Below are 57,671 nucleotides of genomic sequence, written 5' to 3' on the forward strand. Positions count from 1 at the left end.
GAGGTGGTGTGGCGCGAGGGGGTGTTCACCGGCCGCGCCGGGCATGGGCGCTTTCTGCGCCGCAAGCCGTTTAACGCCGAGTGGGTGAAGACACTATTTTGATACGACAGCCAGCGTGGTGGACTGGAGTGATACCGCGCTGGCACCACTTTTCACCTGAAGAATTTCCGCTATCACGCTGATGGCGATCTCCTCCGGGGTTTCCGCCCCGATATCCAGCCCAATCGGCGATCGCAGTGCAGCGATGTCAGCAGCATCGACACCCTGCTTCTCAAGCTCGGCACGAAAGGTCTGGATCTTTCTGCGGCTGGCTAGCAAGCCAAGGTAACGCACCGGGTTGCCGATGGTGTGTTCCAACGCTTCTCTATCCTGATGGTTGGTGGCGATCACCACATAGCAGTTATCGTCCAGTGTCAGTTGTTGGATACCGGCAGTGAAACTCTCAACCAGTAATTTACGGCTGGCTGGCGGGAGATCCGGATGATCCAGATTCTCTTTCCAGGTATCCATCAGTGCAATCTCGAAGCCGAGTGGCGCAGCCACCACGGCGATGGCGCGGTTCACGTGGCCCGCACCCAGCAGAATCAACTGTGGTCGGCGGGGCTGCACGGCGATGTGTATTTTCATGGCACCGCCGCAGTCTGAGCCAACGGCACCTTCGCCCTGACGTGCCATGCGTCCGCTGAATACGCGGGATTGCCCTTGCGCTAACGCCTCTTTTGCTTGTTCCAGCACCAGCCGTTCCATCATCCCGCCGCCGATGGTTCCCGTACTGTTGCCGTCCTCATCGACCAGCATGCTGGCATTGTGGCGCGGTGTAGAGCCCCGACTTTCGACGATCTGGATAAAGGCGAAAGCCCGATTGTTTTTTTCTAATTCAGCAGCCTGAGTAAAAAGCCCCATTGCATACCTCGCGTAAATCATGACTGATGATGGGGTAATGCAAATTCTGTGCCTGCGTATGGGGGTTATTTGGGCGCGTAACGGCGCGGGTTATCGCGGGGAAACTTCGGTTATTTTCTCAAAATGAGAAATGCGATTATTAATTTGCAAAAACGTGATGCTAACGCCGATCACCGCGCTCTTTCACCCGCGTCATACGTATTTCATCTGGTCAGCAGAACACGCTATAACGCCTTATTCCCACGCCTCCCTCCCTGACCGGTTATTTCTGGCCTGCATATTGCTTTAACCACAACAACAATGTCGTTCGGTTAATTTTAAAAAAAGAACCAATAAAGGAGAGCAATGTGGGTGATGTGATGCGTCCCATTCCGTTTGAGCAATTGCTGGAGAGAATGTTTTCTGAATACCAGCAAAGTCGCTCTATTTTTGGCATCCCTGAGAGCCAGTTCTATCGCCGCAATCCCGCTCGGCAAATGCGAGTGTTCGGTGAAGTCTGCGACACCCCGGTGGGGCCAGCGGCAGGGCCGCATACCCAGTTGGCGCAAAATATTATTACCGCATGGCTGACCGGCGGCAGTTTTATTGAACTGAAAACCGTGCAGATTCTGGACAAACTGGAGCTGGAAAAACCCTGTATTGATGCGCAGGATGAAGGGTTCAATACCGAATGGTCCACCGAATTTACGCTGGTAAAAGCCGCCGATGAATATCTCAAAGCGTGGTTTGCGCTGTGGTTGTTAGAGTGTCTGTTTGCCCCGCGCACGCCGGAACAGGGCCGCTCATTTATTTTCAATATGAGCGTAGGCTATGACCTGAAAGGCATTCAACAAGCCCCGATGCAAACCTTTATTGCCACTCTGATGGATGCCGCGGATTCACCTGCCTTTCAGCGCTATCGCCAGACGCTGGCGCAGTGGATCGCTAACCTCGATAACCTGTTCGATGGCGTGGCGCTCCACGACCGCACCGCACTGGCGACGCTGCCAGAGCGCATTCCTTCACAGTTGGTTACCGGGGTGACCTTATCGACCATGCACGGCTGCCCTCCCGATGAAATCGAAGCGATTTGCCGCTACATGCTGGAAGAAAAAGGGCTGCATACCTTTGTGAAACTGAACCCGACGCTGCTGGGCTATGCGCGCGTTCGCGAAATTCTGGACGGTTGCGGGTTTGACTATATCCAATTAAAAGAGTCCTCTTTCCTGCACGATTTGCCGCTGGAGCGGGCATTGGGCATGTTGGAACGTTTGCTGGCGCTGGCACACCAGCAGGGGTTGGCGTTCGGCGTAAAACTGACCAACACGTTGGGAGCCGGCAATCATAAACACCGTTTGCCGGGCGATGAAATGTACATGTCGGGGCGGGCGCTATTTCCCATCTCGATTAACGTCGCGGCAGTGTTATCGCGCCATTTCGATGGAAAGCTGCCCATCTCCTATTCCGGCGGTGCCAGTCAGCTCAATATTCGTGCGATTCATGAAACCGGCATTCATCCCATCACCATGGCAACCGATCTGTTGAAACCCGGTGGGTACCTGCGTCTGGCGGCCTGTGCGCAAGAGCTTGAAAACTCTGCGGGCTGGACGATGACCGCAGTGGACGTCGCACGGTTAGAAACGTTGGCGCAGACGGCGTTAACGGCGGAATACCACCAAAAAGCCTGGAAGCAGGAAGAGACGATTGATGCCGGTGGCGTTTTGCCGCCGTCCGATTGTTACGTTGCCCCCTGTGTCAGCGCCTGTGCCATCCATCAGGATATTCCCGAATACCTGCGTATGGCTGGTGCGGGGCGTTATACCGAGGCGCTGGAACTGATTTATCAGCGTAACGCGCTGCCAGCCATTACCGGTCATATTTGCGATCACCAGTGCCAGTCCAACTGTACCCGACTGGATTACGACAGCGCTTTGAATATCCGTGAGGTCAAACGTATTGCGCTGGAAAAAGGTTGGGCGGGCTATCAGCAGCGCTGGTGTAAACCGACCGGTTCTGGCAAGCGTCATCCGGTGGCGGTGATCGGTGCAGGTCCGGCAGGGCTGGCAACCGGGTATTTTTTGGCGCGTGCGGGGCATTCGGTCACGATATTCGAGCGTGAACAGAGCGCCGGTGGCGTAGTACGCCACGTGGTGCCGCAGTTCCGTATTCCGGCGGAAAAAATCCAACACGATATTGATTTTGTCGCGCAGCACGGCGTGCAGTTTGAGTATGGCTGCGACAGCGGACTGACGATTGATGCGTTACATCAGCGCGGCTTTTCCTATGTCTGTGTTGGCACTGGGGCCTACCGTAGCCGCGATGTGGCACTGGCGGGGGATAACCGCGCAGTGTGGTCATCATTCCAGTTTCTGCGGCGTTTCAATCGGGCTGAACCGCTAGCGCTCGGGCGTTCTGTGGGCGTGGTAGGCGCGGGGAATACGGCGATGGATTGCGCGCGTGCCGCGCTGCGCGTACCTGGCGTTGAGCAGGTCATCATTCTCTACCGTCGCGGTGAACGTGATATGCCTGCTTGGCGCGAAGAAGTGGAAGCGGCGCGTCACGCCGGGGTTGAATTCCGCTTTTGGGTGAATCCGGAACGGTTTGATAGCGACGGCGCCGTGACGCTACGGGTGATGCAACCCGGCGAGCCGGATGCGCAGGGACGGGCCCGTCCGCTGGCGACCGAGCGCACCGACGTGCTGCATCTGGATGCCCTTATCTCCGCCGTTGGGGAAGAACCGGATTATGCGGCGCTGGCGCAGATGGGGATTCCTCTGTCGGCCAAGGGTATCCCAGTGGTGGATAGCAAAACGCAGGAAACACAGCGCAATAATGTGTTTCTGATTGGCGATGCGCAAAGCGGTCCGGCTTCCATTGTGGCGGCAATCGGTGCGGCGCGACGCGCGACGGATGCCATTTTGCTGCGTGAGAATATTCGCGACGACCATGCGGCGAAACGCTGGCTGAATACCGATCCGGCGGATATCTATCGCCGTAAAGGGGAGATAGACGTACAACTGGTCGCAACGGATGAGCAAGATGCATTTGCCCAGCAAGAAGCGCAGCGTTGCCTGTCGTGTAACTATGTGTGCGCCAAGTGTGTGGATGTGTGCCCTAACCGCGCCAATATCTCCATTGCGGTACCCGGTTTTCGTGACCGTTTCCAAACGCTGCATATTGATGCCTATTGCAACGAATGCGGCAACTGTGCCCAGTTCTGTCCGTGGGACGGTAAACCCTATCGCGATAAAGTCACCATCTTCAATTTGCGTGAGGATTTTGCTGCCAGCAGCAATCCCGGTTTCCTGTTGGATGAAGATGGCATTCTGGTGCGCCATGAGCAGCAGATCCATCACCTGGCGATTGACTCGCACGGTCATATTGCCAGTGCCCCACCGGAGCTGGCCGACATGTGCCGCATTATTTCAACGGTTTATCAACATCATCACTATTTACTTGGCGCGGTGGAGGCGTAATTCATGCTGATTTTGCGTAACGCAACGGCGGTGCAGTTTGAGCCCGCTCGGGTGGATGAGGGCGTGGATATCGCCATTGACGGCACGGCGATCGTCGCGGTGGGAAAAAACCTGACGGCGCGCTATCCGGCTGCGACAGTGAAAGAGATGCAGGGCAGACTGGTGATGCCAGGCATCGTCTGCGCCCATAACCATTTTTACTCTGGGTTGGCACGTGGCATTCTGGCACGTATTGACCCTTGCCCGGATTTTATCTCCACGCTAAAAAACCTGTGGTGGAAACTGGACCGCGCGCTGGATGAAGAGTCACTGTATTACAGCGGGTTGGTGTGTTCACTGGAGGCGATTAAGCAAGGTTGCACTTCGGTTATCGATCACCATGCCTCCCCGTCGTTGATAGGGGGGTCGCTGGATATTTTACGCCGTGGCTTTCTCACTGCCGGCTTGCGTGGCATGACCTGCTATGAAACCACCGATCGCAACGGTGGGCTGGATGAATTACGGCGCGGCGTGGAAGAAAATATCCGTTTTGCTCACCGTATCGATCTGGATAAGAAGTCGGGCAAAACACCGTATCTGGTGGAGGCGCACATTGGTGCACACGCACCGTTCACGCTGAGCGATGCCGGACTGGAACTGTTGTCCGATGCGATTCAGAGCACAGGGCGCGGGCTGCATATTCACGTTGCGGAAGACCGCTATGATGTGTCTCACAGTCATCACCATTACGGCGTTGATCCGATGGTGCGACTGGCGCGGGCGGGATTGCTGAACGAGAAAAGCCTGATCGCGCACGGCCTGTTTCTTTCGGCGCAGGACGTGGCGGTGATCAATGAGTTTGATGCTTGTCTGGTGCATAACGCCCGTTCCAACATGAACAATCAGGTGGGATATAACCCACGTCTGGCGGAGTATCGTCATGTAGCCCTGGGAACCGACGGTATCGGTGCGGATATGTTTGAAGAGTTGAAATTCGCCTGCTTCAAGCACCGCGATGCAGGTGGCACGCTGTGGCCAGACAGTTTCCTGCGTTTTCTGCATAACGGTAACCTGTTGCTGGAGCGTAACTTTGGTGCGCCGTTTGGCGCATTGGCTGCGGGTTATCAGGCCGATTTAACCATTTGCGATTATCACTCTCCGACGCCGCTGTGTGCTGAAAATCTGGCTGGGCATTTGGCTTTCGCACTCAATTCCGCCAGTGTGCACAGTGTGATGGTGGCAGGAAATTTGGTGTACGAAAACCGGTGTTTCCCGTTTGATGTCGAGGAGATTTATTTTCACGCGCGTCAGGCCGCGGAGAAATTATGGCAACGCATGGATAATCTCGCCTAATAAAATAATAATACGGCTGAAATAATAAAAAAGACTCTCAATTATTATTCATCCTCCGCAATAACGGAGGATGAAGGTCAACATAATAATTAACCTGCGCAAATAACGTCATCGCCATTGTTCTATACCCTAAATAATTCGAGTTGCAGGAAGGCGGCAAGCGAACGAATCCCGATGAGCTTACTCAGGTAAGTGATTCGGGTGAGAGAACGCAGCCAACGCACCTGCAACTTGAAGTATGACGGGTATATACCCTAAATACTTGGCTATTCCTTGTTACAAGGTGGCTTCCTTTAATTTTGTAGTAGGAAACTAACTGTGAAACATAGCATTGTATCTTTATTTTCCGGGGATATTCGTACAGGTCGTTTATTTTCCATCAGTATCGCCGCAGCCGCGCTGTTATTACCCCCACTCGCGTTTGCTGAATCAGCAGCAATAAAACCGCTGAGCAGTAATTTGGGACAAACCTGCACACAAAATGCCTACGGCGTAGATAATGCGCTTGATGCATTGCGCTGTGGTTCTGTTCATGGCTCGTTGCGCTCGCTGTAGGGTAAATATTTCGCACAACCGTACTTTACCAGTACCCAGGATCTCGGTACCGGTAACGCCTATTCTACGCGGATTACCTATCAAGTGATGCCAGCGTTGAGCATCGGGACGTATTATTCCTTTATGGACCTGAAAAGTTCAGCCAATGCGCCCAGTCGTAATCAGTCTGAATATGTTGTCTTTGGTATTTACCAGTTTGATGGTGCCTTAAAAGGGTTAAGTTTGTCTAATTTCCTTGGGGTGCAAACCTCGCTAGTTTACGATTATTCGTTTTGGCAGAATCGCGTTTCTCTGCAATATAATTTCTGATGTTGTTTTTTCTAAAAAGGTATCCGTAATGGATACCTTTTTTATCTGTTCTTTAATACACCATCCCCATGCACTCTGTGTGGGCATTGGCGTGTGCATATGCCGCCTTATGGTGCAATATGACTCATCAATATGATTCATTAGATACACGATTATTTTTTTATAAAAAAGGTAATCGTTTGCTTAAAAATGCAACCGTTTGCCTGTCATTAAAATACATTACCAGCGGGCAAGATTTTATTCTGGTACGGGAATTGCTGTTTATTACATCACGCTTAGTTTATTACGCAGGATAAAACAGCATGACCGTATGCAACCGTTACGCTATTCGCAGCGCGTTTTTTGATATTGCCGCGCCCGCAGAGAATTCGCAGCAGATCGCTGAGCATGCCCGTTATATTGACGATGGCGTGTTGCTGATTGAGAAGGGAAAAATCGTCGGTTTATATCCCTGGCAACAAGGCGAAGCGCGTGTGAAAGCGGGCTGGTCGCTGATCGATTATCGCGGAAAAGTGATTTTGCCGGGTTTTATCGATACGCATATCCACTTTCCACAGGCTGAAATTATTGGTGCTTACGGTGAGCAGTTGCTGGAGTGGCTCGAGCGTTACACTTTTCCTGCCGAAAGCCACTATGGCGATATGCATTATGCTACCCGGATGGCCGCATTTTTCCTGCAACAGCTGCTGAGTAACGGCACCACCAGCGCCATGGTGTTTGCCACCGTACACCCTGAATCCGTGGAGGCGCTGTTTAGCGCGGCGCAAGGGTTGGGGATGCGCCTGATTGCCGGCAAAGTGATGATGGATTGCAACGCGCCGGACAATTTGGTCGAAACGGCAGAAAGTAGCCATCGCCAGTGTCAGGCGTTGATCCGGCGTTGGCACGGTCGTGGACGTCTGGGCTATGCCATTACTCCGCGCTTTGCGCCGACATCGTCACCGGAACTGCTGAGCGCCGCGCAGCGCCTGCGCGAAGAATTTCCCGATACTTGGGTGCAAACGCACTTGAGCGAAAACCCGCAGGAAGTAGCTTGGGTGCGTGAGCTTTATCCCGATCGGGACAACTATCTGGATGTGTATCACCACTACCGGTTGACCGGTCGGCGCAGCGTTTTTGCGCACGCTATCCACCTCGATGATGCGGAGTGGGACTGCCTGCACCAGACACAATCTGCCGTGGCGTTTTGCCCCAGTTCTAATCTGTTTCTCGGCAGCGGGCTATTTCGTTTGCAGCAGAGTTGGCGTAAGGGCGTGCGTATTGGCATGGGTACCGATGTCGGCGCGGGAACGTCGTTCAGTCTGCTGCAAACCTTGGGCGATGCTTACAAAGTCGGGCAGTTGCAACAGTACCGGTTGTCAGCCTGTGAGGCGTTCTACCACGCCACGTTGGGAGGCGCATGTGCACTGGATTTGGAGCATGAAATCGGCAATTTTGCGACAGGGAAAACCGCAGATTTCGTGGTTATCGATCCTGCTGTCACCGCCTTACAACGCCTGCGTGATGACAACTGTCAGGACATTATGGAGCGGTTGTTTGTGCTGATGACGCTGGGCGACGATCGCAATGTGGCTGCTACCTGGGTCAATGGACGTCCCGTCTGGCAGGCTGACAGCCAGGAGGTGGCCGCATGACGGCCTTTTTACTCAATAACGCTCTGGTGGTGGAGCGGGATAGCGATCCGGCGCTGACCGTATTGCAATACCTGCGCCAGCGTAAGCGCCGCACCGGAACTAAAGAAGGCTGCGGTTCTGGCGACTGCGGTGCTTGCACTGTGGTACTGGGCCGCGTGGAGCAGGGTCGCATGTGTTATGAAACCGCCAGTGCCTGCCTGACGCCATTGAGCGCGTTGCAGGGTAAACAGCTCATCACGGTAGAAGATCTGCGGCAGGATGGAGAGCTGCATCCGGTGCAGCAGGTGGTAGTGGATCTGCATGCGTCGCAGTGTGGTTTTTGTACGCCGGGTATGGTGATGTCCCTGTTTGTGCTGCAAAAGCAGTGCAGCGGTTGGGATCGTCAGCAGGCGGAGCAGGCATTGGCGGGGAATTTATGCCGCTGTACCGGCTATCGACCCATCATGGACGCCGCGCGGCAGTTGTGCGAACACCCAATAGCGGACAGCTTTACCCGACAAGAAGCGCATACCATCGCACGTTTGAATGCACTGGCGAGCGAGGTCACCGAGGTGCCCTCCGGTGAGGCGCCACGCTGCTTTATGCCAACCTCGTTGGAACAGTTAGTTGCCTGTTATCTGCGCTATCCTCAGGCGCGCTTGTTGGCGGGAGGGACCGATCTGATGTTGGACATAGCGCAAGCCGGAGCTGCCGCTCCTCCCACGATCGCGTTGGAACAGGTGGAGAAGCTGCGTAACGCCTACACGGATAACAACCATATCCATCTCGGTGCTGGATTGACCATTACCCAGTGTGAGCAGCGTTTACGCGCCGTGCTCCCTGCTTTCGCTCAGGCGTTGCAGCGCTTTGCATCACGTCAGATCCGTAATCGCGCTACGCTTGGTGGCAACATCGCCAACGCATCACCAATAGGCGATACCCCTCCCATGCTGTTGGCGCTGGATGCTGAATTGCTGTTACAGCGGGGAACGGATCTCCGCACGATACCTTTGCATGAATTCTTCCTGGCTTATCGCAAAACGGCGTTGGCGCCGGGCGAATTTATTCGCGAGATCCTGATCCCGCGTGGGGCGCTGCTGGACAACTTTCGCGCGTGGAAGGTATCTAAACGGGCCGATGACGATATCACTATCGTGTTCGGCGCTTTTTCTCTGCATATCGAACAGGGAAGTATTGTGCGGGCGCGCGTCGCTTTCGGTGGGATGGATGCCATTCCACGGCGGGCTGAACGCTGTGAGCGTGCGCTGCTGCACCAGCCCTGGAACCGGGAGACGGTGATGGCGGCCAGTCAGGTGCTGGCACAGGATTTCACACCGCTCAGTGACGCGCGCGCCAGCGCCGATTATCGCATGCAGCTCGCCAGGAATTTGCTGTTGCGTTATTTCTTCTGCTTACAGGGAGAAGACGTCGCAATGGAGGTCACACACTATGTCGCATAACGCCGGGTCGCAGAATCCCACTCAGCCTGCTCTTACCCAAACGGCGTTGCAGGCGCAATTCTCTCAGCCGCTGTCTGGCGGTGTTGGACACAGTCGTATTCACGAAAGTGCCGCCCTGCACGTCAGCGGTGAGGCGCGGTACATCGACGATCGACCGGAACCGGAGGGGCTGCTGCACCTCTGCCCGCGCCTGAGCGATCACGCCTATGCCCGCATTCTGAATATTGATGTTGAACCTTGTTACCGCATTCCCGGTGTGGTGGCGGTACTGACCCGCCAACAGATACCGGGGAATCCAGATATCGGCGCACTCGCTCCAGGGGATCTGTTGCTGGCAGATAGTGAGGTGAACTATGTCGGGCAGATGGTGCTGGTGGTAGCGGCAGAATCCCGTGAGGCGGCGCGATGGGGCGCGCGGGCGGCAATCATCGATTATGAGGTACTGACACCGATACTGGATGTGCGTGAAGCGCTGGAAAAGCAGCATTACGTTGAACGCCCCTTTGTGCAACAGCGCGGCGATGTGGATGCGGCGCTGGCCCGCGCGGCACAGCGTTTGACCGGGGAATTTCATATCGGTGGGCAAGAACATTTTTATCTGGAAACGCAGGCGGCGCTGGTGTATCCCGGCGAGCATCAAACGGTCACGGTCCATGCCTCCACCCAGAACCCGACCGAAGTACAAAAGCTGGTTGCCTCGGTGCTCGGTGTTAGCCAGAGTCAGGTGACGGTAGAGATGCGACGGATGGGCGGCGCATTTGGCGGCAAGGAATCTCAGGGCGCGAGCGTTGCCTGCTTGTGCGCAGTGGCGGCACGGCTAACGGGGCGGCCTGCGAAAATGTGCCTGTCGCGGCGCGACGATATGCGCATTACCGGCAAGCGCCACGCTTTTTTTGTGCGCTACGAGATCGGCATTGATGAGCACGGGGTATTTTGCGGGGTAAAGATCGATCTTGCCGCAAATTGCGGCCACTCACTGGATTTGTCTGGCTCGATTGTCGATCGCGCCATGTTCCATGCTGACAACGCCTACTATCTGGGGGATGCACGTATTACCGGCTATCGCTGTCGCACCCATACCGTTTCCAATACGGCCTTTCGCGGTTTCGGTGGTCCTCAGGGCATGGTGGCGATCGAACAGGTGATTGAGCATATCGCACGCACGCTGCATCTGGATCCGCTGGAAGTGCGCAAGCGCAATTATTATGGTGCGCGTGACGGCAGTGTTAACGCGCGCAACGTCACCCATTATCACCAGCCGGTGGGACAGAATCTGCTTGATGACATCACCGAACGGCTGACTCACAGCGCCCAGTATCAGCAACGCCGTGCCGATGTCGACGCTTTCAATGCTCATCATCCTGTGCTGCGGCGTGGGCTGGCACTGATGCCGATCAAATTCGGTATCTCTTTCACCTCGACCTTTCTCAATCAGGCGGGGGCCTTGCTGTTGGTGTATACCGATGGCAGCGTGCAGCTTAATCACGGTGGAACCGAGATGGGGCAGGGGCTCAATACCAAGGTCGCGCAGATTGTGGCACAGGTGCTGCAAATTGATAGCGCGTCCATTCAGGTCACTGCCACCGATACGGGTAAGGTGCCGAATACCTCCCCGACGGCGGCGTCCAGCGGTGCTGATTTGAATGGCAAAGCCGCACAGCAGGCAGCGGAAATCATCCGGCAGCGCTTGGTCGATTTGCTGTGTCGCCTATACTCCTGCGTTCCCGATGAGATCGCCTTTTGCAATGGTGTTGTGCGCGCGGGTGAGCAGCATTTTACCTTTGCGCAGGTCGCGCAGTTGGCATGGCTTAATCAGGTGCCGTTGTCGGCAACGGGATATTATCGGGTGCCGGGTATTCATTACGATCGTGATGCCGGAAGCGGACAACCTTTCTACTACTTTGTTTACGGTGCAGCGTGCGCTGAAGTAGTGGTTGATACGCTGACTGGGGAATATCAGGTAAAGCGCGTCGACATTTTGCACGATGCGGGCGCTTCACTGAACCCGGCGCTGGATATCGGTCAGGTAGAGGGGGGATTTGTACAGGGAATGGGGTGGGTTACCACCGAAGAGTTGGTGTGGAATGCTCAAGGGCGTTTACTGACCGATACCGGTGCCACTTACAAGATCCCGACCGTGGCGGATATTCCGTATGATTTCCGCGTGCAACTGTTGCCACATACGGATAACGCGGTAGACACGGTGTTTCGGTCCAAGGCAGTGGGTGAGCCGCCGTTTATGCTGGGTATTGCTGTCTGGTGTGCGTTGCAGGATGCGGTGGCGAGCCGGCATGATGCCAAGTCTCATGTTTTGCTCGAACTGCCCGCCACACCGGAACGGGTATGGCGAGCGCTGCAACGATAGCAGGGGGGCGTTATTGGCAGGGCATCATTGCCCACAGCCAGCGCGCTGGCGTCTTGTTGAGCCGCCGCGCTGTCTCCAGATAGCGGAGATCCAGCACGCTGGCGGACCAATAGACGTTCGCGGCATTGCTCGGTGGCCACTGTCCGTCGAACCCTTTAACGCCGGCGTTACGGCGCTCGATATCGAAGCGGACCTTGGTATTGGCGAACTCTTCGTGGTTTTTTTCACCGTCGGCATAGGGCTTGAGCCATTCCAGTGCAGTACGCAAGCTTTGCCCATGGCGGCCTTTCAAATCAATCCAGTTCTCACCTTGCAACTGCGCTGCCATGGCGGCGCGCAGCAGCGGTTCCAATGAGTAGACCACGTAGTGCAAGGCATCGCGTTCGGTGAAATCCATCACTTCACCATCAGCATGAATATTGGCATCTAACTGACGGATAAATTCCGCTTTGGCCTTTGCCAGCAACGCGACGTCATCTAATGCCACCGCACTCATGGTGACTAACTTAACCCGATGGCTTTGCCAGTTGTTGATCCAGATTTTTTTGGCGCTGCTCCGGTTTTCGTCCATTTTCTGTAAGTACCCGGTTGCCATTGCATGTAGGAAGGTGCGAGTGCGCTCACGCGTGGCTTCCGGCAGGGCGCTGTGCGTCAACCGGTATGCGTCAATCAACCCGTCGAAGCTGGTTTCGTCGATAGGGTTGAAGCTCAGTTGATAGGTTTTCATCCAGTCATCCAGATAGACCGTCAAGCGTGACAGCAGCGCAGCATCCTGCGTCCGTTGCCAGGCTAAGGCCAGATCGCGCATATAGCTGAAATCACGCCGCGCCGCGTTAGACGTGTCATAGATGCCCTGATGAGGCAAGGTGCCTTCCGTGTGCACGATCGGTATCGCTTGCGGTTTGGAGGCCGGTGGATGCGCGACCGTGGAGAGTAATGCCTGAGTTGAGGGGGCCGTAACCTTGTTGCAAAGTCCTTCACTGGCCTGTACTGCCGGTAGCAACAGCATGGTCAGTATCCCCAGCGTGAAGGGAACACGGTGAAATCGCCGAGAACGGCTGAGCGTTGATGCGACGGTATCCATAACAAGCATCCTGTGGTTATCAATCATCACATCATACTGGAATGCGTCAGGTTGGGTTTAGCGCTGTTTCACATTCGACTTTTTTGTTCAGTTTGGTTTATCCATTTGTTGGCTATGTAAAGCCGATAACAGTATTTGTTTTGTGGGTGAATCACGCATAAAAATTGAGAACACAGGTCATCCCAATCCATTGCAGGTCTTTGAGAGGAAAGCATGATGTCGGAATTAGGAGAGTTAGTGTTTATTTCTCAACGCAATAATCATTGGCATCTGGATGGGGTCGTTGATGAATTACGCCGTGTGCGTCAGCAATGGCGTGACCGCTTTTCTCAGGGTGACTATCAGAATAAACGGTTGCTGCCCTCAAAACAGAGTATCCATAGCGTTGCCGATACGCTGATTAAGGTGTTGTATCCCATGCGATTGGGGGCCACCGATTTGCGTAAAGAGGGGGAGGATTACTACGTCGGCTACCTGCTGGGCACCGCACTTGATGCGTTGGTGGAAGAGGCGGCGCTTGAATTGCACTATCAGTCAGGTACGCAGTCAGGCACGCCAACGCAGCACGGCGTTACATCACCCGAAGCACAGGACGCTGAGCACCGTATCCGCAAGTTTGCCACGCACTTGCCGGTGATTCGGCAACGTCTGGACAGCGATATACAGGCTGCGTATCAGGGCGATCCTTCCGCGCGCAGCCGGGATGAAGTGCTACTGTGCTATCCCGGTATTCATGCAGTGATGCATTACCGACTGGCCCACGAACTGTATCAACTGGGGCTGCCGCTGTTGGCGCGCATCATGACGGAGAAAGCGCACAGCGAAACCGGCATTGATATTCACCCCGGAGCCCAGATAAGCGAAGGTTTTTTTATCGATCACGGTACTGGTGTGGTGATTGGCGAGACCGCGATCATCGGCAAACGTGTGCGGCTTTATCAGGCGGTTACGCTGGGTGCCAAGCGCTTTGTCACTGACAATGACGGTCAGTTGCAAAAGAACTATCCCCGACATCCGATCGTGGAAGACGATGTGGTGATTTACGCCGGCGCGACATTATTGGGGCGTATTACCATCGGTGCGCGCTCCAGTATTGGCGGAAACGTCTGGCTGACGCACGATGTACTGCCGGACAGTAATGTGCGCCAGGCTAGCGTATTACACACCCAGTATCGCGACGGTGACGGCATTTAATTCGTCGTGCGCGCCAGCATCTAACCGTATTTCCTCATCCGTAAGTGGGTGTATAACCCACTCCCTTATTGGTAATGAAATCGCATTATGAGCGAGATCAGTATTTTCTTGACCGCTGTCGTTGTATTGTTCTGTATATATCGAAACACCAGGACATCAACATGATAAAGAAAATAGGTTATACACTCGGGGTGGTCGGACTGCTTGTGGCATTTTCCTCTGCGTGGGCGGCGCGTCAGGTTACCGATCAGCTAGGGCGCAACGTCACGATCCCCGATCACGTGAATCGCGTGGTGGTCTTGCAGCATCAAACGCTGAATCTGCTGGTGCAGTTGGATGCGCAACAGAGCGTGGTCGGCGTGCTGTCCAGTTGGAAAAAGCAATTGGGTGACAGTTATCTGCGCCTTGCCCCCTCGTTAGCGAATTTACCCATGCCGGGCGATCTGGCACAGGTGAATATTGAAAGCCTGCTGAAACTCGAACCGCAGGTCGTCTTTGTCGCCAACTATGCGCCGCCGGAAATGATCTCGCAGATTGAACGTGCGGGCATCCCGGTGGTGGCAATTTCCCTGCGTCAGGACAAGCCGGGGGAAGCTGACAAAATTAACCCGACCATGAGCGATGAAAATACCGCGTACAACGAAGGGCTTAAAACGGGCATCCGCTTGATCGGTGATGTGGTGGAGCGCCAGAAACAGGCGGAAGCGCTTATCAACTATACCTTTAGCGAACGGGAAAAAGTCAGTGCCCACATCGCGGCTATCCCAGAAGAGAAGCGCATTCGCGTTTATATGGCTAACCCCGATCTGACCACCTATGGCTCAGGAAAATACACCGGCCTGATGATGTCCCACGCCGGTGCCATGAACGTGGCGGCAGCCTCCATCAAAGGCTTCAAACAGGTCTCGATTGAGAATGTGCTGGCCTGGAATCCACAGGTTATTTTCGTGCAAGATCGCTACCCGGACGTGGTACAGCAGATCATCAACGATCCGGCCTGGCAGGCGATTGATGCGGTGAAACAGCATCGTGTCTATCTGATGCCGGAATATGCCAAAGCCTGGGGATACCCGATGCCGGAGGCGTTAGCCATTGGCGAACTGTGGATGGCGAAAAAGCTCTATCCTGAACGCTTTGCCGATGTGGATATGCAAAAAGCCGCGAATGATTATTATCAGCGCTTCTACCGTATGGATTACCGCGCAGACAATCCCGAAGCACAATGACGGCCCAACGCTATCGTATTACGCTGCTGGTCGTGGTGGTAGGGACGTTGCTGATTGCCTTGTGCTCACTGGGGCTGGGGCGTTATGGACTTTCCCCGTGGCGCATTGTTCAGATACTCGTCGAGCCTTTGTCTGACAGTAACCCGGCGTTGAGTGACATTGAACGCCAGGTGGTGTGGAGTGTGCGCTTACCTCGGGTGCTACTTGCATTGTGCGCCGGAGCCGGGTTAGCCCTAAGCGGTGCCTCGTTGCAAGGTGTGTTCCGTAACCCACTGGTTGATCCACACATCATTGGTGTCTCTGCCGGTGCAGCGTTCGGTGGCACACTGGCGATCTTGATGAGCTGGACGCCACTGTTTTTGCTGTTCTCGACGTTCACGTTTGGCATGGTCGCCTTGCTGCTGGTGTTCATGATGGCCGCCGCGTTGGGCAAGCAAAATGTCCTCATCCTGATACTGGCGGGGGTCATCATCAGCGGTTTTTTCGGTGCACTGGTCAGTCTGCTGCAATATCTGGCGGATACCGAAGAAAAATTGCCGAGCATTGTGTTTTGGCTGTTGGGGAGTTTCGCCACCGCTCATTGGGACAAACTGGTCACACTGGTGCTGCCGCTCGGTCTGGCGGGAGGACTGCTGTTGCGCCTGCGTTGGCATATTAACGTGCTGTCGATGGGGGAACAGGATGCGCGCACGCTGGGCATGGCGGTGCAGCCAGTGCGCTGGCTGGTGCTAAGCCTGTGCGCGGCGGTGGTGGCTGCGCAGGTGGCCGTGAGCGGCAGCATTGGCTGGATTGGGTTGGTGATCCCCCACGTTGCGCGCATGCTGGTGGGGGCCGATCACCGGCGTTTATTGCCGGTATCGTTCTGGCTTGGCGGCGGGTTTATGGTGCTGGTGGACGACTTGGCGCGCACGCTCAGTGACGCAGAGATCCCGTTGGGGATCCTTACGGCACTGTTTGGCGCACCGCTGTTTACCGCGCTGCTGTATAAAACGCAACGGCAACGCAGAGGTTGATACGATGTCACTGATTCGATTATCCACACAGGCGCTGGCGTATGGCTATCACGCGGGAGAGCCGTTTTTCCCACCGCTCGAACTGTGCTGCCGGGCCGGGGAAATCACCGCCATTCTCGGGGCCAACGGTCGTGGCAAAACCACACTGTTGCATACGCTGCTCGGGTTTCTGCCGCCGCTCGCTGGGACGGTGCAACGGAACGGGGCGATAGGTTTTGTGCCGCAGCTTTTTACGCCGCCATTCTCCTACAGCGTGCTGGATATGGTTTTGATGGGGCGGGCGGGGCGCATTGCACTGTTTTCCCTGCCCACGGCGCACGATATTGCTGCGGCGCACCGTGCGCTGGAGATGCTGGGTATCGCGACGCTGGCCGAGCGTGATTTTAGCGCGCTGTCGGGCGGGCAGCGGCAACTGGTGTTGATAGCGCGTGCACTGGCCTCGGAATGCCAAACGCTGATCCTCGATGAACCGACCGCCGCGCTTGATTTGCATAACCAGGCGCAGGTGCTGCAATTGCTGACACGTCTGGCTCGTGAGCAAGGGCTGTGTATTTTACTGACCACGCACGACCCGTCTCATGCGTTGGCAATCGCGCAGCAGGCGTTATTGCTGATGGCAGACCAACAGTACCTTTACGGCAGTCGCGATAGGGTAGTGACAGAAGAGAACCTGACTCGCCTTTACGGCATTCCTGTGCGACAGGTAACGCTAGAGATGCCTTCGCAGTTGCCTTATCAGGCACTGATCCCCCTGTTTACCTTAACGGAGCCGCGATGATGCTTCCTCTACGCCTCTATGCGGCGGGCAGTCTGCGTAACGCATTGACATCGCTGCTGGCTGCATTTTCTGAAAGCCACGCTCTGGATGTGATGACAACGTTCGGCCCGGCGGGGCTGTTGAGTGAGAAAATCGAGCAGGGGGATGCGGTCGATCTCTTTGCATCGGCAAACTGCGCTCACCCTCTACGCTTGAAAATGCTAGGGCTGGCGCATGACACTATGGTCTTTACCCGCAATCACCTGTGTATTGCGATGCGTAATGTACCGGCGTTGACCTCGCAGCACTGGCTATCCGCGCTGTGCGACCCCCGGTTTGTGCTCTCAACGTCAACACCTGGAAGCGATCCCGGTGGCGATTACGCTTTTCAACTGTTTGAACGTATTGAACAACACCATCCCGGTACCGGCAGATTACTGCGCGACAGGGCCAAACCGTTGGTGGGAGGCTCGATGACGCACAACGTCCCGCCGGGGATGACCGCAGGGAGTTACCTGATCCGAAGTGGGCAGAGTGATATGCACATCGGCTATTCCAGCTATTTGCCGCTATTGCTGAACCAGCCGGATTTACACGTGGTTGTTGTGCCGTCGCCCTACAACATCACCGCGGAATACATGCTGGCACTGTTGAACCCGGTCAGGTCGGAGGCACGCCTGCTGGCGGATGCCATCTTGTCACCGCAAGGGCAGGATTTTCTGGTCAGCAACGGGTTTACCGCATTGGCCTGACGCGGTAAATCGGTTAATCATGACAAATTCTGCTATGATTGCGACTCATATGCGCTGTGCCTGATGACAGCGTGCCTTTCTTTTGTCGTCGTTGGTAGAGCAATCACTGTGAGTACAACTTCTTTTTCTTCTCTGGCGCTGCCTGCGGAGCAGCTCTCTAATCTTGATGAACTGGGCTACAGCGAAATGACGCCCGTTCAGGCTGCCGCATTGCCTGCCGTGTTAAGTGGTGTGGATGTGCGTGCGAAAGCGAAGACCGGCAGCGGGAAAACGGCGGCATTTGGTATTGGCGTGTTGAATCGCATCGTGGTGAGCGATTTTACCACGCAGGCACTGGTACTGTGCCCCACGCGTGAACTGGCGGATCAAGTCAGCAAAGAGCTACGCCGTCTGGCGCGTTTTACGCAGAATATCAAAATCCTCACGTTGTGCGGCGGCCAACCCATGGGGCCGCAACTTGACTCGCTGGTGCATGCGCCGCACATTGTGGTGGGAACGCCGGGGCGGCTTCAGGAACACCTGCGCAAACAATCCCTGTTGCTGGACAACCTCAAGGTGTTGGTGCTGGATGAAGCCGATCGTATGCTGGATATGGGGTTTAGCGACGCCATTGATGATGTGATTGCCTATACCTCCCCGGAGCGGCAAACCTTGCTGTTTTCCGCTACCTATCCGCAGGAAATTGAACAGATCAGCGCCCGTGTTCAGCGCGAGCCGCTGCGCGTGGATGTGACGGACGATGAAGTTGCCCCCGCGATTGAACAACATTTCTACGAAACCACCCAGCAACAGCGTTTGCCACTGCTGGTTGCCGTTTTGAATCATCATCAACCCCGTTCCTGCGTGGTGTTTTGCAACACTAAACGTGATTGCCAGAGCGTGTTCGAAACGCTGGAGGCGCGCGGTATTAGCGTGCTGGCGCTGCACGGCGATCTTGAGCAGCGCGATCGCGATCAGGTTCTGGTGCGCTTTGCCAACCACAGTTGCCGTGTGCTGGTCGCGACCGATGTGGCGGCGCGCGGTCTGGATATTAAAGATCTGGAACTGGTGGTCAATTTTGAACTGGCCTTCGATCCGGAAGTGCATGTGCACCGCATCGGTCGTACCGGGCGTGCCGGTCAGCAAGGCGTGGCCGTTAGCCTGTGCACGCCGCAGGAAATGGCACGTGTCAACCTGTTGGAAGACATGCTTGGCATGAAAGTGCAGTGGGCGTCTGCGGGCTCCCTCACGCGCAATGCGGAAGCGATGCTTGAACCGGAGATGATGACGCTGTGCATTGATGGCGGCAAAAAGGCCAAGATACGGCCCGGTGATATCCTTGGGGCATTAACCGGCGATGCGGGACTGACGGCGGCGGAAGTCGGTAAAATTGATATGTTCCCGGTTCATGCCTACGTGGCAATTCGCAAGGCCAGCGCCAAACGTGCGTTGCAGCAACTGCTTAAAGGTAAAATCAAAGGCAAAAGCTGCAAGGCTCGGTTATTGAAATAATTCTGTGAGGGCAGGTATGGCCTGCCCTTTATTTTATATCCGTCATACTTCAAGTCGCAGGTGCTGTTCAAATTTGTTCCAGACAAATTTGTCTCTCTCTTGCCGCCTTCCCGCAACTCGAATTATTTAGGGTATAAGCTATTAATTAGTCTATTCAATTAGTTATTTATATATCTTTGGTTTTTAAATGAATAGAAAAATAACCTCAATAACGCGTAATTCAGGTGTGCCTGTTTGGCTTGACCACAGTGACTCACGGGGTTGACCGCGACGGGTACACGATTTTTAGCGGGCTGCTGCAGTTGAATTTGTGATTGCAGGTTACCGCACTACAGCGTGAGTGTGCCGGTGGTACTAAAAGCTGGGGGGGCTACAGGGGAAGGTAAAATACAAACCTTCTTTTTCCACCAATAACGCACAGGGATTAATTCATTATGCGCTGAGTGGTATGGGGGTAGCACAAGTACTGGATTTCTCTGCCAGACCTTGGTTGGAAAAGGGAGAACTGATACGGCTTTTACCGGGGGTCACTATGCAAAACCTCCCGCTACACCTTGTTTATGCTCGCCATAAACATCCATCAGCCCTTGTGAGAGCGTATCTGGATTTTTGTTTAGAATGGGTGGGAAAACTAAATTAGCGTTATAAATTTTTCGTCCCAAGAAACGGCCCCGATGTAGACACCAGAGAGTGGGCAACCCCTATGCCGGTAGATGATCCTATCCTGGTTAGTTGCCACTTCATCAGCGCATTTTCGGCAGCTGATTTATTCTCGCGTTCTGACGACGTTATTTTTTGTCGATGAGATATTTGATCGTTTCGACATACTGTTGTACGAAAATGTCCATGCTACTTGTGTCCATACCTTGCATGTTAATTATATATTTACCATTAACATACATAGCGGGAACTCCCTGTAGTTGGAGACTGGCTGCTGCTTTTTCCTGCTGGGTAACAAGCGATTTTACAACGAAACTGTTCCATGCCGCATCGTACTCTTCTGGCTTAACGCCTTCATCAATAAAAACGTTTCGGATATCAGCCTCTGTCTTTATTGTCTGTGTTTTCTGGATACCTTCAAACAGTGGTGCAGATATTTTATCTTCTACACCCAGCGCCATTGCCACAGCCCACGCTTGGGTAAGATACTTGCCCATAGGTTCAAGAAATTCTACGTGGTATTTAGTGAGGTGGATGCCTGCTGGCAGTTCTTTTTCTACACGCTCTGAAATATGAAAAACCTGCTCAAATTGGTAGCAGTGTGGGCAGTTAAACGAGAAGAATTCTAATACCTGAGGCTCTCCAGCAACCGATTTGTCTAAGGTCTCATACTGTTTGCCATCGGTAAACTGTGTGGCAAACGCGTTAAAAGCAAGGCTTATGCTGGCCAGAATTAACCAAATCTTCTTCATAGTTAATATTCTCATTAATATCAGTAATATACTCGCCATTCGTCACGTTAACGTGGCCCCGATGGCTTTACCACATCACGCTTTAGTCGATGTAGCCAAGCGGTTTGACCGTCCAATTCTGAAGCTAACCGCCACGGTCATGGCTCCATAAACAAAAGCACTCAGTGCGATGATCTTGAACAGCGATGACAAGTCAGCATCAAACTGTGTGACAGCCACCCATCCAGCAACCGCCGCAATCACCATACGTACGGTCCCGGCAAGCACTGGCCAGAGCACGCGCTTCGCGCCTTGCCCGGCAAAGTAGAGCGCCATGGCGATGCCGATGGCACCATAAAACGGTGCGACGTTTTGCAGATAGCTGGTACCCGCCGCCAGAATGGCGTGATCGTCGCTAAACAGTGAAAGCCAAAGGCGCGGATAAACCGCCATGACAAGCCCGATTAACGCTGTAAACGTAAACGCGACGGCACCACCAACCCAGGCAATACGTTGTGCGCGCTGTTTTTGCCCTGCACCGATATTGATGCCAACCATGGTCATAATTGCTGTGCCGAGCCCAAACAGCAGTGGGATTTGCAGATAATCCAGCCGTGAAGCGATGCCATACCCGGCGATAGCATCAGGCCCGAACAGCCCGACAACGGCCGTCACGACGGTAACGGTCAAATTGATCTGCACAGTACCGATGGCTGACAGGAAACCAACGCCAAGAACATCTTTGAACAATCTGGCACTCAGCGGGGCGATTGACAGCCGGATAACACTGTTCGCTGAACGCATATGCCTGACCAGTAATAGCGTGGTAAAAAGGTAATAGATCAGTACCGCGATCCCGGCGCCGGCAACGCCAAACGACGGTATTGGCCCCCATCCCATTATCAATATTGGAGATAGCGGCAGCAGGATAACGGCGCCTAACAAGGTGATGCGTGCGGGCGTTTTCGTGTCACCCGCGCCGCGTAGCGCCGCAGAAAGCAACGCAACCAGCCAGACCAGCGGCGACCCGGCGAACACAAGATTTGAATAGGCCAACGCAGCAGAGAGTGATGGCCCTTTGACGCCCATTAAGCGATACAGCGCTTCACCGCCGATGAGAATAAGGCCGGCAAATACCGTCCCCATGACCACTGCGATAATCACACCATGCCACACCAGCATCTGCGCATCCTGCCAGCGACCTGCGCCGGATGCGCGCGATATCGCCGATGACAGTCCTCCACCGATACCCCCGTTTGCCATCATTTGCATCAGCATCAATACAGGGAATACCACAGCCACTCCGGCTAATACATCAGCCCCCAGCGAACTGACAAAGTAGGTTTCCACTATTCCCACCAGTGTCTGTACCACCAGAACCGAAACGGTCGGCAACGCCAAACGAAACATAACAGGCAAGATAGGTCCTGCCAGAATATCCGTGGTCAATTGTTTGGCGGTCGGTTCGTGGCTTCGTTTTGTGTTCGATAAAAATTTAGTCATTATGCTGGCCCAACACTTAGTGTTATGAATACCATTTAAACGCCACCTTTGTTGTGCTGGCTGGGGGCTGTCTCTTGCGTGTCGCCGGGTTGCCAGCCGCCACCGAGCGCGTTGAACGCCGCGACCGCCGCACGGGCGGATTCGGCTTGCGCCTGAAGCTGCGTATCAGAAGCCCGCAGCATGCTTTCATCAGCTTGCAACACTTCTATCAGGCTGAGAGTGCCGTGCTGGTAAGCCGCAAACGCGGCATCCCGCGCCCGGCTGAGTGAATCAACCCCTTGCTTCAACACAATGGCCTGTTCTTCATGGTTAACCAGCGCCGAGAACGCGTTCTCCACATCTTCTGAAGCCCGTAGTACCGCCAGTCGATAGGCCGCCAGCATTTCAGCTTCCTGGCCTTTGGCCTGATTAATCTGCGCATTAATGCGACCGAAATCAAACAGCCGCCAACGCAAACCGATCACCCCAGACGATTGGCTGGCGTCGCCGCTAAACAGGTGGCCGCTGGATACCGTCGTCGCGCTACCAAGTAGTCCGCTCAAGGAAAATTTGGGGTAATACTCGGCAACGGCGACACCAATACGCGCGTTGGAGGCGGCTAAGCGACGCTCAGCCACAATCAAGTCCGGCCGGCGTCGAAGCAGCTCGCCCGGCGTGCCGGTGGCGGCGATTTGCGGCGCGGCGGGAATGGCGCTCGTCTCTGCCAGTATTGCCCGGTTCGTACCCGGCGCTGAACCTAGCATCACATCCAGCGCGTTCATCGCCGTATCCAGCGCAGTCTGTAAAACGGGCACCGATGCTTGTACCTGTGCCAATGCACCTTCTGCTTGTCTTACCTGAAGATCCGCTGCCAACCCTTTGTCATACAGACGGTTGATGGTCGCGAGCAAATCCTGTTGCGTGTGTACTTGCCGACGCGCGACATCCAGACGGGCCTGTAATTCACGAACTGTGATGTAGATATCGGCGGTTTGTGCGGTTACCGCCAGACGCGTTGCCGCCACTCCCGCTTCAGATGCCTGATACTCGGCAAGCGCTGCCTCCTTCCCGCGACGCAGGCCGCCAAATACATCCAGTTCCCAACTGGCATTGAGGTTGGCTTCGTAAGCATTACCGTAGCGGTCGAAATCCGGTGTCGAGCTCAATACTCTGCCCAACGGGGTTTCGACAGACTGGTAGGCACGTCCCGCCTGACTGGAAATATTGCCGGAGGGCAGCAGTGCGGCATTCGCCGCGCCAAGACCGGCACGGGCCTGCATGATACGTGCGGAGGCTTGGGCAAGATCGAGATTTTGCTGTAACGCTTGCGTGATAAATCGGGTTAATTGCGGATCGCCGAAACCCTCCCACCACGTCAGAAGCTCGGCATGGGCGGTGGCATGTCGTTGATTAACAGCCTCCAGTCCAATGTATTTTTCCTGCGTAGACACGGTAGGTCGTGTGTAATCAGGGCCTACGGTACAACCGGCTAGCAAACCAGCCACCGAAAGGGCGATAACGGGAGACGTGGGTAACATATTTTTCACCATAGACATGACACTGACTTGTGACCATATTACAAGTTGGTCACTCGTTGTCAACGATAAGGTCAAGGGGTAAACTTATACCCCTGTGTATTACGTCAGGGGCAAATTGCAAACTATGAGTAAAGAAAACCCTTATCCTGTGTCAAACCGGGGCCCGGCTGATCATGATGTACGGGATCAGATAGTGAGCGCCGCAACTGAGCACTTCAGTCTTTATGGATATGAAAAAACTACGGTTTCAGATCTCGCCAAAGCCATAGGTTTTTCAAAAGCTTATATTTATAAATTCTTCTCATCCAAACAAGTCATTGGTGAGATGATTTGCGCCAACTGCCTGCAAAAGATTGAAGCAGAAGTCCGTGTTGCCATTGAGGAAGCCGATCAGCCACCGGAAAAATTGCGACAAATGTTTAAGACCATCGTTGAAGCCGGCTTGCGTCTGTTTTTTCAGGATCGAAAGCTTTATGAAATTGCCGCTTCCTCCGCCAGCGAGCGTTGGCAGTCGGCAATTGCGTATGAAGAGCGCATTCAGATTTTGTTACATGACATTTTACTGGAAGGCCGACAGAGCGGTGATTTTGAACGAAAAACACCGCTTGATGAGACAGTGGCAGCGATTTATCTCGTGATGCGTCCTTATCTCAACCCACTGATATTGCAGCACACTTTTGATTATGCTGAGAAAGCGCAGGCACAGTTGTCCAGCTTGATACTGCGTAGCTTATCGCCATAGTTCGGAAGCAAACATAAAATAGTGACTATTGACTAAATTAGTCACTTGATTGAGGATAGGTCTCCTGATTAATCTGTTAAGGGGACTCTATCTATGGCTCGTCACCGCCTCCTTTCACTTGCCGTCATCTGCGCATTGCCGGTTGCCTTGACCGCCTGCGGCGAAAAAACACTATCCGATCCGCGAACGCAGGCACCGCTGGTACGAACTGCAACAATACAGCGCTCTGACGTTGAGTCACGAACATTCACTGGAACGGTTGCGGCCAGAATAGAGAGTGACTTAGGGTTCCGGGTCTCTGGTAAAGTGTTAGAGCGATTGGTCGATACGGGACAATCGGTTAAACGTGGTCAGCCGTTGATGCGTCTTGACCCTATCGATCTGGAACTCGCTGCTCGTGCACAACAGGAAGCTGTGGCTGCCGCCCGTGCGCGGGCATTACAAACCGCAGAAGATGAAACCCGATACCGTGGTCTACGTGGCACCGGTGCTATATCAGCATCCGCTTACGACCAGGTAAAAGCAGCCGCAGACGCCGCCAAAGCTGAGCTTAGCGCGGCACAGGCTCAGGCCGATGTAGCGCGGAATTCCAGTCGTTACGCGGTATTGGTCGCTGATGGTGATGGCATCGTCATGGAGACGCTGGCTGAGCCGGGCCAGGTGGTCAGTGCCGGACAACCCGTCGTGCGCTTGGCGCAGGCCGGGCCGCGCGAAGCGATTATCCAGTTGCCGGAAACGCTGCGCCCCGCGCTCGGTTCGACCGGGCTGGCGACGCGCTTTGGTCAGGCAGGTAACGACAGCCCAGCTACCCTGCGACAACTCTCCAACACGGCAGATAAGCTGACGCGCACATTTGAGGCGCACTATGTACTGCAAGGCGAGCAGGCCAATGCCCCGTTGGGAACAACGGTGATGATCCGCATCCCCGACCAGCAATCCGCGACGCAGGGAAACCTGCAAGTGCCGTTGGCTGCCTTGTTTGATGCCGGCAAAGGGCCTGGGGTGTGGGTGATCCATGGTGAACCGACGACGGTAACCTGGCGCCCTGTCGCTATTCAGAGCATGAGCGACGACACCGCACGCGTCACCGGTCAGATACAACAAGGTGAACAGATCGTAGCACTCGGCACACACTTACTGCGCGAAGGCGAAGCGGTGCGGGTCGCTGAGGTTGCCGCTACGACGGCTGCTGCGGGAGATCGGCCATGAACGAAAGCCGTTTCAATCTGTCGGCACTTGCGGTACGCGAACGCGCCATCACGTTGTTCCTGATTCTCCTGATTTCTGTCGCGGGTATCCTCGCGTTTTTTCAACTCGGACGCGCGGAAGATCCGCCGTTTACCATCAAACAAATGACGATCGTTACCGCCTGGCCGGGAGCCACGGCGCAGGAGATGCAGGATCAGGTCGCTGAACCGCTGGAAAAACGTCTACAGGAGCTGCGCTGGTATGACCGCGCGGAAACCTACACCCGTCCCGGTCTGGCTATCACCATGCTTTCCCTGAAAGACAGCGCGCCGCCTTCGGAGATTCAGGAGGAATTTTATCAGGCGCGTAAGAAGATGGGTGATGAAGCCCAAAAATTGCCCGCCGGCGTCATCGGTCCCATCATTAACGATGAATATGCCGACGTGACGTTCGCCCTGTTTGCGCTCAAAGCTAAAGGCGAACCGCAGCGGCTGCTGGTGCGGGATGCGGAAACCTTACGCCAGCAATTGCTGCACGTTCCCGGGGTGAAGAAGGTCAATATCATTGGCGAGCAGCCTGAACGTATTTTCGTTTCGTTCTCTCACGACCGCTTGGCTACGCTCGGCGTCACGCCGCAGGATATCTTCGCTGCGCTCAATAACCAGAACGTACTAACCCCGGCCGGCTCCATTGAGACCAAAGGGCCGCAGGTATTTGTGCGCGTCGACGGTGTGTTCGATAACCTGGAGAAAATCCGCCAGACGCCTATCGTGGCACAGGGACGGACACTGAAGTTAGCGGATGTTGCCACCGTCGAGCGCGGTTATGAAGACCCCTCGACCTTCATGGTCCGCAGCAACGGTGAACCGGCGCTATTGCTGGGCGTCGTGATGCGTGATGACTGGAACGGGCTTAAGCTCGGCCAGGCGCTCGAAGCGGAAGTCGCCAACATCAACGCCGAGCTTCCCCTGGGCATGACGTTGAGTAAAGTGACTGACCAGGCCGTTAATATCAGTTCGGCGGTCGACGAGTTCATGGTCAAATTCTTCGTCGCGTTGTTAGTTGTGATGGCTGTGTGTTTTCTCAGCATGGGCTGGCGCGTCGGTATTGTAGTCGCGGCGGCAGTCCCGCTGACGTTGGCAGCCGTGTTCGTCATCATGGCCGCCACAGGTAAGAATTTCGACCGCATCACGCTGGGTTCGCTGATTTTGGCGCTGGGCTTGCTGGTGGATGACGCTATCATCGCCATCGAAATGATGGTGGTGAAAATGGAAGAAGGGTATAGCCGCATCAAAGCATCGGCCTATGCCTGGAGCCACACGGCGGCCCCAATGCTTTCCGGTACGCTGGTGACAGCCATCGGCTTTATGCCGAACGGGTTCGCTCGCTCCACTGCTGGTGAATACACCAGCAATATGTTCTGGATTGTCGGCATCGCGCTGATCGCTTCCTGGGTGGTAGCGGTAGCGTTTACCCCTTATCTGGGCGTAAAAATGCTGCCGGATATCAAGAAGGTCGAGGGTGGACACGACGCCATCTACAATACCCGTAACTACAACCGCTTTCGGCAGGTGTTGGGTCTTGTCATTGCCCACAAGTGGATCGTCGCCGGTGCGGTCATCACGCTGTTCGTGGTATCGGTGCTTGGCATGGGGGCCGTCAAGCAGCAGTTCTTCCCGACGTCCGACCGACCAGAAGTGCTTGTTGAAGTGCAGATGCCGTACGGCACCTCGATTGCACAAACCAGTACTGCCACCGCGAAAGTCGAAGCCTGGCTGGCGCAACAGAAAGAAGCCAGAATCGTGACGTCCTATATCGGCCAGGGCGCGCCGCGCTTCTTCCTGGCGATGTCACCTGAATTGCCCGATCCATCGTTCGCCAAAATCGTGGTGCTGGCAGGTAACGACAAAGAGCGTGAAGCCCTCAAGTTCAAGTTGCGCGAGGTAATAGCAGACGGCTTGGCACCAGAGGCACAGGTTCGTGTCACTCAGATCGTGTTTGGCCCACCGTCGCCGTTCCCCGTCGCCTATCGCGTCATGGGACCGAACCCAGACACGCTGCGCGCCATCGCCGATGAAGTCAAAACTGTCATGCACGCCAGCCCGATGATGCGCACCGTCAATACAGATTGGGGACAGCGTGTTCCAACCTTGCACTTCACGCTCAACCAGGATCGGCTCCAGGCCGTGGGGTTAACCACTAACTCGGTATCCTTGCAACTGCAATTCCTGCTGAGCGGTACCCCGCTGACAGACGTGCGTGAAGATATTCGCTCGGTGCAGGTTGTCGGTCGCGCGGCGGGCGACATCCGTCTCGATCCGGCCAAGATCGCCGACTTTACGCTGGTCGGTTCCGCCGGACAGCGTATTCCGTTGTCTCAGGTCGGTACAGTCGATGTGCGTATGGAAGACCCCATCCTGCGGCGCCGTGACCGCACGCCGACCATCACGGTTCGCGGCGACATCGCCGAAGGACTGCAACCGCCAGATGTTTCCACCGCCGTCATGGCACAGTTGCAGCCGATCATCGCGCGTTTGCCGGCAGGCTACCGGATCGAACAGGCTGGCTCTATCGAGGAATCTGCCAAGGCGACTGTCGCCATGTTGCCGCTTTTCCCGATCATGATCGCCCTCACACTGCTCATTATCATTTTGCAGGTGCGTTCGATTGCGGCGATGGTGATGGTGTTCCTGACCAGTCCGCTGGGGTTAATCGGTGTGGTGCCAACTCTGCTGCTGTTCCAGCAACCGTTCGGTATTAATGCGCTGGTTGGCTTGATTGCGTTATCAGGGATCCTGATGCGCAACACGCTGATACTGATTGGACAGATCCACCACAACGAACAGGAGGGGCTGGACCCGTTCCGTGCCGTCGTCGAAGCCACCGTACAGCGCGCCCGACCGGTGCTACTGACAGCGTTGGCGGCCATTCTGGCGTTCATTCCGCTCACCCATTCGGTGTTCTGGGGAACGCTGGCCTACACATTGATTGGCGGCACGTTGGCAGGAACCGTCCTGACGTTGGTGTTCTTGCCTGCGATGTATTCCATCTGGTTCAAGATCAGGGCAGCTCGTCATCCGTGATCGCTCCATTGATTATTAATTATCTGTTTTAAGAGGGGTTGCTATGTCGAAACAAAAGGTTGTAGTCGTTACCGGCGTATCCTCTGGCATAGGGCGCGCTGTAGCACAGAAATTTGTCAGCCAGGGCTGTATGGTCTTCGGCACCGTGCGCAATATCAACACCACAAACGTATTGTCCGGTGTGGAACTGATCGAAATGGATGTGCGTGACGACGACGCGGTAAAGCGCGGTATCTTATCTATCATTGAGAAGGCTCAACGTATTGATGTGCTTATTAATAATGCGGGAACGAGCTTAGTCGGCGCAGTGGAAGAAACCTCTACGGCGGAAGCTAGCGCCCTGTTCGATACCAACGTATTCAGTCTGTTACGCACGGTACAGGCGGTGCTGCCGATCATGCGGGCACAGGGCAGCGGACGGATCGTCAATGTGAGTTCGGTGCTTGGTTTCCTCCCGGCACCGTACATGGGGCTATATTCTGCGTCTAAACATGCGGTGGAAGGGCTAACGGAAAGTCTGGATCACGAAGTACGCCAGTTTGGTATCCGTGTCACGTTGGTGGAACCTTCTTTCACCCGAACCAATCTGGATATCAATGCACCACAGACCAGCATCAAACTTGACAGCTACGATCGCGAGCGGGAACAGGCATCACACGCCATCATCAACAGTATCAACGCTGCTCCAGCCCCTGACGGGGTTGCAGCCACGATTGTTGATGCTGCTCTGGGGCCATGGCAGATGCGCCGCACACCGTCGGGGCAAGCCTCCCTGTTACGTAAATTGCGTCGCTTTATGCCTGCTGGGCCTGTTGATTCCAGTTTGCGTAAAACCTTCGGGCTCAATTGAATATTGATTTAACGCTTATCTCAGCATGATAGGGGTAAATACACGATGAGTACGGGAAACACTATACGTATCGTCGTGACAGGAACCGGTATTGTCGGGTCATTGGGTGTGGCACCAAAAACGTATGGTCCCGCCTGCTGGCCTGACAATCAGGTATTTGAACATTACCTGCTGAGTTTACCGAGGGTACAGGGATGTTGAGCGGTGGGGAGGTTCCGAATCGTCATGAGCGATCCGCTGGCGGGTTATCCGCAATAGACGGTGGATTATATCCTGTTGTGGGAGAGGGCAGAATACGGCTTATCCACTGACCCAGTTTTCCACTCGTAGACCAGGTACACGCTCAAATTCGCGTACATTGTTCGTTACCAGTATCAAACCTGCGGACCGCGCGTGACCGGCTAACATGGCACTATACGGGACGATATCCGATATTCGGTGACACCCTGACCAGAATCGGCACTCCACAGGTTCGGTACGGCTTGTGCGGATAGCGGAATCATACGCACGCGCCGCCTCTTGTATGTCACGTGTACTTGGGCAAAAAAAAGCTTGGCTCTGGTTGCTTATACCGACAATCCTGATGCTCTTATCGCTGCGGCGGTTCGTAACCACTGGTTTACTGTCGATGAGATTGAGCGATTGTGATAAACAGTTTTTAGGGTGTTTATGCCGCCATATTATAAAATTTGGATAGCTGAAATAGAATAAAATGGGAAATCATGAACCGTCGCGTTTGGTACGTTACTGAATGCGACCACGTATTCAATATGCACTTGCTCAGAAAATTCAATCCTTACGTGTATCCTGATTGAGAAGACGTGTGCGGCAAACATCCAGAATCTCATCTGCCAGAGCTGAATCATCAGGGCAGGCACGGGACAGCACCAGAGCACCAACAAGATGTGCGATGGTGTCGATGAGTTCAGCACGCGTTCCGCTTTCCGCACAGTTTTCATTTGCTAAAATGGTCAGTTGATTTTCAACGCCAGCCGCAAATGTTGCCTTAATGGATTCAGACAGACGTGCTGTATCTGCGCCCAGAGCAGACATCACGCAACCATTTCCCATATCATCGCGATGCTGGCGGGAGAGGTAGTATTCAACAAATTTTTCCCGGCTCACACCTACCGTACTTTCTGCAGAGCGCGTAAAACCGCAGCTCATCGCTTCCGCCATCAGATCAGCCTTAGAGCCAAAGTGCTTGTAGAACCCGCCGTGAGTTAGCCCTGCAGCAGACATCAGTTCCGCGACACCCACGCCATCGTAACCGCGCACACGAAAAAGTTCTGAGGCCGTTTCAACAATGCGCATTCTGTTTTCCCGAACCTTCTCTTTCGATACTTTCATGCTCTTCTACCCCTCTCAAAATATAGGGCTAAGTATACATTGATGATGATCGTAATCAAATGAATTGACTTTTTAGATTATGACCATCATCATTGAATGCGTGCCTTCACCTACCACCTACCGGGAAAACAACATGACGAACCAACCACTATTTCAACCTTACAATCTGGGGCCCATTACGCTTGCCAACCATATCGTGATGGCACCGCTGACGCGTAACCGTGCTGGAGCAGGTCTGGTTCCTGGCGAACTGGCTGCGACCTACTATGCCCAGCGTGCCACAGCAGGATTACTGATTACCGAAGCCACGCAGATCTCCGCTCAGGCGCAGGGCTATCAGGATACGCCGGGGATCTATACACAGGCTCAGATCGATGGCTGGCGCAAAGTGACTGACGCGGTGCATGCCAAAGGTGGGCGCATATTTATACAGCTATGGCACGTAGGACGGATCTCGCATATCGATTTACAGCTAGGTGGCGCTGCGCCGGTCGCACCGTCTGCTATCCGTGCTGAGACTAAGACCTTTGTGAACAACGGATTTGCTGACGTTTCTGAGCCACGTGCGCTGGAGTTGCATGAAATTCCGGGGATTATCGACGATTTCAGGCAAGCATCAGCAAACGCCATTGCTGCCGGATTTGACGGCGTAGAGATCCATGGCGCGAATGGTTATCTGTTGGAACAGTTCCTTAAAGACGGTGCCAATCAGCGTACAGATGCGTACGGCGGCTCTGTCGAGAATCGTGCGCGCCTGCTGTTAGAAGTCACGGCGGCCGTTAAAGAGGAGATTGGTGCTGACCGCACCGGCGTGCGCATTTCACCGGTTTCCCCTGTAAATGCGATTTCATGCAGTGATCCGCAGCCGCAATATGACTACGTCGCTGATCAACTTAATGCATTAGGTATCGTGTACCTCCATGTGGTTGAAGGCGCTACGGGCGGCCCGCGTGATGTATCACCGTTCGATTACGATTCTCTGCGCCGACGCTTTAAAAATACCTACATCGGCAACAACGGCTATGACCTAGCGCTGGCATCCGCTCAACTTGCGCAAGGTAAAGCCGATCTGTTCGCGTTCGGTCGTCCGTTCATTTCCAACCCGGACCTGGTTGAAAGGCTGAAGACGAGTGCGCCTCTGGCCTTACTTAATCCTGAAACACTTTATGGCGGTGGTGCAGCGGGATATACCGATTACCCGTCGCTTACTGAGGCCAGCAAGTAAAGTATCGGTGTCACGGTTATACTTGGGTCGCACATTGCGAATTCTGTTTACACATTAATAAAGAAGATCAATTTATGACTAACGCTTCAGTTCTCATTACAGGCGCATCCACGGGTATTGGTGCTGTTTACGCTGAACGGTTCGCCCGCCGGGGTCACAACCTTGTTTTGGTTGCACGCGACAAAGCAAAGTTAGAGACACTTGCGGATCGCTTGCGACAGGAAAATGGTATTTCTGTCGATGTTTTGCCTGCTGACCTCACGCAAACGAGTGATTTAGCTGTGGTCGAAGCTCGCCTGCGTGAAGACGCGCAGATTGGCATTCTTATCAATAACGCGGGTATCGCGCAGTCCGGCAGTTTTACAGAGCAGACGCCTGATTCGATAGAAAGCCTTATCGCGCTCAACGTCACCGCCCTGACGAGACTTGCCAGTGCCGTGGCACCACGGTTCGTGCAAGCGGGTGAGGGATCGATCGTCAACATCAGTTCCGTCGTAGGTCTGGCCCCAGAGTTTGCGATGACGGTTTACGGCGCAACCAAAGCCTTTGTTCTTTTCCTGTCTCAGGGAATGAATGTAGAGCTGTCATCTAAGGGCATTTATATCCAGGCGGTGCTCCCTGCCGGCACTTACACGGAAATTTGGGAACGTGCGGGTATCGACATCAGTAATTCGTCAAAATTTATGGAAGTGGGCGAGTTAGTGGATGCCGCACTGGTTGGCTTTGATCGCCGTGAACTCGTCACCATCCCACCTTTACATAATGCTGCACGCTGGGACACCCTCGATGCTTCGCGTCAGGCTTTGCTTTCAGACATTAAACAAGATGAAGCCGCAGAGCGATATAAATCAATTTAGTCAATGACTTGTACTCTGCAGAACGGTCTTTGGGCTGTTCAGCAGAGCGGTAAATCCGACATAAATCCCTCACAGCGTGTCGTCTCATCTTTGATGAGAAACCTCAAACAAATCATGAAGGCCTTATTCACCATGGCAAAAAAACGTGTAGCACTGGTTACAGGCGCTTCCTCCGGTATCGGCATATCCTGTTTGCTGTATTTATCGAGCTATTCCTAGGTATTGCCTTTTTACTCAGCAACAGATTCGCTAAGAAAAATTTCACTGACAAACGCGACAGGGTAAACGACAAATGAAGACTAAGACGATGAAAGCATTTACATTTAAACGCTATGGTAAATCTCCTGAGTTGGGGTTCGATGATGTAGATTATCCTTCACTCAACCCTGATGAAATCCTGGTTAAAGTTTACGCTGTTGGTCTGAACCCGATTGATAACATGATCCCCACCGGAATATTTAAGCCGGTTTTGCATTTTAAGTTCCCTGCTACATTGGGCAGCGACTTGTCCGGTGTTGTTGTTGCCGTGGGAAGTCGCGTGATGCGTTTCACGCCCGGCGACGAAATCTTTGCTAGCATTTTTGACATGGGAACGGGGTCTCTTGCCGAATTTGCAGTGGTGCCTGAAAGCGCCGCAGCAATGAAACCCGCAAACTTGGATTTTGTGCATGCCGCTTCTCTGCCGATGGTGAGCCTTACATCCTGGCAAGCGCTGACAGAACGTGCCAGGTTGCAGCCTGGCCAGAAGGTTTTCATCCCGGCAGGTTCCGGGGGAATTGGTAGTTTTGCGATCCAACTGGCCAAGCACCTTGGCGCAACGGTCGGAACCACCACCAGCACGGGCAATGTCGAATGGGTGAGTGGTCTTGGCGCAGACGAAGTGATTGATTATAAAAAGCAAGAATTCGAAAAGGTGCTGAGCGGCTACGATATTGTTCTCGGCACTGTCAGAGGCGATACAATTGATAAATCTACCCAAATTCTAAAGTCTGGCGGAAAGATTGTCTCTCTCACCGGGCCGTTAGATACCGCGTTCGCACGGGCTCGGGGACTAAACTTCTTGCTGCGTTTTGTTTTCGGGTTGATGAGCCGCAAGATTATGCGTCTTACGAAAAAACGGGGTCTGACCTATTCATTTCTCTTTGTCCGTCCTGATGGTAGTCAACTCACCCAAATCGGCAAACTCATAGAAGCTGAACAAATCAAGCCAGTGATCGATAAGGTGTTCCCCTTTACAGAGGCTAGAGAGGCTCTTGCCTACCTTGCCCGGGGACATGCGAAAGGAAAAGTGGTTGTTAAGATGTAGGAGTGATAACAACTCCGAAAACCGCGGGTTTATAGCTAATTCACTGAAATTTAGGAATAAAAAAAGACGTCGGTTCCCAATAGGATTCGAATTAGCCACGTATCTATATTGAAATAAAAGGATTATCACCAGCTCGAAAAACGTAGTGGCCCCCAAACCTTTCTGGCTGGATTTTTTGCGGGTTATCCACAGTGGAAGGTGGATTATATCCTGTTGTGGGAGAGGGCAGAATACGGCTTATCGACTGACCCAGTTTTCCACACGTAGCCCAGGCACACGCTCAAACTCACGAACATTGTTCGTTACCAGTATCAAACCTGCGGACCGAGCATGACCGGCTAACATGGCATCATACGGGCCGATGGGGGTTCCTTGTTTTGCCAGTTCGGCACGAATTTGCCCAGTATGTACAGCAGCGTCAAAGCCATAAGTTTGTACTTCCAGACGCGCAGAAAAACCTTCAATCACGGCGAGATTCTTTTCTGGGTTTACCGATTTCTCCGCGCCATAAATCAGCTCCATCAGCGTGATAGCACTGATAGCAAACTGCCCGTAATGACGGTAGAAAGCGTCCCTGACTTCCTGCGGTTTGTTCTTGATAGTGTAAATACAGATATTGGTATCAAGCAGATATTTCAGCATCAAAAATCTTCCCTGACCTGATCATCGGGTTGCTCTCTGGTGATCATAAAGTCAGGCGTTACCCCATCCTGTTCGAACCAACTATCCCAGCTTTCTCCTGCCGGAGTAATGATTCGTGTGCGACCAATTGCAACGATATCAACCTGCTTCACATCATCCGGCAGTGCAACGGCTTTAGGGAGTCGTACCGCCTGACTGCGATTGCTTTTAAATACTGTAGTTTTTTCCATGGCAGTCTCCTTGGAGAAATTTTGTGCTATCGATAGCATAGAATATTGATGGGATATGTCAATGGGATATACCAATGTGAAACGATTGGTTACTCACTTTGCCGTCAAGATCTTCGGATAATGTTTGGCAATAATGTCGTTCATCTGATCGATCAGGTCAGAGCGTTTAAAGATAAGATGTCCAGTGCCTTTCTGAAAGTAACGAACGCTGAGGAACTCATCCTCGTATTCCTGCTGATGCGGATTATCACGGATAACGATCATTTATCCCATGCATTTATGTGTCGTTGGTTTTTTTATTTCTTGCTTAAAAATGTTAAACGTGCGATTAATGACTCATCGGTTTGTTACACAGACCTAATAAAGCGGTTTAGTAAAGCAGTTCTCATCTCAAGCGTTATCCATGGATAATCCTTCTTTTTGAGCCTCCTTATCGTTAGTAATTAAATTTCTGTGGCGTAAACCTTTTCGCCGGAAGGCTCAACGTATTGAGGTAATATCTATGTCTAACAAGATGACTGGTTCTGTAAAATGGTTTAATGAATCCAAAGGGTTCGGCTTCATCACTCCAGAGGATGGTAGCAAAGATGTATTTGTGCATTTTTCTGCTATCCAAAATAATGGTTTCAAAACTCTGGCTGAAGGCCAGCGTGTCGAATTCATCATCGAAAGTGGTGCGAAAGGCCCGTCTGCTGGTAATGTATCCGCGATTTAGTTTTATTAAGTCCGCCATTAGCTCAGCATGGTCAGAGCGGTGCTTTTTAGTTAGGGAGTAGGGCCGAGGTTCGAGTCCTCGATGGCGGCCCAACATTACGTTAGAGTCTCGATAATATCGAGGCTTTTTTTTTGCTTGTATACCCACTAAGGCGTGATCGAAAAATTTTTCTGCTCACCTCTTGAAAATCCATTTTCAGACATCATTTTAATTACCGGACAAGCAATGCTTGCCTTTACTTGAGCTTTTGAATTGACTATTCAGGAGGTTAATTATGGCACTCAGAACCTTGTCAGCAATTCCAGGTTTTGCTGATTCCATTTTTGCTGATCGTGTTAATCGTATTGACCGTCTTTTCAGTCAACTTGCAGGGGATTCACCAATTGCGTCGTTGCCTGCGTATGATCTGAAAAAGGTTGATGATAACAACTACCTTTTAAGAGTAAGCGTGCCTGGCTGGAAAGAGGATGAGTTGGAAATTGAAACAGTCAGTGGAAACTTGCATGTTTCAGGGAAACAAACTGAAAATGAGTCTCAGGACGAATCCGGTTGGATATACAGAGGAATTCGTCGTTCGGATTTCCGTTTGAGTTTTTCTCTGCCCGAACATGCCAAAGTGAGTAATGCAAAGCTTGAGAGTGGTTTTTTACAGGTCTCTATTTACCAAGAAATACCCGAAAGTGAAAAACCACGCAAAATAGCAATCGAAAACAGTAGCAAAGTTATTGAGCATCAGGCTTGATAGCTTAATGTTAGTATAATTTCCACTAAAAGCCCGCCACTTGCGGGCTTTTTCCGTTTTAGCGCAGCAGCCCCAGAAGTGTTTATTTTCTAATCCGCACAAGTGCGCCTGATGTGGCGTCAAATCTGATCAGTATACAGAGTTTAGGCGAAGGTGAGTTTTCCTTGACTGAAAATCTTACTACAGTTGGGGCACATCAGGGCGGAACCTTTTTGGACTCTGGTATGGCTATGTTCTGACTGATTGGTGCAATGAGGGCAGGTGCATTTGATGAGATAGTTGCGATTATTTTTTGAGTTTTTGCGTTGTTGCATAAATTATTTCCTAGTGAATGGAGCGCAACAATACACTATCTATATGCATATAGCTCGCACGAATTTTGATAACCACCTTATGTAGGTGGTTTTTCTATTTCAAACTCCGAGGGAATATCACTGATACGCTTTGTTGTTAAATCCAGCCCTACAGGCTTAATATCCTTTCAATAACACAACATCGCGATTGTGCAGCTTTATGGAGTCAGCATGTCGAAACAGATAACCGAGCAATTGCTCTTTCGCCCAGCGAGCGAAAAACCTGTTGTGAGCATGGATGGAAAGGATGTGCTGATCTATAACTCGAGCGATGGATGAATATACTCCGCATGATTTTTACGTCGCATGGGCATTGTTGCCAGATAACCATAATCTGAGAGAGCAATTCTCGGACCAGAAAGGTCTGGCCGTTTAGGCCCCAAAAAATTCAATCAGGCTCACTTCGGGGGGCCTTTTCTTTTTCCTGTAAATCACACCGCGCCCCGTAACAGCGGAGGTGAGGTTCATGTGTATGTCAAATATTACAACGGGCGCTTCCTACGCTGCATCTGGTGGGAGCGCGATGTTTTGGTTCGAGCGCCTGCTTAACGGATTGCTGTGCATAGCCGTCGTAGCGGGGGGAATGTCGGTTGGGCTGAGATATGGACTACTAGAAACCTGCCAAACCTGGCAACGCTTGATACCGTGCATGGATTTTGGAAAACAGCAAGCCCGGTTGTGAAGCTATTTGCAGATGGCACCAGCGAACTCACCAGCGAAGCCGAGGGCATCACAACCGAATGCCTGAGCGAAGGCGTGTACCGCATTTCCGGCTGTTTGGGCCTGAATGCCGATCGCGCCTGAGGTGGTGATGACGGCGGTATCGATGTGCCGCAATAAGTTACCTCGCCAGTGGGTGGACTATGGCGGTGATGAAGGCAGTGCGACGATAAACCCGGATGGCTCTATCGTCATTCGCACCGATCATCGGCCACACCCGGATGCGCCTGTGTTCGCTCACAATGAGATAGAGGGATACGCGAACGGCGACCCGATCGATATTCCGAGTGACACGTTTATTTCAGTACGCGTGCAGATGCCAGAACGTGAGGAGCCAAAACCGAAGGTGATGCACAGTAATGTTTACTGCAATACAGTGACAAGCTAAAAAAAGAGCGCGCAGGGTGCTACAACACCCGTTAAGGCACCTGTGTATTATTATTTTAGTTGGTTTTTATAGGTAATTTACTGATTTATATGGTACGCCCTACAGGGCTCGAACCTGTGACCTACGGCTTAGAAGGCCGTTGCTCTATCCAACTGAGCTAAGGGCGCATAGCGAGATGCGGTTATGTCGTTTGACAACAGTGGGCTGGATTATACCCACACGCCTCAGTGAGTCAACGCATTGGGCCCGATTTTCTGCCGTACGGTGAATCGCTGTACAGTTCTGTTGTCGAGCCCATCATTCAGTATGCGATGTGTTAAAGCCGTTATCATTGCCGGTGATGATAACGGCGAGCGGTTACCAGGAATAATTTACGCCGAGTGAAACCCGTCCTGCCTTGTAAGACGACAAATTGGTATCTACACCGACCGCACCCGTTACACTCAGGTTGGGCATCAGATTTCCTTTCACGCCAAATTTGAATTCAGCTCTATCGGCGGGCATCGATTCCCGTACTGTCGTTTCATCCATGCGCATTGTTTGTGATGAGGGCCCATGCCACCAGTTGGCTTCAATGAACCCCTGCATCAACGTTTGGCCATTCGGATCCAGTCTATCTTCATAAAGCCGGACCCCCAAGCGTGTGGTGGCACTATTATCAGACATATCAGAAGCTACGGAACCGCTTGCCGTAGTGTGGTCTTTTGCGCGATACAGGGCGTAAATGATCTGAGCCTGTGGCTCCAGGTAATACCGTGCAGTGGGGGATTCAGCTACCTTGAGTTTATATCCGCTCTCAATGGACATCGTCGTGTTGCGTGAGCGATAACTCTCGGTGCGTTGGCCCTGGCCTGTCACGTCGTTGTCAAATCGCCCATGCATCAACCAGGTATCAATATACGGGCCGGTTTGCGGATCGTGGTGACCAAACCAGGTGCCATAGATCCCTGCGCTGTAGCTTTTTACGCTGTGAGATGAACGTGAAACCTCATCCTCGCTGTTGCCAGAACTGGTGCCGTATTGAGCCATCAGCCCAACCCGAATGCTGCCGTCGTGCCCGTCACTGAAACGTGCGATGTCACTCCCACCGTGCAGCACCCAGCGCCTGTCTTCTGCTTCTTGGCTATCAACACCATCGTGTTGAACCATTGAGCCTTCCATGCGTAGCCAGGTATACGAATCCTCTTGCCCTGGCACCTGCCACTGTCTGTCATGCAGCGTATGTTTATGCATCGCCATTGCCGATTGGCGTTCTTGTAAGTATGAGCCGACCACCGGTGAAAGTAGCGAAACCAAATACCAATCTTGCGCCTCGCCACCATTACCACCGCGTTTTAAACTGTAATTATACGCACCAACGTTCAATATCCCGGTACTGTTGTATCCGTCTGAGTTGGGATCAAGTCGAAACGCGCCAGCGCTGGTCGTACCGCCATTTTCAGTCTGTACCAGGGCAACGCCTTTGTTGGTGAGCCCTCCCATGCTATTGCCTGTTTTTACCAGAAGTGAAGTATTGCCTGAGGCGTTACCGCCATCAATGATCAGGCGATCGGAGGGGGAAGCATCACCGCTGAGCAACGTATTGACCACAATGACCCCGCCGTTCCCGATATAATCACCTTTCACTGTCAGTGCTGCGCTGGGGCCGCTGCCGTCGGTCATATTTACCGTTCCCGCGTTATTGAGTCCGGCGATGACCTGGCTTAACCCATCGAGTGCTAGCGTGGCTGATTGCTCAACAGTAATGATAGAGTCTGGGCTGAATACATTGAGATCGCCTGCTTGCAGTGTACCTGCTTCTACAGAGGTTAAACCGGAGTAAGTGTTGTTTGCTATCAGCGTGGTGATACCCGCGCCGAATAGCCGTAGCCCACCGCTGCCAGAGATAAGTCCGTCAAAGGAATAATCGTCATTGCGGTTAAAGGCAAGTGTCCCTGCATTATCGACATCACCGATGATTGAGCCGGTATTGCCGCCGTTGCCCAGTTGCAATGTGCCTGAGGAAATCAGCGTGCCGCCGAGATAGTTATTGGCCGCCGTTAATACGGTGGAGCCACTGCCTCGTTGATCAACCAGACCATTACCGGAAATGGTGCTGTTGAAAATCAATGTGTCATTTCGATTAAAAGCCAGTATTCCATTATTGTTAACGTTGCTGGTGAGTGAACCCGTGTTTCCGCCATTACCCAATTGCAGAGTCCCTGAGGATATCGTGGTAAGCCCCGTGTAGGTACTGTTTGCTGTCAACACCGTTGAGCCGGTGCCTACCTGGTTGACCACGCCAGTGCCGGAAATAACGCCATCATAGACGAGCAGATTATTACGATTAAACGCCAGCGTGGCATTGTTGGTCACGTTGCTGATGATTGAACCGGTGCTGCTGCCGTCGCCAATTTGTAATGTCCCTTGGGTGAGTACCGTATTGCCGGTGTACGTGTTCTCCCCTGTCAGTGAGAGCAAACCAGTACCGATTTTGGTCAGGGTTCCTGTCCCGGAAATAATACCGCTCGAGGTTAACGGGGAGGTGAGGGCGATATCAATGGTACCGCCGAGGGTATTCAATTGAGTCGCGCGTGACGTGGACATCATTGCGTCAGTGGCGAGCGTACCGCCATTAAAAGATAGCCCCCCGCCAGATTGACCAAGGTTGCTGTCGCTAGTGATGCGCAGCGTACCGCCGTTGATTGCCGTGCCCCCGGTATAGGTATTGGCTCCGTTAAGCACCAGTGTGCCGAGATCGGTTTTCACCAGTTGTACATTGCCTTGCAAGATGGCATCGATGATCGCGGTATAGGCTGCTCCTGGCAGGCTACCATTGCCAACGCGCACCGTGGTTTGCCCTGAGCCGCTTTCAGTTTCTACCAGTGACAGCTCAGCGCCATTCAAAACGTACCCATCAGAGGCGAACTGCATTCCCGACGAGGTAACCTGACCCAGGCTATTGTCTACCGTGACGTTACCGGCTTCCGCCTGAAAAATAGCAAAAGCACTATCCTGCCAAGGCGCGTTTAATAGGCCATCGGAGACCGTCCAGTTGTCGTTACCCACGGTAGCAGTTTGCCAGACACCGTTACCGCCATTGACTACACCGTTATTTTTATTACCCACCGCACCGCCGTCCCACATGTTCAGCGTCAGACCGGTGCTATCCACCAGGTTTACCTGATTCGCAACCGATGTTTGCACATATTCAACCCTGCCTGGCGGAATATCACCGAGTTCCAGACCGTTATTGGTCAGGGCTCCTGCGTAGTCAATAACACGATAGATACCGGGGCCAAATGAGCCTCCTGTCGTAGCTGTAACGTTGATGGTTCCATCCAGAACCAAATCCCCGTTGACCTTCACCAGATCGTTAAGTGGGCCCCCCACTTCATAAGGTAATCCGAAGTGGTAATCGAGAATTGAACCACTGTTTAACGTAAGACTGCCATTGATAGTCAGTTTATCAATGATCCCTCCTATCGCGCCGGGGGACAGGGTAGCGCCATCGGCAATAGTGACATCGCCGCCTATAATCCCGGTGCCGCCCAGTGTGGCACCGCTGTTTACCGTGGTGATACCTGTGGCTGCGGTTTGATTGCCATTGATATACAGCCCACCAGCAGTAACGTTGGTTGCTCCCAAATAGGCGTTGCTGCCCGTTAATACCGTGTTTCCTGAACCCGTTTGAGATATCGCGCCATTACCGGAGATGTTGCCACCATAGGTGAGTAAATTATTGCGTTGGAACGCCAGTGTGCCACCACTCTCCACATTGACATCGCTGGCTATCGAGCCTGTATTACCGTTATCACCGAGTTGCAGCGTTCCGGCACTGACAGTGGTGATACCCGTGTAAGTATTCTCTCCTGTCAGAAGGGTAACACCACTTCCACGTTGATTGACCTGACCGCTACCCGAAATGATTCCGGCATAAGAAAGATTGTTGTTGCGATTGAATGCCAGCACGCCATTGGTGCCTATATCAATATTACTGCTCAGGGAGCCCGTGCCAAGACCGTTACCCAGTTGTAGCGTACCGTTCAAAATATCGGTTTGGCCGGTATAGCTACTTGCTCCTGTCAGCGTCAACGTGCCGCTTCCGTCTTTGGTGAGGGAGCCTGAACCGCCGATTGCACCACTCATTGTCAATGTCGTCGCAGGGGATACGGCAAATGTGCCACCACCAACGTCCAGCGTGACTGCGCGCGCTGAGGTGAAGCTGCCCGTTGTGGCGAGGGTTCCGGTATTCAAGCTGAGGCTGCTTGCTAAGGCTCCGAGATTACTGTCTGAGCTGATTTGCAGAGTACCGCCTTCGATCGCCGTACCGCTGGAATAGGTATTAAGTCCGTTTAAAATCAATGTGCCCAGATCGCTCTTCACCAGCGTGGTAGCTCCCTGTAACAGGGCATCAATGGTGGCAGTATAACCGGCGCCTGCTGAGGTATGATCGCCGACTTCAACCGTGGTTTTTCCTGAGCCAGCCTCGCTTTCAACGAGCGTTAACGCTGCACCGTTGAGGGTATAACCGTCTGACGCAAACTGCATTCCCGCTGCGATAACCTGTCCTTCACTGTTATCAATGGTGACTGTGCCGGGATCAGCGGTGAAAATGGCAAACGCCGCATTGCTCCAGGGCGCGTTAATAGTCCCAGCGTCGAGGGTCCAGTTATCGTTACTGCCGGGCGTAGAAGCCTGCCAGATGCCGTTTCCCCCATTAATCATGCCGTCGTTTTTATTGTCCAGCGCGCCACCGTCCCAAAAATTCAGTGTGAGTCCTGCGCTATTAATCAAATTAACCTGATTGGCAACGGAGGTCTGAATAAACATACCGCTCGTTTCAGGGAGGCTTCCGAGATTCAATTGGTTATTGGTCAACGTCCCGCGGTAATCGATAAGGCGATAAAGACCGGGAGTAAACGCACCGGGGGCGCTTTCGGTGATGTTAAGTATGCCGTCCAGCGTGAGATTGCCATTAACCACGGTCAAATCGTTGTTGGTGCCGTTGATGACGCCAGCTTCACCCAAGGTGTAGTTAAGTATTGAAGTATTGTTAAGCGTAAGGCTCCCGTTAATTGTCAGGGTTCCAACACGTCCAGAGGCTGCGCCGGGCGATAAGATACCGCCGTTCGCCACCGTGACGGCGCCGCCGATAGTGCCATTGCCACCCAGCATTGCGCCGTTACTGACTGTCGTTGTTCCAGTGGCACTGGTCTGATTACCGTTGATGTACAGGCTGCCATTACTCACGGACGTGGTGCCGCTGTAGCTATTATTGGCGCTCAGCGTTGTCGCTCCGCTACCGTTTTGGATAACTGCGCCGTTTCCGGAAATAATACCGCCGTAGTTAATCGCATCGCTGCGGTTAAAAGCCAACGTTGCGTTATTGATGATATTACCAACGATGGAACCTGATGTTGCGCCGTTACCTAATTGTAAGGTACCGCTTGAAAGTGTTGTACCGCCCGCATACGTGCTATTTCCCGCCAGTATGAGGGTTCCTGAGCCTGTTTTGCGAAGTGCGCCATCACCAGAAATCAAGCCACCATAGGTCAACGTGCCGGAACGGTTGAAAGAGAGTAGGGCATTAGTGGCAACAGACGTATTCCCGCTGATTGACCCTACATTACCGCTTACCTCCAGGGTGCCTTGATTGATGTTGGTGCCATTATAGGTATTGACGCCAGTAAGTGTCAGTACACCGTTGCCATTTTTGGTTAGGGCATTTCCCGTGACAGTACCGCTGATGGTAACGGCGTTATTCTGGGTATCTAAAATACTGTTTGCGTTAGTGATGTTCACCGCTCTTGCTACCGACAAGGTGGCGTTGCTGATGAATTGCAATGTACCGCCATCCAGCGTCAAGGTGCCTGCAACGCTACCCAGTGCGCCATCTGCGGCAATTTGCAAGATACCTGCCGCCAGCGTCCATGGTGTATTGGCCGTTGTAGTGTTTATCAGCCGCCAGGTACTTGAGCCGGTTTTATAAAAACTGGAGAAATTCTGAAATTTATTGCCGAACTGTGAGACATCAAAGAGGGTCGAGCGTTGAGTCCCTGTGGTGTTGCTCGTCAGGTTAGTCGTCGAGCCCCCTACTATGAATTTGTTAGTGGTGCCTGAATTTGCAGAGATATTGCCATTAAAAAGCCAATTATATTGTAATTCCAGACTGTTGATACCCTCGGTGAAATAAATTGAATTTACCCGCGTTGAACCATCTGCATTAAAGCCGCCTTGAAGGGTATTATTATTAATAATATTAATATTATTTCCGGTAATACCGAATCCGCCGACGGGAAGGGGACTTGTTGGGAAATTGCCCGCTCCCCCCGCATTACCGCCAGTGATTGTTCCACTGTTAGTAATGGTTGTGCTCTCTGCGTTAATGCCTGCGCCGCCATTAGCGCCATTCCTTCCCCGGTTATAGCTGGAACTGCCGCCATTACCACCATTGCCGCCATTACCACCAGTAATTGTATGATTTCCGATATTGAGCGTCACATTTTGTGCGCGAATTGCAGAGCCTCCTTGACCCGCTAACCCTGCACCTCCTTGAGCAAAGGCGTTTCCACCATTTCCCCCTCGGCCCCCGAAGATATTGTTTGAGGAACTCATTGTTCCTCCTCCAATAATGACTGCTCCCGCACCGCCACCGCCACCCCCGCCACCATCGGCACCCGCCCTGTTGCCGTCGTCAGTGGCGTTTCCTCCGTTACCGCCATTTCCTCCGCGAATAATGGTAGAAATACTGTTTAATGAACCTACCCACCCATCACCGCCACCTCCCCCGCCACTAGCGCCAATAGATCCCGTACAGCTACCACATACGGAGTTTCCGCCATCTCCTCCTGCACTTCCTTGGGGATTAATCGCTGTGCCCGATATCCCCCCACTGCCTCCACTCCCAGCAGTACCACCGAAAGCGGTACGACCTACGGTGCCAGCACCGCCGTTTCCATTGGTAAAACCGTTGCCTCCAGAATCAACCGCACCCGTACCCTGTCCCCCTTTACCAAATCGTCCACCGCCGCCGCCTACGCCCGCGTTACCGCCGAAGCCGTCAATCGGGTAAGGGTTGTCGCCGCCAGAACCGTCAGCGAGAGCCTCTGAGGCGTTGACACAAAATGCTGTGATCAACAACAAGCGTAGTATCGATATCCTCAAGAAAACATTATTTATTGTCACGGCGCTTTCCTGGGGAAGGGACTGAGAATTATTATTTTTTTTGGGGGGACGGGAGAATGAATGAACAAAACAACGCTTTTTCATCGTTTACTCCACTAGATTATATAAAAGAGGGATGACGAAAATTTTTTGTGACATTTAATAGGAAAGTAAATTAGCGAATGCTTTTTTTATTATGGTATTGGGGGGAGGATTTTCAGTGTAATCAAATTCTTAATTGTTTTTTTCTTGTCGTGTTGTTTACCCACTGTTTAGTGATGTAAGTCAAGTGTTCGGGGAAATATATGTCTCTTTCTTTTTACCCTTATGTTGAGGCATCGATAATTCTTGACTCACAAGGCTATGACCTTATCTGCCCACATACGGTGTTACAACGCTGATAGATCCCCCTTGCGTATAAAGGCAATCTATTGTGTATTAAGCACATGCAGGTCTGATAATTGCCAAGAGAAGAGCCCTATTGATGCAACGAAACCCTTTGATGCGAGTGCCTCAACGCGCTGTGCAGGCATGGCTTCCCGTCATTTTTACCGTATGGTTTGCATTGTTGTGCACCTCGCTACCGGCTATGGCCGCTGATGACACCACGCCTGCGGATGTGGCGGCTGCTGCAAAAATCAATGTCGACAGTGAAGTCGCCAAATTGCAAAAGCAGTTAGATGGCATCAAACAGCAGGTCTCCAACGCCGCCAGCGACAGCAAATACGGCGAATTGAATGACGCAGTGCAGCAGTTGATCGGCAACACCAACGATCTTGCAACCGCGTTGGCACCGCTTCAGGCACAGCTCCAGGCGCAAGTCGATGTGCTGGGGCCTGCGCCAGAACAAGGGGCGGCGATAACGGAAACCAGCGAGGTCACGCGCAAACGTGCCACGTTAAATGTGCAAAAAACCAAACTGGACGCACAACTTGAGCAGATTCAGGCCATCAGAACCGGTGCCCTCAATCTCTCGGCGCAAATAGTTACGCTGCGTCGCAATGCGCTAAAAACGCAACTGGCACTTAACTCGGGCAGCATTTTCGGTGCACGTTTCTGGTCCCCGTTGTTGGCGTCTCAGGCCGAAGATGAAAAGCGGTTGACGCAGTTTCAGGCACAGCTTAGCGATACGCTGAGTGCGACCTGGGAGCCGGACTGGCGGTATGGAACGCTATTTTATCTGCTGGTGGCGCTGGCGTTAGCCACGGCGGGTCAGCGTCTATTGGAAAAATATCTGGCACGTGCTGGGATCCGTTGGCTGCCGGAAGGGCGGTTGCGCCGCAGCTTCCTCGCTTCTGCTACTGTGCTTTCTTCTGTCACGACCATCGGGCTTGCCGCGAACCTGTTTGACTACACGTTAGCGCGTCCCGGCGATGTACCGGCCGCTATCGGGAGTTTTCTTGATAACCTGGTGCGACTTGCCGTGTTTAGCGCCATGATTGCCGGATTGGGGCGAGCCTTTCTCTCTAACCATCGTCCATCCTGGCGCTTACCTGCTATGGCTAACCCGGTTGCCAAAGCGATGGACCCGTTCCCGATTATTGCCGCCAGTTTGATGTTTGTGTTTGGCATGCTTGAACAGCTTAACACCACGGTGGGTACCTCCGTTGCTGTCACTATCGTTGGGAACGGGCTGTCTGCATTGGCATTGGCGTTAACGGTGGGGGCGATTGCGCTGCGCAGCAATCAGGTGCGACGGCAGATGGTAGAAGCGGGTGAACAGCCGGAAGCGCGCTCCACGCTGTCTGGGCTGGTGCATTTGGCTACGTTGCTGACGGCGATTGCTGTGCTGATTTCATTGGCCATTGGTTATATCTCGCTGGCGCGTTTCTTGATTTATGAGCTGATATGGGTGGGGATGGTGCTTTCCTGTCTGTATCTGCTGATAACCCTGGTGACTGACCTTAGCGAGAGCATTTTTTCGCCGAATACCGCCAGTGGGCGCCGTATTAAACGCTCTTTGAATCTGGACGATCGTCACCTGGCGCAGGCGACATCTCTGGTGTCGGTGTGCGGGAAAGTCTTTCTGATTCTGATGGGCGCCGTTGCATTGCTAAACGGCACCTTTGGCACCACGACACCGATCGAGTTGTTGCAAAAATCAGTGGAAATCTGGGGCGGCAAGGGGCTGGAGTCGTTAAGCATCGTACCAGCCAATCTGGTAAACGCCGCAGTCTGTTTGGTGGTTGGTATCTATGTTTTGCGCTCATCCCGGCGTTGGCTAGAAGATGATTTTCTGCCGAAGACTACGCTGGAAAAGGGGATTCGCGCCTCGCTGGTCACTCTGTTTACCAACATCGGTTATATCCTGCTCATTTTATTGACGCTGGCCGCGTTAGGGATCCAGTGGAATAAACTGGCGTGGATTGTCAGCGCCCTGTCGGTCGGGATCGGTTTTGGTCTGCAAGAGATCGTTAAGAACTTTATCTCAGGGCTGATTTTGCTTACCGAACGTCCGGTAAAAGTCGGGGATTTGGTGAATATCAGCGGCGTAGAAGGGGATATCCGGCGTATCAACGTGCGTGCGACGGAAATTCAACTCGGCGACCGCTCCACGGTGATTGTGCCGAATTCGCAGTTCATCTCGCAAAACGTACGCAATATCACCATGGGTAATGCGATGGGGGTGGCAACGCTGGCGCTAACTTTCCCTCTGGATGCCGATCCTGAAACCATTCGAGAGATCCTGCTCAGCGCTTATAGAGATCATGAATCCATTTTAGAAACCCCCGCGCCTTCGGTAACCTTTAGCCAGCTTACTCCGACAGGGATGGTGCTGAGTGTGACCGGTTATGTCCCCAGCCCGCGTATGGTTTCAGGGGCAAAAAGCGACCTGTTGTTTGAGATTATCAAGCGGCTGCGCACTGCCAGCATTCCGCTGGCATCTCCGCAGAAAATGGTGCTGGAAAACGCCTCGGACACAACCTTGCTGCCGGAATAACAAAACGCCCATCGTGGAAAATCGCGATGGGCGCTTTACTGATGAGTCTGACGCTGGCCGTTATAGCGCGGTTATTCGACCTGTGCTTTCACCCGAGCAATATAGATTTCACGCAGTCGTTTGGCGATTGGACCGGGTTTACCGGTGCCGATGGTTTTACCATCGAGTGAAACCACTGGCAGTACAAAGGTGGTGGCTGAACTGAGGAAAATCTCGCTGGCGTGGTAGGCCTCTTCCGGTGTGAATGGACGCTCTTCCAGTGCGATATTGTCCTTGGCGGCGAGTTCAAGCAGTGACTGACGGGTGATGCCGTGCAAAATGTCATTGCTCAGTTGGCGCGTTACCACGGTGTTATCGGCCAGCACGATATAGCAGTTGCAGGAACTGCCTTCGGTGATAAACCCGTTTTCCACCAGAAACGCGTCATCCGCGCCTTTGCTGTGGGCCACCTCTTTTGCCAGACAGGCGGCCAGCAGGCTGACGGTCTTGATATCGCGGCGGTGCCAGCGAATATCCGGGCAGGTTACTACGTGCAGACCCGTTTCCGCTTTCGGGTTATCGATAACCGAACGTGCCTGAGTAAACAGCACCAGCGTGGATTTCACTTCCGCACCGGGAAAATGAAAATCACGATCGCCCGCGTTGCCGCGGCTAAGCTGTAAATAGATTGCCCCTTCGTGCAACTGGTTTTTGTCGATCAGCGCCAAATGGATCTTTTTCAGCTCATCAATAGAAACGGGCAGTTGCAGTGCGAGTTCACGGCAGGAACGCTGCAAGCGCGTGATGTGGCCGTCATATTCAGCCAACTTCCCATTGATGACCGCAGTCACTTCGTAGACGGCGTCGGCGAACAAAAAACCGCGGTCAAAAACGGAAACCTTGGCGTCCTGCTCTTCTACATACTGACCGTCAACATACACAATACGTTGCATTACAACACTCCTAAAGAAGGTAAATGGCCCGGCAGTAAACGTGCCTACCAGACCACACGCGAATCAACACTAGCCCCACAGCGCGGCTGAAGGCGGATTGATGATGCTGCCTTGGTAGTCCAGCCCGTTATCGCGATCGCGTTGCAGTAACAGCGGGCCATCCAAATCCACCACGTCAGCCCCCTGCGCCACGATAAACGCAGGTGCCATCGCCAACGATGTGCTGACCATGCAGCCTACCATAATTTTTAGCCCATGCTTGACTGCTTCATCACGCAGGCGCAGCGCCTCGGTGAGGCCGCCGGTTTTATCCAGTTTGATGTTAATCATGTCGTAACGGCCCACTAGTCCGGCTAATGAATGGCTGTCGTGACAGGATTCATCGGCACAAATCGGGATGGGGCGCGGCAGGGATGCCAGTGCCTCATCTTTTCCGGCGGGCATTGGCTGTTCAATCATGGTCACACCAAGCGTGACCAACTCCGGTACCAGACGGGTGTAAAGCGCTTCATCCCACCCTTCGTTGGCATCTACGATCAGGCGGGCGGAAGGCGCCCCTGCGCGCACGGCGGCGACGCGTTCGAGATCGTGTTGATCGGCCAGCTTCAGCTTCAGTAAAGGGCGGTGTGCCTGCTTTTCTGCCGCCTGACGCATGTGCTCTGGTGTGTCCAGCGACAGGGTATAGGCGGTTTCCAGTGTATGAGGCACCGGCAGCGTGAGCCGTTGCCAGATGCGCTGACGATAGAGCTTGCACTCCAAATCCCACAAGGCGCAGTCGAGCGCGTTACGCGCCGCTCCCGCAGGCAGTCGGGATTGCAGCGTGAGTCTGTCCAGACCGTTGCGCAAGTCGCTCTCAAGTGAGGCAATTTGCTCTGTGACACTGTCGACTGACTCGCCGTAGCGCGCGTAAGGCAGACATTCACCGTAGCCAGTAATATCGCCAGCTCGAAGGGCGGCAACCACCACATCGGCCTGCCTTTTGCTGCCGCGTGAAATGGTAAACACTTCACGCAGCGGCCAGCTTTCACGAGATAGGGTAAGTTCGGTCATAGGCTGGCCAATGCTTCAACGATACGGCCCACGCCGTGACGCACCGGATCAACCGCCGGTAGGCCGAATTCAGCTTCAATGGTTGCTAACAGAGAGAGGGCGGCGTCTTCATCCAGAGCAGAGGTATTTACGGAGATACCAACAAACCGGGCGTTAGGATTGGTCAGCCGCGCCATTGACAGGTTGAGTGCTATGCAGGCCGCCAGATCGGGGATCGGGTAGTCAACGCCACGCATGGTTTTGCGTGTCGGCTCATGACACAGTACCAGCGCATCCGGTTGTGCACCGTGAATAATCCCGGTGGTCACGCCTGCGAAGGATGGGTGGAACAGAGAGCCTTGGCCCTCAATCACATCCCAATGATCCGCATCATTGGCGGGCGCCAACACTTCAACGGCACCGGCGATAAAGTCAGACACCACAGCATCGATACTGACGCCTGCACCGCTGATCAGAATACCGGTCTGGCCGGTGGCGCGGAATGTCGCCTTGCCGCCGCTTGCCAGAATCTCTTTTTCGATGGCCAGCGCCGTGTACATTTTGCCACAGGAGCAATCGGTGCCGACGGGCAACAGGCGTTTGCCGCTGCGCTTGCGGCCGTTTGCCACTGGGTAGGTTTCCGTCGGGTGGCGCACGTCAAACAACGAACGCCCCAGTTTTGCCGCCAGCTCGCGCAATTCCGGCACGTCAGCGAGTTTGTTGTGCAACCCGGCGGCGAGATCCATGCCGCTCTCCAGCGCTTCACGTAAAATGGCGATCCATTGCTGAGAAATAATGCCGCCGCGGTTGGCCACGCCAATCACCAGCGTTTGTGCTCCGGCAGCACGCGCTGCGGCGATGTCGAGATCCGGCAGACCGCAGTCCGCGTGGCAGTCTGCCATGCGGTATTGACCCACACAATATTCAGGGTGCCACTGCTTGATGCCGATAGCGACCTTGGCGGCTAACTGATCGTGCGCATCACCAAGAAAAAGCAAATAGGGCTTTTTGATATCCATTATTTTTCCTCATTAAATGTTGACGTAATAAATGATAAATCGCTATCAGGCGCGTCAGTGATTGTTATCTGGATAACAGCTGATTACCTTTGATAATATTCATGGGGGTTTTATTGTCAATATGGCGATATTTTTAGAATAATACACTGCAATGATGGCGATTTGTGGCGATTGAATAAGTGTATTGTTTTTAATGGTGGTGTTTTAGTCCGCGTTGTGCGTAATTTTGTTATTTCCTCGGTTTTTTATAAAAATGCGCGACCATACTGTTTTCTTATTCTTTTTATTATGTTGTTTTTTAAGTATTTTTTGTTTGTTGTTGTCTGCTTCATTTTGGCGCAATGCCATAAAATTGGGCCCACTAATAATGCAGGGGGTCATTATTTTTCAATCGGCGTCTGAGGTTTATTCACGTTACTCATATCATCGCGTTAAAAAAAAGAAAAAGTAATGACAAGTGTCTATGGCGTTTTGAAATAATATGCTGAACCATGAAGAGTGATGGCAAATGTCAGCATAAAATTTGGCGATAAGCGCTCTCGCTTTAAATTTTTCTTGTTCGTCCTCTCGACAGCCAACAATTTCTACGATAGCGTAACAATTAGCTCACAAGGGCTAAGCGTCGCTCGGATGGTCCGGGCGCTCACGTATCTTGAGGATGTTATGGCTGATTCCAATTCTCCGCGCCGTTTTACGCGCATCGATCGTCTTCCCCCGTATGTATTTAATATTACCGCTGAGCTGAAAATGGCTGCCCGCCGTCGTGGCGAAGACATCATTGACTTCAGTATGGGTAACCCGGATGGGCCGACACCGCCTCACATCGTCGAGAAACTGTGTACGGTAGCGCAGCGGGATGATACCCACGGCTATTCCACTTCACGCGGTATTCCGCGTTTACGCCGCGCTATTTCGCGGTGGTATGACGAACGTTACGGCGTCGAGATCGATCCAGAAAGTGAAGCCATTGTCACGATTGGCTCCAAAGAAGGGTTGGCACACCTGATGCTGGCAACGCTGGATCACGGTGATACCGTATTAGTGCCGAATCCCAGCTATCCCATTCATATCTACGGCGCGGTGATCGCGGGGGCTCAGGTGCGTTCTGTGCCGCTGGTGGAAGGCGTTGATTTCTTCAACGAGCTGGAAAGGGCCATCCGCGAAAGTATTCCCAAACCCAAAATGATGATTTTGGGCTTCCCCTCAAACCCCACGGCGCAGTGCGTTGAGCTGGATTTCTTCGAGCGCGTTGTGGCGCTAGCGAAGCAGTATAACGTGCTGGTGATACACGATTTGGCCTATGCCGATATCGTGTACGATGGGTGGAAAGCCCCGTCTATCATGCAAGTGCCGGGCGCGAAGGATATCGCCGTTGAATTCTTTACCTTGTCCAAAAGTTACAACATGGCCGGGTGGCGCATCGGCTTTATGGTGGGCAATAAAGAGCTGGTGAATGCGCTGGCGCGCATCAAAAGTTATCACGATTACGGCACCTTCACGCCGCTGCAAGTCGCCGCCATTGCCGCTCTTGAAGGGGATCAGCAATGCGTACGCGATATTGCCGAGCAATACCGTCAACGCCGCAATGTGTTGGTGAAAGGGTTGCATGAAGCGGGATGGATGGTGGATGAGCCCAAAGCGTCCATGTACGTCTGGGCGAAAATCCCTGAACCTTATGCGCACCTTGGATCGCTGGAGTTTGCCAAACGGTTGCTGGCAGAGGCGAAAGTATGCGTCTCTCCCGGCATCGGTTTTGGTGATTATGGCGATACCCACGTGCGCTTCGCGTTAATTGAAAATCAGGATCGTATTCGTCAGGCGGTGCGCGGTATCAAGGCTATGTTCCGTGCCGATGGACTTCTCTCTGCTGGAAAATCATCGGTAGCCTGATCGTCATGTCCTCTTTCTCCCCGGTGTCCGCCGGGGAGATGCTTTTGCGTGTCCCGTCTCTTTTTTTTCATTTTGTGAGCAAAATGGGTTTGGCATTACGCCATCGCGCGAGTGGTTTTGCTACACTCCTCCTCCGGTTTTCATTACAACAAAAGATGAGAGTAGTCATGCGGTCCCCTTTGTTGACGTTTTCAGCAGTCACCTTGTTGTGCATTACGCTGGTCGGTTGCCAGGCACCGACGCGCTCCAGTACGCCGGCATCGTCAGTGTCTTCGGTCACTGCTGCCGAGCAACTGAATCAGATTGCATCGTTGCTGGCGGCAAGCCGTTATTTGAAATCCCAATGCAATCGTAGCGATGTTCCTGACGACGGCACGCTCCAACGCGCTGCGCTGGCGGTGGCACAGCAAAAAGGGTGGAACACCGCCCACTTCACACAGTTGGCCTCGCGCAGCGAAAACCTGTATCAAGGGTTATTGCAGGATGGCACGCCCAAAGAGGCGCAGTGTTCAGAGTTCAACCGCTCATTGGCCCCGTTTATTGATTTCATCAGAAAAGATTTCAGGTAATACGTCTCGCAGTACGCTGCCGGGCGCTATTCAGCGCCCGCCTCTTTGATATCGCCACCCGGCCAGTCAGACAGTGCATCCAGAATGAAAATCTCGCCATCGGCATCGAATAACGTGATGTCCTGCTGAATCTGTTCGATAACCAACCCTTCCATTGGACTTTCTCCTTCCCGATAACGTACGCCATTGAGGGTGATGCTGCGTTGGGACGGATCCGAGGTGAACACGTGCGCGCTATAACGCAGCGGCGGCACCTGCCCCTTTTCGACTTTTGCCGGTTTTGGGGCTACCGCAGGGGAGGGCACCGGATCGGCCTTCAGGGCTGGCGGCGGGGGGACGGGAACGGCTTGTGCCACTGAGGGTGCATTCTCGCTCGGTGGGGATTCACTGTGCTGTTGCGCTGCGATAGTGGGCGCTACAACGCTCGCGGGCCTTTCTATCCAGCGTTGGTGAGCGAACCACCCGAGTGATAGCAGCAATAGCGCATAGGTCGCCAACAAATATCCCGGCATCACATAGGTTGCTGTCAGGGGCATACGTGGCGAAAGGCGAGGGCTGGCTATGGGTTCCACGAGGGATTTTCCTTATTACATTCAACATGTGCCACTGTGCGTCAGGCTAGAGGCGAAAGGCCGCATTCACGAGATGTCTGTCTTGACGGTTTCTTTACATGCCCGATTTTATGGCAAATGAACAGCGCTAAATGCTTTTACCTGATGGTTCTGTGACAGAAATTGGATTTCATGAAAAAGTCATAATCTACCTTTGCGCTACTAATGAAACCTTGAGCTTAGTCTCAAAAAAAAGGCGTAGATATGCTTTAATGACCCTGCTAATGAAATAGTGTTTTATTAATAAAGATATATCGTTTCTTTTGTGTAATGTACTGCATGGTGGTCAATAAATGATGTGAAAAATTTACATGTAAAAATGTAAGTAACTTTTACATTAAATAAAATTTAACAACCACAAGCCATGGTAACCCTTGGTCAGGGTGTTTTTTTGTCTAAATAATCAAAATATATCAAAGAATCTAAAGAATAATTTTTATATGCGGTGAAAAAAAACCGCAGGGCATTATGTTGCCTTTTTTTGTCACAATACTGAGGGATAAACTTTATGTTAGTCAAAAATAGTCGGCGTTTCCGCTATAGCGTTCTGTGTGTCGCATTGTCATCTTTATTTTTATCAGGATGTGATAACAGTTCATCGCATACCGAACTGACGAATGACACGCTACCGGTTAAAACTGCTCCGTTTGGTTGGACCGCGCAGTATAAAGATGTTGATGGCACGGCAGCAGCCACAACCGGAGGTGAAGGGGCGCGGGCTGAAAGTATTTACGTCGTGAGTTCTCGTCAGGAATTGAAAGATGCACTTAGCAATGTGCGCAGTCCTAATTACCTTGCCGGGGATGCCGCGGCGGAGCTGGCTGCCAAGCTCGAGCCAAAAATTATCTATTGGGTTGGCACCATTCGTGGTGATGATTTGGGCAATGGTACCTATGCGGACGCCACCTATTACAAAACCAAGCCCAATAAAACCACCTTTGATTTTGACCTGTATGTGAAGGCGTTCGATACGGATTATATGGCGCAACTGCAAGCGACAATCAATGCCGGTGGCGCAGAGGCTGCAGCGGCGCAGACCGAACTCACGCTGCTGAAAAAACAGAACGGTCAGCGCTCGCAATATGCCAACAACCAGAAAGCGCAGATCCAGTTTCAGGTGCCGCCCAACACCACCATTTTAGGTGTAGGGCAAGATGCAAAGTTGGAAGAGGGCTATCTGTCAATCAATACCCTGAGCCATACCTTCAACAAGACGGATAACAGCAACATCATTATTCGTAATATTACCTTCCAGGCACCGCGTGACTTTGCACCCGCTTGGGATGCCAGTGACGGTGCATCAGGGAACTGGAACGCGCGTTATGATGCAGTGTCAATCAATGCCAGTAAGAATGTCTGGATCGATCACTGTACCTTTACCGACGGTGAGCACCCAGACAGCAAAGAGCAGGTGCTGTTTGGTAAACATATTCAACGTCACGACGGTTTGCTGGATATCGAAGACGGCGCGGATTACCTGACTATCTCTTATAACGTTTTTGAAGAGCACGATAAAACCACCATTATCGGCTCGGGCGACGGTGATAAGGGAGAATACCGCATTACCTTTGAAGGTAACTTGTGGAGCAATTTAACCCAGCGTGCACCGCGTGTGCGTTTTGGTCAGGTGCATCTGGTGAATAACTACCACCGTGGTGCTTCCGATGCGGATTACCCCATTCTTTATTCCATCGGTATGGGGTTTGCCTCTTCTATTTTATCCGAAGGAAACGTTTTTAATTTCCAAGGGGCCGGTGCAGAGGAAAGTACCATTATTGGTGCCTATAAAGGCAGCAAGTTTAAAGATAACGGTTCCTGGTTTAATGGCGCGCAGGCTAAAAACTTGAACCAGATCGCTATTGAAAAATGTACAGCATTGCAAGAACAAGAAAAAGCCGCTGCGGAGAGTGCAGGTAAAGTACCAGGAGATTGGGCATTAGAAACCTGTACCAATGAGATTGGTTGGGAACCGCCATACACCTATGCCGTGGGTAAATCTATCGCCGCCGTCGAAAAATATGTTTTGGAAAATGCGGGCGCAGGAAAATTGTCAATATCGCTGCCTGACTAATTATTCGCCAGGGATGGTTTCAACACCGCTTTTTAGGGCTAGCAATAGAACAGTTAATATTCACTATGACACGGGAAATGATTTTATGACGCAATTTTTACCCAGAACCCGATTAACGTTGTGCACAACCTTAGTATTAGGGGGACTGTTAGCGGGCTGTGATAATAACTCCAGCCATACCGTGGATCGATCTGCCGCACCGCAGAAATTGCAGGTGCCGACACTGGCCTTTGATGACACCTCGATTACGCTCGCGTGGGAAAAACCTACGACCGCAAGCGGTGAGATCAAAGATTACAACGTCTACATGAACGGTAAGCTGCTGGGCAGCACGCTGGACAACCAGGATAAACACTCACCTGCCAAACCGTACATCGATAATTTCTACACCAAATTTGATGCAGATAACTGGCACGTGCGCGTCAAATTCCACAACTTCACCGCCGACAGCACGGACGGTTTGAAACCGGATACCGAATACAAGTTTACCGTGCGTACCGTCTATGCCGATGGCAAAGAGTCGGTAGACAGTGAAACCCTCACGCAACGCACCAGCAAAACACCGCATGTGATTGATGTTAAAGCAGAAGGTGCGGTAGATAATGGTACAACGGTAAATACCACGATCATTCAACAAGCGATCGATTCCTGTACCATCCAGGTGTATCCAGAAGGGTGTAAGGTGCTGCTGAGTGGCGGTGTGTTTAAAAGCGGTGCGCTATTCCTGCACAGCGACATGACCTTTGAAATTGCGGAAGGTGCCAAACTGCTCGGCTCCGAAAATCCGGCGGATTATCCGGTAGCAAAAGGCTATTACCTTTACCCGTACCTTATTCAAGGCGAGATGCTGACCAAACGTCCTCCGTCTCTGCTTAACGTGCTGGAAGCTAACGATCACGGTCATACGGAAGCGGGAACGTTCAAAAATATCCGTATCGTGGGTAAAGGCAGCATTGACGGCAATGGCTGGGTGGCAGGGCTGAGTACCAGCAAACCTGCTGCAACCTTCACCGATGAACTGGGTAATGAACTGCCGCAAATTCGTGCCAGTAGTTCGACCAAAGTCAGCAGTGACGGTATTCTGGCGAAAAACCAGACGCAAGCTGCCATCGATGAAGGTGTGGCACTGGACGATGCCTATAAAAACCGCCG

44 protein-coding genes, 2 tRNA genes and 2 pseudogenes (2 of these 48 running past the window's edge) are annotated in these 57,671 nt (G+C 52.8%); 31 read left to right on the top strand and 17 right to left on the bottom strand.

The features are described from left to right. On the top strand, positions 1 to 102 hold the final stretch of the coding sequence (gene hydA / locus J5224_RS00710) for a dihydropyrimidinase (RefSeq protein ID WP_264623522.1). The gene continues 1,299 nt to the left of window position 1, outside the view; 102 of the gene's 1,401 nt are visible here — the last part of the coding sequence; its start codon lies off the left edge, out of view; the stop codon is at positions 100 to 102. On the opposite strand, the gene J5224_RS00715 is transcribed toward hydA, so the two are convergent. Then, complete coding sequence (locus tag J5224_RS00715) at positions 94 to 903, bottom strand: XdhC family protein (RefSeq protein WP_264623523.1); 810 nt, start codon at positions 901 to 903, stop codon at positions 94 to 96. The two genes, hydA and J5224_RS00715, sit on opposite strands and share 9 nt — an antisense overlap. A 347-nt stretch (positions 904 to 1,250) precedes the next feature. On the opposite strand from J5224_RS00715, the gene ygfK reads away from it, so the two are divergent. From ygfK to xdhB, 6 genes are all read left to right on the top strand, one after another. Next, positions 1,251 to 4,358, top strand: a complete 3,108-nt coding sequence (ygfK, locus tag J5224_RS00720; RefSeq protein ID WP_264623524.1) for a putative selenate reductase subunit YgfK — start codon at positions 1,251 to 1,253, stop codon at positions 4,356 to 4,358. 3 nt (positions 4,359 to 4,361) lie between these two features. Continuing rightward, on the top strand, positions 4,362 to 5,690 hold the full coding sequence (gene ssnA, locus J5224_RS00725; RefSeq protein ID WP_264623525.1) for a putative aminohydrolase SsnA: 1,329 nt from the start codon (positions 4,362 to 4,364) through the stop codon (positions 5,688 to 5,690). Between the two features lie 318 nt (positions 5,691 to 6,008). Then, a complete protein-coding gene (locus J5224_RS00730; RefSeq protein ID WP_264623526.1) occupies positions 6,009 to 6,245 on the top strand; it encodes a hypothetical protein in 237 nt (78 codons plus the stop codon). 611 nt (positions 6,246 to 6,856) lie between these two features. Then, positions 6,857 to 8,188 (top strand): guanine deaminase, encoded by a 1,332-nt coding sequence (gene guaD / locus J5224_RS00735; protein WP_264623527.1) that lies wholly within the window; start codon positions 6,857 to 6,859, stop codon positions 8,186 to 8,188. Next, positions 8,185 to 9,627: a xanthine dehydrogenase small subunit gene (gene xdhA / locus J5224_RS00740; RefSeq protein ID WP_264623528.1), complete on the top strand. Its 1,443-nt coding sequence runs from the start codon at positions 8,185 to 8,187 to the stop codon at positions 9,625 to 9,627. The genes guaD and xdhA overlap by 4 nt, the downstream gene beginning before the upstream one ends. Beyond that, positions 9,617 to 11,992, top strand: a complete 2,376-nt coding sequence (gene xdhB / locus J5224_RS00745; protein WP_264623529.1) for a xanthine dehydrogenase molybdopterin binding subunit — start codon at positions 9,617 to 9,619, stop codon at positions 11,990 to 11,992. Before xdhA ends, xdhB begins: the two co-directional genes overlap by 11 nt. 10 nt (positions 11,993 to 12,002) lie before the next feature. Here xdhB and J5224_RS00750 read toward each other — a convergent pair whose 3' ends face one another. Beyond that, entirely contained in the window at positions 12,003 to 13,076 is a 1,074-nt protein-coding gene (locus J5224_RS00750) for an alginate lyase family protein (protein ID WP_264623530.1), read from the bottom strand. Positions 13,077 to 13,319: 243 nt separating this feature from the next. Here J5224_RS00750 and epsC point away from each other — a divergent pair, with 243 nt between their 5' ends. From epsC to J5224_RS00785, 7 genes are all read left to right on the top strand, one after another. Further along, complete coding sequence (gene epsC / locus J5224_RS00755) at positions 13,320 to 14,270, top strand: serine O-acetyltransferase EpsC (protein ID WP_413544629.1); 951 nt, start codon at positions 13,320 to 13,322, stop codon at positions 14,268 to 14,270. 161 nt (positions 14,271 to 14,431) lie between these two features. Next, positions 14,432 to 15,496: an ABC transporter substrate-binding protein gene (locus J5224_RS00760; protein WP_264623531.1), complete on the top strand. Its 1,065-nt coding sequence runs from the start codon at positions 14,432 to 14,434 to the stop codon at positions 15,494 to 15,496. Then, the gene (locus tag J5224_RS00765; protein WP_264623532.1) at positions 15,493 to 16,509 is read left to right on the top strand and encodes a FecCD family ABC transporter permease; all 1,017 of its coding nucleotides are present in this window, start codon (positions 15,493 to 15,495) and stop codon (positions 16,507 to 16,509) included. Before J5224_RS00760 ends, J5224_RS00765 begins: the two co-directional genes overlap by 4 nt. A gap of 4 nt (positions 16,510 to 16,513) precedes the next feature. Continuing rightward, positions 16,514 to 17,287 carry an ABC transporter ATP-binding protein gene (locus J5224_RS00770; protein WP_264623533.1) on the top strand — a complete coding sequence of 258 codons (774 nt, stop codon included), beginning with the start codon at positions 16,514 to 16,516 and terminating at the stop codon, positions 17,285 to 17,287. Beyond that, entirely contained in the window at positions 17,284 to 18,018 is a 735-nt protein-coding gene (locus J5224_RS00775) for a molybdate ABC transporter substrate-binding protein (protein ID WP_264623534.1), read from the top strand. Before J5224_RS00770 ends, J5224_RS00775 begins: the two co-directional genes overlap by 4 nt. Positions 18,019 to 18,126: 108 nt before the next feature. After that, entirely contained in the window at positions 18,127 to 19,509 is a 1,383-nt protein-coding gene (gene dbpA / locus J5224_RS00780) for an ATP-dependent RNA helicase DbpA (protein WP_264623535.1), read from the top strand. Positions 19,510 to 19,870: 361 nt separating this feature from the next. Next, entirely contained in the window at positions 19,871 to 20,149 is a 279-nt protein-coding gene (locus J5224_RS00785) for a LysR substrate-binding domain-containing protein (RefSeq protein WP_264623677.1), read from the top strand. Between the two features lie 148 nt (positions 20,150 to 20,297). Here the strand turns inward: J5224_RS00785 and dsbA are convergent, their stop codons facing one another. The 3 genes from dsbA to J5224_RS00800 all read right to left on the bottom strand — a co-directional run bounded on the left by dsbA (position 20,298) and on the right by J5224_RS00800 (position 23,920). Further along, entirely contained in the window at positions 20,298 to 20,921 is a 624-nt protein-coding gene (dsbA, locus tag J5224_RS00790) for a thiol:disulfide interchange protein DsbA (RefSeq protein WP_264623536.1), read from the bottom strand. A 75-nt stretch (positions 20,922 to 20,996) separates the two neighbouring features. Further along, positions 20,997 to 22,310: an MATE family efflux transporter gene (locus J5224_RS00795; RefSeq protein WP_264623678.1), complete on the bottom strand. Its 1,314-nt coding sequence runs from the start codon at positions 22,308 to 22,310 to the stop codon at positions 20,997 to 20,999. A 128-nt stretch (positions 22,311 to 22,438) separates the two neighbouring features. Continuing rightward, on the bottom strand, positions 22,439 to 23,920 hold the full coding sequence (locus J5224_RS00800) for an efflux transporter outer membrane subunit (protein WP_264623537.1): 1,482 nt from the start codon (positions 23,918 to 23,920) through the stop codon (positions 22,439 to 22,441). 124 nt (positions 23,921 to 24,044) lie between these two features. Here J5224_RS00800 and J5224_RS00805 point away from each other — a divergent pair, with 124 nt between their 5' ends. The 4 genes from J5224_RS00805 (at position 24,045) to J5224_RS00820 (ending at position 29,783) form a co-directional block, all read left to right on the top strand. Continuing rightward, on the top strand, positions 24,045 to 24,662 hold the full coding sequence (locus tag J5224_RS00805) for a TetR/AcrR family transcriptional regulator (protein ID WP_264623538.1): 618 nt from the start codon (positions 24,045 to 24,047) through the stop codon (positions 24,660 to 24,662). A gap of 93 nt (positions 24,663 to 24,755) precedes the next feature. Continuing rightward, positions 24,756 to 25,871, top strand: coding sequence for an efflux RND transporter periplasmic adaptor subunit (locus J5224_RS00810; RefSeq protein WP_264623539.1), 1,116 nt, complete (start codon positions 24,756 to 24,758; stop codon positions 25,869 to 25,871). Beyond that, positions 25,868 to 28,933 carry an efflux RND transporter permease subunit gene (locus J5224_RS00815; RefSeq protein WP_264623540.1) on the top strand — a complete coding sequence of 1,022 codons (3,066 nt, stop codon included), beginning with the start codon at positions 25,868 to 25,870 and terminating at the stop codon, positions 28,931 to 28,933. The genes J5224_RS00810 and J5224_RS00815 overlap by 4 nt, the downstream gene beginning before the upstream one ends. Positions 28,934 to 28,976: 43 nt before the next feature. Continuing rightward, positions 28,977 to 29,783: an oxidoreductase gene (locus J5224_RS00820; RefSeq protein WP_264623541.1), complete on the top strand. Its 807-nt coding sequence runs from the start codon at positions 28,977 to 28,979 to the stop codon at positions 29,781 to 29,783. A gap of 300 nt (positions 29,784 to 30,083) precedes the next feature. Here the strand turns inward: J5224_RS00820 and J5224_RS00825 are convergent. Together J5224_RS00825 and J5224_RS00830 are read right to left on the bottom strand one after the other, a co-directional pair. Further along, positions 30,084 to 30,209, bottom strand: a pseudogene (locus J5224_RS00825) (VapC toxin family PIN domain ribonuclease); the annotation flags it as partial. 363 nt (positions 30,210 to 30,572) lie between these two features. Beyond that, entirely contained in the window at positions 30,573 to 31,133 is a 561-nt protein-coding gene (locus tag J5224_RS00830) for a TetR/AcrR family transcriptional regulator (protein WP_264623542.1), read from the bottom strand. A 133-nt stretch (positions 31,134 to 31,266) separates the two neighbouring features. On the opposite strand from J5224_RS00830, the gene J5224_RS00835 reads away from it, so the two are divergent. The 3 genes from J5224_RS00835 (at position 31,267) to J5224_RS00845 (ending at position 34,521) form a co-directional block, all read left to right on the top strand. After that, positions 31,267 to 32,358 (top strand): alkene reductase, encoded by a 1,092-nt coding sequence (locus J5224_RS00835; protein ID WP_264623543.1) that lies wholly within the window; start codon positions 31,267 to 31,269, stop codon positions 32,356 to 32,358. A gap of 74 nt (positions 32,359 to 32,432) precedes the next feature. Further along, positions 32,433 to 33,215, top strand: coding sequence for an SDR family NAD(P)-dependent oxidoreductase (locus tag J5224_RS00840; RefSeq protein WP_264623544.1), 783 nt, complete (start codon positions 32,433 to 32,435; stop codon positions 33,213 to 33,215). A 292-nt stretch (positions 33,216 to 33,507) separates the two neighbouring features. After that, a complete protein-coding gene (locus tag J5224_RS00845) occupies positions 33,508 to 34,521 on the top strand; it encodes an NADP-dependent oxidoreductase (protein WP_264623545.1) in 1,014 nt (337 codons plus the stop codon). A gap of 237 nt (positions 34,522 to 34,758) precedes the next feature. On the opposite strand, the gene vapC is transcribed toward J5224_RS00845, so the two are convergent. The 3 genes and pseudogenes from vapC to J5224_RS00860 form a co-directional block, all read right to left on the bottom strand. Continuing rightward, entirely contained in the window at positions 34,759 to 35,163 is a 405-nt protein-coding gene (vapC, locus tag J5224_RS00850) for a type II toxin-antitoxin system tRNA(fMet)-specific endonuclease VapC (RefSeq protein WP_264623546.1), read from the bottom strand. After that, complete coding sequence (gene vapB / locus J5224_RS00855; RefSeq protein WP_205559083.1) at positions 35,163 to 35,393, bottom strand: type II toxin-antitoxin system VapB family antitoxin; 231 nt, start codon at positions 35,391 to 35,393, stop codon at positions 35,163 to 35,165. The genes vapC and vapB overlap by 1 nt, the downstream gene beginning before the upstream one ends. Positions 35,394 to 35,486: 93 nt before the next feature. Further along, a pseudogene (locus J5224_RS00860) lies at positions 35,487 to 35,648 on the bottom strand (DUF4942 domain-containing protein); the annotation flags it as partial. 247 nt (positions 35,649 to 35,895) lie between these two features. Here J5224_RS00860 and cspE point away from each other — a divergent pair. The 3 genes from cspE to J5224_RS00875 all read left to right on the top strand — a co-directional run bounded on the left by cspE (position 35,896) and on the right by J5224_RS00875 (position 36,850). Continuing rightward, positions 35,896 to 36,108, top strand: coding sequence for a transcription antiterminator/RNA stability regulator CspE (cspE, locus tag J5224_RS00865; protein ID WP_264623547.1), 213 nt, complete (start codon positions 35,896 to 35,898; stop codon positions 36,106 to 36,108). 11 nt (positions 36,109 to 36,119) lie between these two features. After that, a tRNA-OTHER gene (locus tag J5224_RS00870) sits at positions 36,120 to 36,200 on the top strand. Positions 36,201 to 36,382: 182 nt separating this feature from the next. Further along, entirely contained in the window at positions 36,383 to 36,850 is a 468-nt protein-coding gene (locus J5224_RS00875) for an Hsp20 family protein (protein WP_264623548.1), read from the top strand. 143 nt (positions 36,851 to 36,993) lie between these two features. On the opposite strand, the gene J5224_RS00880 is transcribed toward J5224_RS00875, so the two are convergent. Further along, entirely contained in the window at positions 36,994 to 37,164 is a 171-nt protein-coding gene (locus J5224_RS00880) for a YnfU family zinc-binding protein (RefSeq protein ID WP_264623549.1), read from the bottom strand. A gap of 717 nt (positions 37,165 to 37,881) precedes the next feature. Between J5224_RS00880 and J5224_RS00885 the strand changes: the two genes are divergently transcribed. Next, positions 37,882 to 38,007 (top strand): hypothetical protein, encoded by a 126-nt coding sequence (locus tag J5224_RS00885; RefSeq protein ID WP_264623550.1) that lies wholly within the window; start codon positions 37,882 to 37,884, stop codon positions 38,005 to 38,007. Further along, on the top strand, positions 37,991 to 38,311 hold the full coding sequence (locus J5224_RS00890; RefSeq protein WP_264623551.1) for a hypothetical protein: 321 nt from the start codon (positions 37,991 to 37,993) through the stop codon (positions 38,309 to 38,311). The genes J5224_RS00885 and J5224_RS00890 overlap by 17 nt, the downstream gene beginning before the upstream one ends. A gap of 90 nt (positions 38,312 to 38,401) precedes the next feature. On the opposite strand, the gene J5224_RS00895 is transcribed toward J5224_RS00890, so the two are convergent. Both J5224_RS00895 and J5224_RS00900 read right to left on the bottom strand, forming a co-directional pair. Further along, positions 38,402 to 38,478: transfer RNA gene (locus J5224_RS00895), tRNA-Arg, on the bottom strand. A 190-nt stretch (positions 38,479 to 38,668) separates the two neighbouring features. Then, positions 38,669 to 45,478, bottom strand: a complete 6,810-nt coding sequence (locus J5224_RS00900) for an autotransporter-associated beta strand repeat-containing protein (RefSeq protein WP_264623552.1) — start codon at positions 45,476 to 45,478, stop codon at positions 38,669 to 38,671. A gap of 568 nt (positions 45,479 to 46,046) precedes the next feature. Here J5224_RS00900 and J5224_RS00905 point away from each other — a divergent pair. After that, positions 46,047 to 48,398: a DUF3772 domain-containing protein gene (locus tag J5224_RS00905; protein ID WP_264623679.1), complete on the top strand. Its 2,352-nt coding sequence runs from the start codon at positions 46,047 to 46,049 to the stop codon at positions 48,396 to 48,398. Between the two features lie 71 nt (positions 48,399 to 48,469). On the opposite strand, the gene J5224_RS00910 is transcribed toward J5224_RS00905, so the two are convergent. The 3 genes from J5224_RS00910 to dgcN all read right to left on the bottom strand — a co-directional run bounded on the left by J5224_RS00910 (position 48,470) and on the right by dgcN (position 51,378). Further along, positions 48,470 to 49,330 (bottom strand): D-amino-acid transaminase, encoded by an 861-nt coding sequence (locus J5224_RS00910; protein WP_264623553.1) that lies wholly within the window; start codon positions 49,328 to 49,330, stop codon positions 48,470 to 48,472. A 69-nt stretch (positions 49,331 to 49,399) separates the two neighbouring features. Next, positions 49,400 to 50,380, bottom strand: a complete 981-nt coding sequence (gene dgcA, locus J5224_RS00915) for an N-acetyl-D-Glu racemase DgcA (RefSeq protein WP_264623554.1) — start codon at positions 50,378 to 50,380, stop codon at positions 49,400 to 49,402. Next, the gene (gene dgcN / locus J5224_RS00920) at positions 50,377 to 51,378 is read right to left on the bottom strand and encodes an N-acetyltransferase DgcN (protein WP_264623555.1); all 1,002 of its coding nucleotides are present in this window, start codon (positions 51,376 to 51,378) and stop codon (positions 50,377 to 50,379) included. Before dgcN ends, dgcA begins: the two co-directional genes overlap by 4 nt. 663 nt (positions 51,379 to 52,041) lie before the next feature. Here dgcN and alaC point away from each other — a divergent pair. Beyond that, positions 52,042 to 53,268, top strand: a complete 1,227-nt coding sequence (gene alaC, locus J5224_RS00925) for an alanine transaminase (RefSeq protein ID WP_264623556.1) — start codon at positions 52,042 to 52,044, stop codon at positions 53,266 to 53,268. Between the two features lie 179 nt (positions 53,269 to 53,447). After that, the gene (gene gspS, locus J5224_RS00930) at positions 53,448 to 53,837 is read left to right on the top strand and encodes a type II secretion system pilot lipoprotein GspS (RefSeq protein ID WP_319802410.1); all 390 of its coding nucleotides are present in this window, start codon (positions 53,448 to 53,450) and stop codon (positions 53,835 to 53,837) included. 26 nt (positions 53,838 to 53,863) lie between these two features. On the opposite strand, the gene gspB is transcribed toward gspS, so the two are convergent. Next, entirely contained in the window at positions 53,864 to 54,373 is a 510-nt protein-coding gene (gspB, locus tag J5224_RS00935; RefSeq protein ID WP_413544630.1) for a type II secretion system assembly factor GspB, read from the bottom strand. Positions 54,374 to 54,956: 583 nt separating this feature from the next. Here gspB and J5224_RS00940 point away from each other — a divergent pair. Continuing rightward, positions 54,957 to 56,519, top strand: coding sequence for a polysaccharide lyase family 1 protein (locus tag J5224_RS00940; protein WP_264623559.1), 1,563 nt, complete (start codon positions 54,957 to 54,959; stop codon positions 56,517 to 56,519). A gap of 85 nt (positions 56,520 to 56,604) precedes the next feature. Continuing rightward, positions 56,605 to 57,671, top strand: the 5' portion of a protein-coding gene (locus J5224_RS00945; RefSeq protein ID WP_264623560.1) for a glycoside hydrolase family 28 protein. It continues 931 nt past the right edge of the window; the window shows 1,067 of its 1,998 coding nt (coding positions 1-1,067); it begins with the start codon at positions 56,605 to 56,607; the stop codon falls past the right edge of the window.

The organism is Candidatus Symbiopectobacterium sp. NZEC135 (assembly GCF_025962695.1).

Coding starts and splice junctions, on each gene's coding strand:
- dgcN (WP_264623555.1), bottom strand. CDS start 51,378: ATGGATATCAAAAAGCCCTATTTGCTTTTTCTTGGTGATGCGCACGAT.
- vapC (WP_264623546.1), bottom strand. CDS start 35,163: ATGCTGAAATATCTGCTTGATACCAATATCTGTATTTACACTATCAAG.
- guaD (WP_264623527.1), top strand. CDS start 6,857: ATGACCGTATGCAACCGTTACGCTATTCGCAGCGCGTTTTTTGATATT.
- J5224_RS00750 (WP_264623530.1), bottom strand. CDS start 13,076: ATGGATACCGTCGCATCAACGCTCAGCCGTTCTCGGCGATTTCACCGT.
- alaC (WP_264623556.1), top strand. CDS start 52,042: ATGGCTGATTCCAATTCTCCGCGCCGTTTTACGCGCATCGATCGTCTT.
- vapB (WP_205559083.1), bottom strand. CDS start 35,393: ATGGAAAAAACTACAGTATTTAAAAGCAATCGCAGTCAGGCGGTACGA.
- J5224_RS00805 (WP_264623538.1), top strand. CDS start 24,045: ATGAGTAAAGAAAACCCTTATCCTGTGTCAAACCGGGGCCCGGCTGAT.
- J5224_RS00940 (WP_264623559.1), top strand. CDS start 54,957: ATGTTAGTCAAAAATAGTCGGCGTTTCCGCTATAGCGTTCTGTGTGTC.
- ssnA (WP_264623525.1), top strand. CDS start 4,362: ATGCTGATTTTGCGTAACGCAACGGCGGTGCAGTTTGAGCCCGCTCGG.
- J5224_RS00835 (WP_264623543.1), top strand. CDS start 31,267: ATGACGAACCAACCACTATTTCAACCTTACAATCTGGGGCCCATTACG.
- J5224_RS00880 (WP_264623549.1), bottom strand. CDS start 37,164: ATGCAACAACGCAAAAACTCAAAAAATAATCGCAACTATCTCATCAAA.
- gspB (WP_413544630.1), bottom strand. CDS start 54,373: ATGCCCCTGACAGCAACCTATGTGATGCCGGGATATTTGTTGGCGACC.
- J5224_RS00800 (WP_264623537.1), bottom strand. CDS start 23,920: ATGTTACCCACGTCTCCCGTTATCGCCCTTTCGGTGGCTGGTTTGCTA.
- cspE (WP_264623547.1), top strand. CDS start 35,896: ATGTCTAACAAGATGACTGGTTCTGTAAAATGGTTTAATGAATCCAAA.
- J5224_RS00905 (WP_264623679.1), top strand. CDS start 46,047: ATGGCCGCTGATGACACCACGCCTGCGGATGTGGCGGCTGCTGCAAAA.
- xdhA (WP_264623528.1), top strand. CDS start 8,185: ATGACGGCCTTTTTACTCAATAACGCTCTGGTGGTGGAGCGGGATAGC.
- J5224_RS00820 (WP_264623541.1), top strand. CDS start 28,977: ATGTCGAAACAAAAGGTTGTAGTCGTTACCGGCGTATCCTCTGGCATA.
- J5224_RS00810 (WP_264623539.1), top strand. CDS start 24,756: ATGGCTCGTCACCGCCTCCTTTCACTTGCCGTCATCTGCGCATTGCCG.
- dgcA (WP_264623554.1), bottom strand. CDS start 50,380: ATGACCGAACTTACCCTATCTCGTGAAAGCTGGCCGCTGCGTGAAGTG.
- J5224_RS00760 (WP_264623531.1), top strand. CDS start 14,432: ATGATAAAGAAAATAGGTTATACACTCGGGGTGGTCGGACTGCTTGTG.
- dsbA (WP_264623536.1), bottom strand. CDS start 20,921: ATGAAGAAGATTTGGTTAATTCTGGCCAGCATAAGCCTTGCTTTTAAC.
- xdhB (WP_264623529.1), top strand. CDS start 9,617: ATGTCGCATAACGCCGGGTCGCAGAATCCCACTCAGCCTGCTCTTACC.
- J5224_RS00890 (WP_264623551.1), top strand. CDS start 37,991: ATGCCGATCGCGCCTGAGGTGGTGATGACGGCGGTATCGATGTGCCGC.
- J5224_RS00840 (WP_264623544.1), top strand. CDS start 32,433: ATGACTAACGCTTCAGTTCTCATTACAGGCGCATCCACGGGTATTGGT.
- J5224_RS00795 (WP_264623678.1), bottom strand. CDS start 22,310: ATGTTTCGTTTGGCGTTGCCGACCGTTTCGGTTCTGGTGGTACAGACA.
- J5224_RS00875 (WP_264623548.1), top strand. CDS start 36,383: ATGGCACTCAGAACCTTGTCAGCAATTCCAGGTTTTGCTGATTCCATT.
- J5224_RS00910 (WP_264623553.1), bottom strand. CDS start 49,330: ATGCAACGTATTGTGTATGTTGACGGTCAGTATGTAGAAGAGCAGGAC.
- J5224_RS00845 (WP_264623545.1), top strand. CDS start 33,508: ATGAAGACTAAGACGATGAAAGCATTTACATTTAAACGCTATGGTAAA.
- J5224_RS00765 (WP_264623532.1), top strand. CDS start 15,493: ATGACGGCCCAACGCTATCGTATTACGCTGCTGGTCGTGGTGGTAGGG.
- J5224_RS00770 (WP_264623533.1), top strand. CDS start 16,514: ATGTCACTGATTCGATTATCCACACAGGCGCTGGCGTATGGCTATCAC.
- J5224_RS00715 (WP_264623523.1), bottom strand. CDS start 903: ATGGGGCTTTTTACTCAGGCTGCTGAATTAGAAAAAAACAATCGGGCT.
- J5224_RS00830 (WP_264623542.1), bottom strand. CDS start 31,133: ATGAAAGTATCGAAAGAGAAGGTTCGGGAAAACAGAATGCGCATTGTT.
- J5224_RS00815 (WP_264623540.1), top strand. CDS start 25,868: ATGAACGAAAGCCGTTTCAATCTGTCGGCACTTGCGGTACGCGAACGC.
- J5224_RS00775 (WP_264623534.1), top strand. CDS start 17,284: ATGATGCTTCCTCTACGCCTCTATGCGGCGGGCAGTCTGCGTAACGCA.